The organism is Flavobacterium xanthum (assembly GCF_900142695.1).
In the GTDB taxonomy this organism is placed as follows: domain Bacteria; phylum Bacteroidota; class Bacteroidia; order Flavobacteriales; family Flavobacteriaceae; genus Flavobacterium; species Flavobacterium xanthum.
This window is the reverse complement of sequence record NZ_FRBU01000009.1, coordinates 1-57,671: the sequence shown is the minus strand read 5'-3', so window position 1 is coordinate 57,671 and position 57,671 is coordinate 1. Positions and strand designations below refer to the sequence as shown.

At 34.8% G+C, this 57,671-nt stretch carries 48 protein-coding genes and 1 pseudogene (1 of these 49 running past the window's edge); 36 read left to right on the top strand and 13 right to left on the bottom strand.

Features of this window, described 5'->3' with window-relative positions; genetic code table 11:
- From alaS to BUC11_RS05535, 4 genes are all read left to right on the top strand, one after another.
- On the top strand, positions 1-992 hold the final stretch of the coding sequence (gene alaS / locus BUC11_RS05550) for an alanine--tRNA ligase (protein WP_073352687.1). 1,642 nt of this gene lie to the left of the window's left edge; the window shows 992 of its 2,634 coding nt (coding positions 1,643-2,634); the start codon falls outside the window, past its left edge; its stop codon occupies positions 990-992.
- A 234-nt stretch (positions 993-1,226) separates the two neighbouring features.
- On the top strand, positions 1,227-2,006 hold the full coding sequence (locus BUC11_RS05545) for a hypothetical protein (protein ID WP_073352686.1): 780 nt from the start codon (positions 1,227-1,229) through the stop codon (positions 2,004-2,006).
- A gap of 148 nt (positions 2,007-2,154) precedes the next feature.
- A complete protein-coding gene (locus BUC11_RS05540) occupies positions 2,155-3,105 on the top strand; it encodes a GSCFA domain-containing protein (protein WP_073352685.1) in 951 nt (316 codons plus the stop codon).
- 2 nt (positions 3,106-3,107) lie between these two features.
- Positions 3,108-3,728 (top strand): DUF4230 domain-containing protein, encoded by a 621-nt coding sequence (locus BUC11_RS05535; RefSeq protein WP_073352684.1) that lies wholly within the window; start codon positions 3,108-3,110, stop codon positions 3,726-3,728.
- Positions 3,729-3,965: 237 nt separating this feature from the next.
- Here BUC11_RS05535 and BUC11_RS05530 read toward each other — a convergent pair whose 3' ends face one another.
- Positions 3,966-5,723 (bottom strand): aromatic amino acid hydroxylase, encoded by a 1,758-nt coding sequence (locus BUC11_RS05530; protein WP_073352683.1) that lies wholly within the window; start codon positions 5,721-5,723, stop codon positions 3,966-3,968.
- Between the two features lie 350 nt (positions 5,724-6,073).
- Here BUC11_RS05530 and BUC11_RS05525 point away from each other — a divergent pair, with 350 nt between their 5' ends.
- Together BUC11_RS05525 and BUC11_RS05520 are read left to right on the top strand one after the other, a co-directional pair.
- On the top strand, positions 6,074-6,322 hold the full coding sequence (locus tag BUC11_RS05525) for a hypothetical protein (protein WP_139259428.1): 249 nt from the start codon (positions 6,074-6,076) through the stop codon (positions 6,320-6,322).
- Positions 6,319-6,612, top strand: coding sequence for a type II toxin-antitoxin system RelE/ParE family toxin (locus BUC11_RS05520; RefSeq protein ID WP_073352681.1), 294 nt, complete (start codon positions 6,319-6,321; stop codon positions 6,610-6,612). Before BUC11_RS05525 ends, BUC11_RS05520 begins: the two co-directional genes overlap by 4 nt.
- A 35-nt stretch (positions 6,613-6,647) precedes the next feature.
- On the opposite strand, the gene BUC11_RS05515 is transcribed toward BUC11_RS05520, so the two are convergent.
- The 5 genes from BUC11_RS05515 to BUC11_RS16940 form a co-directional block, all read right to left on the bottom strand.
- A complete protein-coding gene (locus tag BUC11_RS05515; protein WP_073352680.1) occupies positions 6,648-7,781 on the bottom strand; it encodes an esterase-like activity of phytase family protein in 1,134 nt (377 codons plus the stop codon).
- Between the two features lie 62 nt (positions 7,782-7,843).
- Positions 7,844-8,245: a group III truncated hemoglobin gene (locus BUC11_RS05510; protein WP_073352679.1), complete on the bottom strand. Its 402-nt coding sequence runs from the start codon at positions 8,243-8,245 to the stop codon at positions 7,844-7,846.
- A gap of 58 nt (positions 8,246-8,303) precedes the next feature.
- The gene (locus BUC11_RS05505) at positions 8,304-8,840 is read right to left on the bottom strand and encodes a DUF4136 domain-containing protein (protein WP_073352678.1); all 537 of its coding nucleotides are present in this window, start codon (positions 8,838-8,840) and stop codon (positions 8,304-8,306) included.
- 49 nt (positions 8,841-8,889) lie between these two features.
- Positions 8,890-10,872 carry a urocanate hydratase gene (locus tag BUC11_RS05500; protein WP_073352677.1) on the bottom strand — a complete coding sequence of 661 codons (1,983 nt, stop codon included), beginning with the start codon at positions 10,870-10,872 and terminating at the stop codon, positions 8,890-8,892.
- Positions 10,873-11,046: 174 nt separating this feature from the next.
- The gene (locus tag BUC11_RS16940; RefSeq protein ID WP_175455457.1) at positions 11,047-11,223 is read right to left on the bottom strand and encodes a C1orf53 family protein; all 177 of its coding nucleotides are present in this window, start codon (positions 11,221-11,223) and stop codon (positions 11,047-11,049) included.
- A gap of 123 nt (positions 11,224-11,346) precedes the next feature.
- On the opposite strand from BUC11_RS16940, the gene BUC11_RS05495 reads away from it, so the two are divergent.
- The 5 genes from BUC11_RS05495 (at position 11,347) to hemL (ending at position 17,162) form a co-directional block, all read left to right on the top strand.
- Positions 11,347-11,688, top strand: a complete 342-nt coding sequence (locus BUC11_RS05495; RefSeq protein WP_073352676.1) for a hypothetical protein — start codon at positions 11,347-11,349, stop codon at positions 11,686-11,688.
- A 436-nt stretch (positions 11,689-12,124) separates the two neighbouring features.
- The gene (locus BUC11_RS05490; protein WP_084129529.1) at positions 12,125-13,957 is read left to right on the top strand and encodes a T9SS type A sorting domain-containing protein; all 1,833 of its coding nucleotides are present in this window, start codon (positions 12,125-12,127) and stop codon (positions 13,955-13,957) included.
- A gap of 87 nt (positions 13,958-14,044) precedes the next feature.
- A complete protein-coding gene (locus tag BUC11_RS05485) occupies positions 14,045-14,941 on the top strand; it encodes a 1-aminocyclopropane-1-carboxylate deaminase/D-cysteine desulfhydrase (RefSeq protein ID WP_139259427.1) in 897 nt (298 codons plus the stop codon).
- Positions 14,934-15,845 carry a glucosaminidase domain-containing protein gene (locus BUC11_RS05480; RefSeq protein ID WP_073352674.1) on the top strand — a complete coding sequence of 304 codons (912 nt, stop codon included), beginning with the start codon at positions 14,934-14,936 and terminating at the stop codon, positions 15,843-15,845. Before BUC11_RS05485 ends, BUC11_RS05480 begins: the two co-directional genes overlap by 8 nt.
- Before the next feature lie 30 nt (positions 15,846-15,875).
- Positions 15,876-17,162: a glutamate-1-semialdehyde 2,1-aminomutase gene (gene hemL, locus BUC11_RS05475; RefSeq protein WP_073352673.1), complete on the top strand. Its 1,287-nt coding sequence runs from the start codon at positions 15,876-15,878 to the stop codon at positions 17,160-17,162.
- 64 nt (positions 17,163-17,226) lie between these two features.
- Here hemL and BUC11_RS05470 read toward each other — a convergent pair whose 3' ends face one another.
- On the bottom strand, positions 17,227-17,691 hold the full coding sequence (locus BUC11_RS05470; RefSeq protein WP_073352672.1) for a hypothetical protein: 465 nt from the start codon (positions 17,689-17,691) through the stop codon (positions 17,227-17,229).
- Positions 17,692-17,924: 233 nt separating this feature from the next.
- On the opposite strand from BUC11_RS05470, the gene BUC11_RS05465 reads away from it, so the two are divergent.
- From BUC11_RS05465 to BUC11_RS05435, 7 genes and pseudogenes are all read left to right on the top strand, one after another.
- On the top strand, positions 17,925-19,739 hold the full coding sequence (locus BUC11_RS05465; RefSeq protein ID WP_073352671.1) for a hypothetical protein: 1,815 nt from the start codon (positions 17,925-17,927) through the stop codon (positions 19,737-19,739).
- A 95-nt stretch (positions 19,740-19,834) separates the two neighbouring features.
- Complete coding sequence (locus BUC11_RS05460; protein ID WP_073352670.1) at positions 19,835-20,209, top strand: hypothetical protein; 375 nt, start codon at positions 19,835-19,837, stop codon at positions 20,207-20,209.
- A gap of 136 nt (positions 20,210-20,345) precedes the next feature.
- On the top strand, positions 20,346-21,128 hold the full coding sequence (locus BUC11_RS05455; protein ID WP_073352669.1) for an MbnP family protein: 783 nt from the start codon (positions 20,346-20,348) through the stop codon (positions 21,126-21,128).
- Between the two features lie 58 nt (positions 21,129-21,186).
- On the top strand, positions 21,187-22,227 hold the full coding sequence (locus tag BUC11_RS05450; RefSeq protein WP_073352668.1) for a cytochrome-c peroxidase: 1,041 nt from the start codon (positions 21,187-21,189) through the stop codon (positions 22,225-22,227).
- 159 nt (positions 22,228-22,386) lie between these two features.
- Positions 22,387-23,346 (top strand): transporter, encoded by a 960-nt coding sequence (locus tag BUC11_RS05445; RefSeq protein ID WP_073352667.1) that lies wholly within the window; start codon positions 22,387-22,389, stop codon positions 23,344-23,346.
- Positions 23,347-23,428: 82 nt separating this feature from the next.
- Positions 23,429-24,358 carry a glycerophosphodiester phosphodiesterase family protein gene (locus BUC11_RS05440; protein ID WP_175547735.1) on the top strand — a complete coding sequence of 310 codons (930 nt, stop codon included), beginning with the start codon at positions 23,429-23,431 and terminating at the stop codon, positions 24,356-24,358.
- A gap of 192 nt (positions 24,359-24,550) precedes the next feature.
- Positions 24,551-26,074, top strand: a pseudogene (locus BUC11_RS05435) (DUF4394 domain-containing protein).
- 76 nt (positions 26,075-26,150) lie between these two features.
- On the opposite strand, the gene BUC11_RS05430 reads toward BUC11_RS05435, so the two are convergent.
- The 5 genes from BUC11_RS05430 to lysS all read right to left on the bottom strand — a co-directional run bounded on the left by BUC11_RS05430 (position 26,151) and on the right by lysS (position 33,392).
- Positions 26,151-26,666 (bottom strand): autotransporter outer membrane beta-barrel domain-containing protein, encoded by a 516-nt coding sequence (locus BUC11_RS05430; protein WP_139259426.1) that lies wholly within the window; start codon positions 26,664-26,666, stop codon positions 26,151-26,153.
- Positions 26,667-28,585: 1,919 nt separating this feature from the next.
- Positions 28,586-28,738, bottom strand: coding sequence for a hypothetical protein (locus BUC11_RS16935; RefSeq protein WP_175547734.1), 153 nt, complete (start codon positions 28,736-28,738; stop codon positions 28,586-28,588).
- A 130-nt stretch (positions 28,739-28,868) separates the two neighbouring features.
- A complete protein-coding gene (locus tag BUC11_RS16930; protein WP_175547734.1) occupies positions 28,869-29,021 on the bottom strand; it encodes a hypothetical protein in 153 nt (50 codons plus the stop codon).
- A 2,235-nt stretch (positions 29,022-31,256) separates the two neighbouring features.
- Positions 31,257-31,409 carry a hypothetical protein gene (locus BUC11_RS16925; protein WP_175547733.1) on the bottom strand — a complete coding sequence of 51 codons (153 nt, stop codon included), beginning with the start codon at positions 31,407-31,409 and terminating at the stop codon, positions 31,257-31,259.
- 273 nt (positions 31,410-31,682) lie between these two features.
- Complete coding sequence (gene lysS / locus BUC11_RS05425) at positions 31,683-33,392, bottom strand: lysine--tRNA ligase (RefSeq protein WP_073352664.1); 1,710 nt, start codon at positions 33,390-33,392, stop codon at positions 31,683-31,685.
- Between the two features lie 205 nt (positions 33,393-33,597).
- Between lysS and BUC11_RS05420 the strand changes: the two genes are divergently transcribed.
- From BUC11_RS05420 to lipB, 3 genes are all read left to right on the top strand, one after another.
- The gene (locus tag BUC11_RS05420) at positions 33,598-34,329 is read left to right on the top strand and encodes a hypothetical protein (RefSeq protein WP_073352663.1); all 732 of its coding nucleotides are present in this window, start codon (positions 33,598-33,600) and stop codon (positions 34,327-34,329) included.
- Between the two features lie 234 nt (positions 34,330-34,563).
- Positions 34,564-35,682, top strand: a complete 1,119-nt coding sequence (locus BUC11_RS05415; RefSeq protein WP_217651036.1) for a glutathione-independent formaldehyde dehydrogenase — start codon at positions 34,564-34,566, stop codon at positions 35,680-35,682.
- 213 nt (positions 35,683-35,895) lie between these two features.
- A complete protein-coding gene (gene lipB, locus BUC11_RS05410) occupies positions 35,896-36,594 on the top strand; it encodes a lipoyl(octanoyl) transferase LipB (RefSeq protein ID WP_073352729.1) in 699 nt (232 codons plus the stop codon).
- Positions 36,595-37,929: 1,335 nt separating this feature from the next.
- Here lipB and BUC11_RS05400 read toward each other — a convergent pair.
- Positions 37,930-38,586: a ribonuclease HII gene (locus BUC11_RS05400; RefSeq protein ID WP_073352660.1), complete on the bottom strand. Its 657-nt coding sequence runs from the start codon at positions 38,584-38,586 to the stop codon at positions 37,930-37,932.
- 407 nt (positions 38,587-38,993) lie between these two features.
- Here BUC11_RS05400 and BUC11_RS05395 point away from each other — a divergent pair, with 407 nt between their 5' ends.
- The 15 genes from BUC11_RS05395 (at position 38,994) to BUC11_RS05325 (ending at position 57,373) form a co-directional block, all read left to right on the top strand.
- Positions 38,994-42,128, top strand: coding sequence for a SusC/RagA family TonB-linked outer membrane protein (locus BUC11_RS05395; protein WP_073352659.1), 3,135 nt, complete (start codon positions 38,994-38,996; stop codon positions 42,126-42,128).
- A gap of 16 nt (positions 42,129-42,144) precedes the next feature.
- A complete protein-coding gene (locus BUC11_RS05390; protein ID WP_073352658.1) occupies positions 42,145-43,584 on the top strand; it encodes a RagB/SusD family nutrient uptake outer membrane protein in 1,440 nt (479 codons plus the stop codon).
- 643 nt (positions 43,585-44,227) lie between these two features.
- Positions 44,228-45,097 carry an ABC transporter permease gene (locus BUC11_RS05385; RefSeq protein ID WP_073352657.1) on the top strand — a complete coding sequence of 290 codons (870 nt, stop codon included), beginning with the start codon at positions 44,228-44,230 and terminating at the stop codon, positions 45,095-45,097.
- A 219-nt stretch (positions 45,098-45,316) separates the two neighbouring features.
- A complete protein-coding gene (locus BUC11_RS05380) occupies positions 45,317-46,570 on the top strand; it encodes an ABC transporter ATP-binding protein (protein WP_073352656.1) in 1,254 nt (417 codons plus the stop codon).
- A gap of 2 nt (positions 46,571-46,572) precedes the next feature.
- Complete coding sequence (locus BUC11_RS16610) at positions 46,573-47,166, top strand: acyltransferase (RefSeq protein ID WP_084129525.1); 594 nt, start codon at positions 46,573-46,575, stop codon at positions 47,164-47,166.
- Positions 47,167-47,254: 88 nt separating this feature from the next.
- Positions 47,255-48,409: a glycosyltransferase family 4 protein gene (locus BUC11_RS05370; protein WP_073352655.1), complete on the top strand. Its 1,155-nt coding sequence runs from the start codon at positions 47,255-47,257 to the stop codon at positions 48,407-48,409.
- A gap of 132 nt (positions 48,410-48,541) precedes the next feature.
- On the top strand, positions 48,542-49,435 hold the full coding sequence (locus tag BUC11_RS05365) for an NAD-dependent epimerase/dehydratase family protein (protein WP_073352654.1): 894 nt from the start codon (positions 48,542-48,544) through the stop codon (positions 49,433-49,435).
- Positions 49,414-50,559, top strand: coding sequence for a glycosyltransferase family 4 protein (locus tag BUC11_RS05360; RefSeq protein ID WP_073352653.1), 1,146 nt, complete (start codon positions 49,414-49,416; stop codon positions 50,557-50,559). Before BUC11_RS05365 ends, BUC11_RS05360 begins: the two co-directional genes overlap by 22 nt.
- Positions 50,560-50,573: 14 nt before the next feature.
- A complete protein-coding gene (locus tag BUC11_RS05355; protein WP_073352652.1) occupies positions 50,574-51,356 on the top strand; it encodes a glycosyltransferase family 2 protein in 783 nt (260 codons plus the stop codon).
- On the top strand, positions 51,357-52,196 hold the full coding sequence (locus tag BUC11_RS05350; protein WP_073352651.1) for a glycosyltransferase family 2 protein: 840 nt from the start codon (positions 51,357-51,359) through the stop codon (positions 52,194-52,196).
- Between the two features lie 2 nt (positions 52,197-52,198).
- Positions 52,199-53,101 carry a glycosyltransferase family A protein gene (locus BUC11_RS05345; protein ID WP_073352650.1) on the top strand — a complete coding sequence of 301 codons (903 nt, stop codon included), beginning with the start codon at positions 52,199-52,201 and terminating at the stop codon, positions 53,099-53,101.
- Between the two features lie 205 nt (positions 53,102-53,306).
- Positions 53,307-54,218: an alpha-1,2-fucosyltransferase gene (locus tag BUC11_RS05340; RefSeq protein WP_073352649.1), complete on the top strand. Its 912-nt coding sequence runs from the start codon at positions 53,307-53,309 to the stop codon at positions 54,216-54,218.
- The gene (locus BUC11_RS05335; RefSeq protein WP_073352648.1) at positions 54,215-55,363 is read left to right on the top strand and encodes a glycosyltransferase; all 1,149 of its coding nucleotides are present in this window, start codon (positions 54,215-54,217) and stop codon (positions 55,361-55,363) included. The genes BUC11_RS05340 and BUC11_RS05335 overlap by 4 nt, the downstream gene beginning before the upstream one ends.
- Before the next feature lie 60 nt (positions 55,364-55,423).
- The gene (locus BUC11_RS05330) at positions 55,424-56,362 is read left to right on the top strand and encodes a glycosyltransferase family 2 protein (protein ID WP_073352647.1); all 939 of its coding nucleotides are present in this window, start codon (positions 55,424-55,426) and stop codon (positions 56,360-56,362) included.
- Positions 56,363-57,373 carry a glycosyltransferase family A protein gene (locus BUC11_RS05325; protein ID WP_073352646.1) on the top strand — a complete coding sequence of 337 codons (1,011 nt, stop codon included), beginning with the start codon at positions 56,363-56,365 and terminating at the stop codon, positions 57,371-57,373.
- The last annotated feature ends 298 nt before the right edge of the window (positions 57,374-57,671 follow it).

Here is a 57,671-nt window from a genome sequence, read left to right as displayed (position 1 = left end):
ATGTTAACGCTGGTTTTGGTGCTAAAGTAAATACCGATTTGAGAAATTTGTCCTCAAGAAATCACTCGGCTACGCATTTGATGCACCAAGCCTTGAGAAGTATTTTGGGAACGCATGTAGAACAAAAAGGGTCTTTAGTAAATCCAAACTATTTGCGTTTTGACTTTTCGCATTTTGCTAAAATGACGGAAACCGAATTGCAACAAGTAGAAGATTTTGTAAACGCAAAAATTCAAGAGCAATTACCACTTATTGAAAGAAGAAATATTCCTTTTGCGCAAGCAGTTCAAGAAGGAGCGATGGCGTTGTTTGGAGAGAAATATGGAGATGAAGTTCGTGCGATTAAATTTGGCGAAAGCATGGAATTATGCGGAGGAATCCACGTGAAAAATACAGCTGAAATTTGGCATTTCAAAATCGTTTCTGAAGGCGCAGTTGCTGCAGGAATTCGTCGTATTGAAGCCATTACAAGTGATGCTGTAAAAGCATATTTTGCTTCGTACGAAAACACATTAAATGAAGTAAAATCAGCCTTAAAAAATCCTCAGGATATTTTGAAAGCCGTTCATTCGATGCAAGAAGAAAATGCCAAATTAGCGAAACAAATTGAAGCTTTAGTAAAAGATAAAGTCAAAAATTTGAAAGCGAGTTTAATTGCTGAAATTCAGGAAATAAATGGTATTCAATTTTTGGCAAAACAAGTCGATTTGAACGCGGAAGGAGCAAAAGATTTGGCGTATGAAATAGGGAATTTAGGGAATAATGTGTTTTTAGTTTTGGCTACAGCCGACGAAGAAAAACCAATGTTAACCTGTTATGTTTCTAAAGAATTAGTAGCGGAGAAAAATCTGAATGCCGGACAAGTAGTGCGTGAATTGGGTAAATTTATACAAGGTGGCGGTGGTGGACAACCATTTTTTGCGACAGCAGGTGGTAAGAATGTAGCTGGAATTCAACAAGCTTTGGAAAAAGCGATAGACTTTGTAAAGTAGAACCCTGTTTGTTTTTTTATAAAGGAAAACCTTTTAGAACATAAGTTCTAAAAGGTTTTTTTTGTTTAAAAGAACGGATTTTAGAATCTTTATTGGGTATTGGAATTCGATTCAGAAGTAGTAGTTCAACCGAAATATGTGGATTGTAACGATGAATTTTGAAGTAGAATTTTTATTTGGTTACGTTTGCGAACTTTTGTGCCAAAATTAAAGGGAAAAAGCGATTGATTTATTATGAAAAATAAAATACTGCTACATTTATTCTTGTCGTTTTTGGTGTTGACAATTTATTCGTGTTCAAATGATAATCACGACAGTATGAAATTGCTGAAGAAGGTCGTTGAGACTTCAGAAGGCGGTACTGCAGAAACAACCCTTTATACTTATAAAGGTAATCAAATAGTTAGCATGGACGGTGCCAATAAGCGTACCGATTTCACCTATACGGAGGATTTGATTACAAAAAGGGTAACACAAAACAAAACAAATCAGCTTCTGGAGACTATTAATTACAGTTACTTTGAAGGGAAATTAGTTGAAGTTATATCTTTGGGTAAGTATAGAATTAAATACGTTCACAATGCAGATAAAACGGTTTCTTACGAAAAATTTTCGATTGCTTCTGGGAATCAGCAAGTAAAAGAATTTCACGGAAAATTGTATTTTGAAAATGAAAATTTCATCAAAGACGAAAGAATTTTAGATAATACTGCATCAGGGACTTTGATAGAATATACTGTAAGTTTTGATTATGATGCAAAGTATAATCCGTTATATAATATTGTGGGTTACAAAAAACTGTTAGATTATAATGAAGAAATCTCTTCAAATAATAGTTTGATAAGTACTGTAATTACAAGTGTTTCTAAAGACGACCAAATAACATCATCGGCTAATTTTTATACTACTTCTTTTAAATACGATTTAGATAATTACCCAATAGAACAGGTTTCAGAAAATAGTGTTGCTACTAATGGAAATGGAGGATATTTAAAAACAGAATACTACTATTAATAAAAATATTTGTTTTTATAACAACCCTTTCAAAGTTTTAATCTCTGAAAGGGTTTTTTAATTTTAGATTTTTTATAGCCAATGAAAAAAGAGCGAAACACCATTTAATTCGCTAAAATTATTCAAATTTGTAGTAAATAAAATAGCCATGCAATTCAGAACCCAAATCCCCATTTCTAAAAGTAATCATCCTTTAGATTACAATTCAAAGATTGTCTCTTTAGGTTCTTGTTTTGCTGAAAATATGGGAGATAAATTCCAGTATTTTAAATTTCAAAATACCATCAATCCGTTCGGGATAATTTTCAATCCGGTTTCTATTGAGAAAATTATCCAAAAAGCCATAAATACAGTATTATTCACCGAAAAAGACATTTTTTTTCACAATGAACGCTGGCATTGCTTTGATGTGCATTCTGATTTGAGTAATCCAAATAAAGAAGATTTATTAGCATCTTTAAACGCACTAATCAAATCAACAAATCAACAAATATCCAAATCAACGCATATCATCATAACGTATGGAACCTCGTGGGTTTATCGAAATATAGAAAGTGATTCTATTGTGGCCAATTGCCATAAAGTGCCACAAAAGCAGTTCAAGAAAGAATTGCTTTCTGTTGAAGGAACAGAAAAAAGTGTTGCAAACACAATCAAATTAATTCATGCTGTAAATCCTAATTGCACTATTATTTTCACTGTTTCGCCGGTGCGTCACATCAAAGACGGTTTTGTCGAAAATCAATGGAGCAAATCCAATATAATTAGTGCACTTCATAAGACTTTTGACTGTCAACTTTCGACTATAAATTACTTTCCTTCTTACGAAATCATGATGGATGAACTTCGGGACTACCGTTTTTATGCCGAAGACATGCTGCATCCCAATCAAGTCGCAATCGATTATATTTGGAAACGTTTCATGGAAACTACTATTTCTGAAACTGCTTTTCCTACGATGGAAGAGGTAGAACGCATACAAAAAAGCCTTTCTCACAAACCTTTTGACCCGAATTCAGAAAGTCATTTGAAATTTGAGTCTAAAGTCAGAGAAAAAATCACTAAATTGGAAAGTCAATATTCATTTATGAAATTTTAATTATGCTTAGAAGAATACTTATTGGAATAGCAGTTGTTGGTGGAATATTTTTATTGTTTAAATACTGTGATTTTAAGAAAAATGACGACCAAGATATCACGTACAATACTAATCTCATTCAGCAACAAATCCTAAACGTAGGGAAATTGGTCGTAACCGAAGGACATTTTTCGGAAGTTATCACCTATAAAAACCAACAAAAATACTTAATGGATATGCTTTCTTTCGAGAAAAAAGCGTTGGTTGTTGTGAATGCTGACGTTACGGTGGCTTATGATTTGCATCTCATGAAATACGATATTGATTCGATCAATAAAACAATCACGATTGTGAGTATTCCAAAAGAGGAAATTAAAATTAGTCCTGATATTCAGTTTTATGATGTGGAGCAGAGTAAATTAAATCCGTTCACGGGAGAAGATTACAATAAAATAAACAAATCTGTAAAGGCGAATTTGGCTAAGAAAATTGAGAAATCATCTTTGAAAACCAATGCGCAAAATAGATTAATTAGTGAGTTATCCAAACTTTTAATTACGACCAGTCAATTGGGTTGGACCTTAAAATACGATGGAAAAGTGATTGAAACCGAGAAGGATTTTGGGAAGCAAATCAAAATGTAATTTAAAAAACTTAGGCACAGATGCACCGATTTTAAATAATTTTAAAAATCTGTGAATCTGCGGTTGATTTTTATTGGTTAAACAAATAATAGAAAACATGCATTTTAGTGTATTTCGCTTTAGCTTCTACAAATATTTTTTACCACAATTTCCGCAAATTTTCACAAATTAATATGTGAAAATTTGTGGAATTTGTGGTGAAATTTTGACCCTGCAGACTTTCATTCCGAGGTTTAGTTAAGCTTTCTCTTTGTCAAAAATCAAGTCCAAACCTCCAGCAATCAAATGCGCTACTTCAGGTCTTTTGTTTTTTAATTGATCCAGATAAACCATTATTTCTTGCAACAATTGTGGCTCGGTTCTAACGTTTAAAAGTTCTACGATTTCAACTGCTAGCAACCAATCGTTTGGGTGATTGTTTTGTAGTTTTTCAAATAGTGGTGCCAAAGAAGTTTCCGTATCCTTGGTTTCTCTTATGTTTCGAACCGTTTGGTATAAAATTTCTAGATCATCGCGTTCAGCCGAATGTTTGGCTTTTATAGTGGTGCTGGACGGAAGGTGCGAAATCAAGTCAAAACTATTCACGTCAGCAGGACCTGAAAAAGCCGAAATTACTTTCTTGCCCACGGCCATATCGTAAATGCCCCATTCCGGCTGAAATAAAACAGTTTCGCCATGCGTAACCGTACAGTTTTTAAAGCGAATCAGCGTAATTTCTCCTTGTAAATTTCTGGAACCGGTAACAATTTCACCATCAACAATGATTCCGCCTTCAAATTCCAGTTTAACGGTTTTAGATTCTAAAATGTCGTAGGCATTCAAGTCTTTTGGACTCATGTCTTCAATGGCTAAGTTGATGCCTTCTAGCTTTCCTATTGGACTTCCAAAGCCTTCTGGGTGTGTCAAAGTGCCGTGTCCTACTAACTCTTTCTCTCTGTAAGCCAAAGCTGTTTTACCAGTAGTTTGTATGTAAATAGGTTTGCCATCCTGCTCAATAACGGAACTGAAAACACCTGAAATTTGTAAACCAGTACTCAATTCAATAGTTCCTAAAGCATTCGAGTCAATAAGTTTATTAATTCCCGATAAACCGCCAGTGCGAAGTGCCATTTTATTGGCAAATTCTTCTAAAACCAAATTCAAATACGCAAATGTTGGCGTAACATACAATTGTGGTTGCAGTTTTGTAATGTCAAAATTTTGCGTAGCAGCCGAAATATCATAAGGAATCTTCTTTACTTCCGGTGTCATGCAATGCGCACTTTCACCAATAGAAGACAGTAAACCAGCGCCGTAAATTTTTGGATTCTCCACTGTTCCGATCAAACCGTATTCCACAGTCCACCAGTGTAGGTTTCGTATTTGGGCCATTTCGGATAATTCGCCCATGTTGTTCTGTAAATCTTCCACCGCTTTTTCAGCAGTATCAATCGTAGCTTGTGGCGTATCTTCGGCTTCCTTCACAATCGAAAGCAGTCGGATTGCTTCGTACATTTCGTAGTCTTTGTGCGAAGAAATCGCTTTGCAACCTATCTCTCCAAAACGACGTAAGTATTCCGCATATTCTGGATTCGCAATAATGGGCGCATGACCGGCACCCTCGTGAATAATATCCGGTGCAGGCGTGTATTCTATATGTTCAAGTTGGCGAATGTCTGATGCAATTACAAGAACATTATAGGCTTGGAATTCCATAAAAGCATTAGGTGGAATAAATCCATCCACGGCAACTGCAGCCCAACCTATTTCGGTTAAAATTCGATTCATACCGTACATACTCGGGATTTTGTCAATCTCGATTCCTGTTTTTTTTAAACCTTCCAAGTAGGAACTATGCGCCACTTTTGATAAATACGCTACATTTTTGCGCATCACATAACGCCAAACCGCTTGGTTTATAGGCGTGTAATCGCTATAGTCCTGAGGTTTAATAAATTGTCGTAAGTGCTTTGGCAATCGGTCTAATAACGGATTGCTTTCTAAAGTTGAGTTCATATCGAAAACGTTGTAGTTCTACTGCAAAAGTACGAATTTCAGGAGCGATTTCCCGCTTTTCATTGCAAGTTTTTGCAAACCCGTTTGTTTTTCTAAAGTTCCAGCAGGAGCTTCCTTTGGTCGCTCTGCGGCAACAAGAAAAACCAAAACGGCTTTTGCAAAAAGCTTTTCATTTCACTCGGGGCTAGGGCATTTGGGGGATTTATGAAACAGTATCGTTTAAATTTTATATGGTTTTTTTAACTATTTAGTTTTGTTATCCCTTATGATATTTAGTTCTAATGAAAAAGGAATCTCTGTACAACTGTGCGTTAAAAAATGGTATCTTTACTCTATTAAATGAAAATGTTATGAATATCGAGTCATATAAGAATCAGATTATCAAAAAACTAATAGCAGTTCAAGATGAAAAGCTATTAGAGCAAATAGAGTCTATTTTAAACGGGAATTATGTTGTTGCAAATACTTTTGAAGGTAAATTTTTGACTAAAACCCAGTACATAGAGCACATAGAATTTATTAGTCAATCTGTTGCAGATGGAGCAGAAACCTATACTTCAGAACAAGTTAGAAGCCATGTTTTATCTCAAAAGAAATGATTGTAATTTGGTCTCAGGAAGCTAGCAAATCGCTTTCTGAAATTTATAATTATATTTTTGAGGATAGTCCACAAAACGCAGACAAAGTTTTGAATAAGATAATTGATTTGGTAGAGTCGTTACAAGATGAACGCTATGAATATTCAATTGATCCTATTATTAATAAAGAAAAATTTCGACATATAAGTATTTGGTCTTACAAAATTATATATGAGCGGACGAATGAGAAAGTCCTGATTCTAGACATTTTTAATGGAAAGCAAAACCCGGATAAATTGAAAAAGTTTTAATAATCCACAACAACTGTTAAGTATTGTTTTAAAATCTACTCCACCACCTCAAACACCAATACCTGCGTTTTTTGTTTTTCCGAAAAATTATTATCAGATACAAAAATCAAGGAGGAATTACCATTGGCTAATTTTGGTCCAAAAGTAAGTCCTTCGATATTATCAATAAAAATTCCCAAATCATCCATGTTTAGGATCAGTTTTTTAGATGCCAAATCTAATTTTTGGTTTTGTAACGAGTTGTAGTTTTTTACATCAGTAGCTTTTTTCAAGTCACATAAAAATACTTTTACCGTGCAGGCTTGTGTTCCCGTTGAGTAGGAACGCTCCACTACTAATAACTGATTTTTACCATAATGCTGAATCGCTGAAACGCCATTGACCGCAAAAGTTCCTTTTGGATTGGGCTCAAGAGCAATGGGTTCTAATTTATAGCCGAATTGAGCGGTATTCTTTTTAGTTTTCGCATCAAATTTATAGATTCGGATGTATCCGCCGTTGCTGGTATTGGCTTGGTTGCCATCTTCAAAAAGTGGTTCTTCAATGTTGGTGTAAATGTTTTTATATTTTTTGTCAAAAGTGATGCCTTCTAAAGTGCCGTTATTTCTCGGTCCTTTTTCTTGTTGCTGCATTTTTAAATTTTCTGGTAATGTGACATTGCTTAGAAAATTACCTTTTAAATCCGTGAAATTTAAGGAAGGATCTTGCAACACTTGTTTGTCTCCATTAATCACTCGTGCGCCTTCGCTACTCCAAACTAAAGTGTTTGTTTTTGGGTTGTATCGAATATCTTCAGGATCTGATGAAGTGGTTGGTGTGGTATTCCAATTACCATAAACTTCTCCACTTTCGTTTTTTAAATAGCTAACACTTTGGAAAACCATGCTTTGTATTTTGTTTTCGACTAACGGAATTTTTGCAGTATAAAAACGAGCCTCGTTAAACATCGATCTGTCATCACAAATCAGGTAATACAAATCGTTTTTTGCATCATAATCTATGCCGGACAATCCGCCTACTTTTGTATTCTGAAACGTTTCCTCAAATGGAATTTCAATGGTGCTGATTAGTTTTAAATTGGGAGCTGGTGTGTTTTCAACGGTTTGTTTTAAATTGGAACAAGAAAACAGAAAAGTTGGTAAAACGACAAGAAATAATAATTTACGCATAAAAGAATGTATTGGTGTTTGCGAAAAAGACAGGTTTTAGATTAAAAAAACTACTTTTAAAACTATGAATTGTTCGTTTGGTTTTTTTCAAGATTGCGGAAATAGTCAATTTTGTAGTTGAACATTTCTGCCATGTTTTTAGCGCGGTATTTCGCTTCATCGGCTAATGGCCCTGTAAATAAAGTATCCGTAGTTTGTGTGAAAATTTCCATCCATCGGTCAAAATGTTCTTTGGCAACTGGCAATTGTTTGTGCGGCGGAAAGGGACTTCCGGAATAGGAATGTACTTCTAGCAAGATAGTTTGCCAAAAGCGGTACATTTTTTCGAGATGTTCCGGCCAGCGATCGCCTATTTTTTTGTTGAATATAGGTCCAATGAATTCGTCTTTTTGAACTTTAGAATAAAAAGTATCTACTAGTAATTTGATATCTTCAAGTGTAGTAATGTCGGTTTGTGGTGTCATGATTGGGAATAAAAAAGCCTACGCAAAGGTAGGCTTTAAGTTTGATTTTAGTCGAAATCTATTTTGCTTTTGGTGGAAACTGCTCCAAAATTTTAGCGACAAATTCATTGATTCTATTTTCTTTATCTTTTCTATTTTCTGTCAGATATCCAATGCCTTCGCCCTGCCATACCAATTCTTTTTTCTTACCGTCAATTAAATCTATAAATAATGTTCCTTCCGTTGAGGACGAAGCCATAGTGTTTTGTCCTCCCCACATGAAAGGATTCCATCCCCAACCCCAACCGTATCCCCAACCCATGTTGAATTGATTGACATCTATTTTCTCTCTTTCTTTAGTGAGAATGTTGATTAGTAAATCAGGATTTTCACTTTTGGTCATTCCTTTTTTGCTTAATTCCCGATCAATGGCATTGAGTATTCTTTTCTTATCTAATTCTGAAATTTCAACTTTATCAATTCCTTTTTTGTGAAAAGCGTAGGTTTTATATTGGCTAAAATCTACTTTATTGTCAAAATCAGAATAGACTCTTACGGAACTGCAAGAGGCAACTACGAGGAGTATTACGACGGGAAGGAGTTTAATTGCTTTCATGACTTAATTATTTGATTACTATGAGTTTCCTAAAGATACGTTCAAAATTTTAAAAATCCAACAAATTGTCGGCTACTATATTAGGGATGGTTACTTTCAATAAAGGTTGCGTCTCCATCGCTCTTTTTATAGCAAATACTGCTCCTTCATTTCTCGCCCAACTTCTTCTAGAAATCCCATTGTTGACATCCCAGAAAAGCATTGATGCTAAACGTTTTGAAGCTTCTTTAGATCCATCAAGAACCATACCAAAACCACCGTTAATTACCTCGCCCCAGCCCACGCCACCACCATTGTGAATGGATACCCAAGTGGCGCCTCGAAAGCTGTCTCCAATGACATTTTGTATCGCCATATCAGCCGTAAAACGGGAGCCGTCATAAATATTAGAGGTTTCTCGGTAAGGGGAATCAGTGCCAGAAACATCGTGGTGATCCCGACCTAAAACGACTGTTCCTACTTCGCCTTTGGCTATAGCCTGATTAAAAGCTTCGGCAATTTTTACGCGACCTTCAGCATCAGCATAAAGGATGCGAGCTTGGGAACCTACAACCAATTTGTTTTCCTGAGCGCCTTTTATCCAGTGAATGTTATCCTGCATTTGTTGCTGAATTTCGTCAGGAGCAGTTTTTGCCATTTCCTCCAGAACTTGGCAAGCAATTAAATCTGTTTTGGCTAAATCTTCGGGCTTTCCCGAAGCACAAACCCAACGGAATGGGCCAAACCCATAATCAAAACACATTGGGCCCATTATATCCTGCACATAACTCGGATACCTGAAATCGATATGATTTTCTGCCATTACATCAGCACCAGCACGGGAAGCTTCCAGTAAGAACGCATTTCCATAATCAAAGAAATAGGTTCCTTTGGCAGTGTGTTTATTGATAGCTGTGGTATGGCGGCGTAATGTTTCCTGTACTTTTGTTTTAAATAAATCAGGTTTTTGAGCCATCATTTCATTGGCCTCTTCAAAGGAAATATCAGCAGGGTAATACCCGCCCGCCCACGGATTATGTAGCGAAGTCTGGTCAGATCCTAAATCGATGTGGATATTTTCTTGGTCAAATTTTTCCCAAACATCAACCACGTTTCCTAGATAACCGATAGAAACAATTTCATTATTGGTTTGCGCCAAAGCTACTCGTTGCACTAATTCATCTGCGTTCTCAATGACTTCATTGATCCATCCTTGACTGTGGCGAATGTGTGTGATTTTTGGGTTTACTTCGGCACAAACGGTGATGCAACCTGCAATATTTCCAGCCTTTGGTTGTGCGCCACTCATTCCGCCCAAACCTGATGTTACGAATAAACCGCCTTTTGGGCTGCGTTTTATTTTCCGAAAACCATTTAAAACCGTAATGGTAGTTCCGTGTACAATTCCTTGCGGACCAATATACATGTAACTGCCTGCGGTCATTTGTCCGTATTGTGAAACGCCTAAAGCATTCATTTTTTCCCAATCGTCTGGTTTAGAATAATTAGGAATTACCATTCCATTGGTCACGACAACTCTGGGTGCTTCTTTGTGGGAAGGAAACAAACCCATAGGATGTCCGGAATACATGGTCAATGTTTGTTCCTCGGTCATTTCTGATAAGTATTGCATCGTCAATAAATACTGTGCCCAATTTTGAAAAACAGCTCCGTTACCTCCATATGTAATCAATTCATGCGGATGTTGTGCCACAGCATAATCCAAATTATTTTGAATCATCAGCATAATGGCTTTGGCCTGTTCACATTTTCCTGGATATTCATTAATTGGACGCGCGCGCATTTCATAATCGGGGCGCAAACGGTACATATAAATACGACCGTAGGTTTCCAGTTCTTCTGAGAATTCTATGATTAATTCAGTGTGATGTTGCGGTTCAAAATAACGTAAGGCATTGCGTAATGCTAGTTTTTTTTCTGCTGTCGAAAGGATTTCTTTGCGCTTTGGGGCGTGGTTGATGTCTATTTCGTATGGTTTTGGTTTGGGTAAAACCGATGGAATTCCTTGTTGTATTTGTTCTTGAAAAGTCATGTTTAGCTGTTGATTCGTTATTTTTTTATGTTGATTTGTTAAAGAAGCTTTTACTTCTTAAAAATGTAACAACTAAGGATAACGAATATCCGACCTGTGGTAGGATTTGTGAATTTTGATTCGATATTTCTGGGAACAAATATCCATTTTTGTTGATTTGTTTAGTAAGGATGCTTACTTTTTATTGGTTCCTGTTTTTTTATCAAAACCATACGGACAATGTCTACAACCGCTTTTACAGCAATAACCCCTTTTTAAATGGTGCTTTTCAGTAAAACATTTGTATCCTTCCGGAGTGTAATAGAAATCTTCCCCTTCTGTCATTTTATTTTCCTTACTTTGTTCAATCATAATTGGGATTGTTCTGTGGTGTGCGTAGTACCTACTTTTTCAATTAACCGCATCTCTCAAACGATTGCGTTTTTGATTAAAGGATACGCCTTTATCAATACAAATTTATAAATTTTATAGCGAATGTTTCTAATTGTTGCTAAATATTTAATTCCGAAAGGATATCGCGGTGTCACTCTATTTCCGTTTGTATTGTTAAAATATCGGGAAGATTTAAAAGATATTATTCTGATTAATCACGAAAAAATCCATCTTCGTCAGCAAGTAGAACTTTTAATCGTGCCGTTCTTTATTTGGTACCTATTAGAATATATTTTTCGTTTGTTCCAATATAAAAGCGCCAATCTCGCCTACAGAAACATTAGTTTTGAAAGAGAAGCTTATGCTAACGAAAAGAATAATAAATATCTGGCTAGAAGATCTTTCTTCCGGTTTATAGAGTATGTAGTGCTGCATAAAAAATAACTGTAGTACTATTTTTATACTTTTGGCACCTCTTTTCTAAAGTGCACTCTATTTAAAGTTCCCCCTATTTAAATTCTCATTTTTAGTGGTTTTTGATCATTTTTTTTCGAGTCTGTATTTGGACAATTTCCGATTTTTATTCAAATTAATTTTATAAGAAAATAATTATTTAAAATATAAAAAGATGTATTTAAACGATTATTTATACTTTTTATCGGTATTAATGACGTTTGCTATTGTCTTTTTATTGTAATTTTAGATAAAAATACGAGGTTTTGTATTTGTAATATCAAAAGCAAAACGGTTACTTGGATTAGCAGATCTGTTTTTTAGGTCTAACGGATTCATTTTTAGACTTTAAAGCAGTCTTGTTCTTATAAGGAATATCGTATTTAAAACAAAAAAATTAGCATTAACGCAATTAATTTACACGATTATGGAAAGAGAACTACTTAAAAAAATAATGGTATTAGCAACAGTACTTTTAATTCAAAACTCCATTGAAGCCCAAATGTATGTTAGCGCTAATAGTTCCGTTTTTGCCAGCAACGAGGTGGTTTATATTGGGCAAGATTTAGCGTTAAATGCCGCTACTAGTTCTTTTTATTTGAGGGAAAACGCACAGCTTTTACAAGGTTCAACAAGTGTTGGAGCAAATAAAGGAGTCGGTAGTTTGTCTGTTTTTCAAAAAGGATCAACAAATAATTTTCAATATAACTATTGGTGTTCGCCTGTAGGAGGGAGTATTGCAACTGCCGGAAATTCGCCATTTGGAGTGACGCAACTAAAGGACATTGACGGTTTGATCACTTTCAAAGAGCCTTCTATGTTGCCTATGAACAACTATGATGGGACTGCAAGTCCGTTAGCCATAGCTCCTTTTTGGATCAATAAATTAACAGCTTCATCGGAATATTCTAATTGGATTCAGGTGGGATCTAGTTCTAGTCTAAATGCTGGAGAAGGATTCACAATGAAAGGAACGTCAGGGACTAATGTATTTACAGTTAATGGAGTTCAAAATAATCCGGGAAGCCAACAGCGTTATGATTTTAGAGGGAAGCCAAACGATGGTACCATTTCGATACCAGTGGCAACCGCGCAATTTACTTTGACTGGTAATCCGTATCCTTCTGCAATTGATTTATCTGCTTTTCTATCTGCTGAAACAAATTGTACTGGTATTGCTTATTTTTGGGAGCAAGATCCTACTGTGAATTCGCACTTTATTGCAGACTATAAAGGGGGTTATGGGACGTTCGCTCCGGGAGATTTAGGAACTACTGGAATTTATGTCCCAGCGACATTTTATTCTTATGATGGTTCTGGAAATGAAGGAACGGCTGGTGTAAATGGGGCTAATTATGAAAGACGTTTTTCGCCAATAGGGCAAGGGTTTTTAATTGATGGTGCTGCAAATGGAGTGGTACAGATGAAAAATGTTTACAGAGCGTTTGTTAGAGAAACGCCACCTGTTGAGTCTCCAAGTAAAATGATGAGTACTGTAAAAACAAAAAGTGCTACGGGTTTTATGACTGCAATACAAGCAGTGTCCGGATTTGATTATGCGACGGTAAGTATGGCTCCAACACCACAAATAAGATTCAATACTTTGATGAATAATCAAGGTGTGCGTCAATTGGCTTTGGCATTAATTCCTGAAGCAACTGATGGAGTCGACCGTGCCATGGATGCGATGTCCTCTGGAGATAATATCCAGTCAGATGTTTACTTTGTCATTGAAGGCTCAGAGTTTATTATTAATGCTGTAAATTTTGATATGGATAAAAAAATTGCAATTGGTTTTAGAAATGACAAACCAGCCAATTACAAAATTACAGTAAAAGAAATGGTCAACTTTAGTGGCGCAAATGCGGTTTATTTGCACGACAAAGTGAAAAATACCTACTTTGATATTGTAAATGATTTTCATGAATTAGATTTGCCAGCGGGCGAAAATAACTCACAGTTTGAAATATCATTTAAAAACAACGGTACTTTGGGTATTGATGATGCAGCAAAAGAAAATTTTGTAATTTTTCAAAATAATCCAACTAAAAATGTAATGATTGGTAACCCTTTACTTATGGATCTTGATACTTTTGGTCTTTATGACGTAGCGGGTAAATTGATTTTTGTCAAAAAAGATTTAGGAGTGAATGCCTCGTATCAATTTTCTACTTCTGGATTAGCAGATGGAATTTACATTGCTAAGTTGGCTTCCAAAGATAAAAGAGTGGTTGGCAAAAAAGTGATCATTAAAAACTAAAACGGATTAAAATAATTCAAAAATGCAATCTGAACTGGTTGCATTTTTTTATATTTAAACTTTACCTTTGTACCAAAAGCAATTCCTTTGAATCAAAAGTTGATAACATCATTTTCGAACTCTATTTCAGTACAAATCAAAAGAGAAGATTTGATTCATCCCTTTGTTTCTGGAAATAAGTTTAGAAAGCTCAAATACAATTTACTTCAAGCCAAGGCAGAGAATCAACAAACCTTGCTTACTTTTGGAGGTGCTTTTTCCAATCATATTGCTGCAGTAGCTTTTGCAGGTAAAGAACGAGGATTCAAAACTATTGGAATCATTAGGGGAGATGAATTAGCGCAGAAAGTCAATGAAAATCCCACTTTGTTATTTGCCCAAAATTGTGGTATGCAACTGGAATTTATTTCTCGGGAAGAATACCGATTGAAAAGTGAAGTGTCTTTTATCGAAAATTTGAAACAAAAATTCGGCAATTTTTATCTAATTCCAGAAGGCGGAACAAATGCGCTAGCGATCAAAGGCTGCGAGGAAATAATTACGCACGAAGATACTGATTTTGATTATATTTGTTGTTCCATAGGGACTGGCGGAACCATTTCAGGATTAATTAATAGTGCTTTGCCTCATCAAAAAGTTTTAGGTTTTCCTGCATTAAAAGGGGATTTTTTAAAAGAGGAAATTCGTAATTTTGCTCAAAATGAGAATTGGGAGCTAATATCGGACTATCATTTTGGTGGATATGGAAAAATAAATGCAGAACTAGTGCTATTTATAAATCACTTTAATGCTGAAAACCATATTCCTTTGGATCCTATTTATACTGGAAAGATGGTTTTTGGCGTTATAGATTTGATACAAAAAAATTATTTCCCTGCAGAATCAAAAATTTTAATGATCCACACTGGAGGAATTCAGGGAATTCAAGGAATGAATATTAAATTAAAAAACAAACAGTTACCAACAATAGATACCTATGTTTAAAAAAATCCTACTCCTTTTTACCCTACTTACTTTAATAGGCTGTACCGCCACCAAGCCAGTTATTGTAACCACAAAAAAAGCACCTTTAAAATCAAAAAAGGAGGTCGTCAGGACGGTCAGAAAGACAAACACAATTACCCCAAATAGAACAAAAAGCAGCGCGTCAATTCCAATCAAGGCGGAATCTAAAAGGAATGATACGGAAACAATTGTTTCTACTTCAAGAACCGTAGTCACAAACGATGTTGTTCGCGTTTATATTTCTCAATATAAAGATGTGGCAATGGGAAATATGCGAAATTACGGAATCCCAGCAAGTATTATATTGGCACAAGGAATTTTAGAATCGGGTGCAGGAAGAGGCGATCTAGCGATGAATGCCAATAATCATTTTGGTATAAAGTGTCATGTAGGTTGGACCGGAGATAGTGTCAAACATGATGATGATGCAGCACAAGAGTGTTTTAGAAAATATGATAATCCATCGGAATCGTTTAAGGATCATGCTGTGTTTTTAACCGGAAGAAGCAGGTATGCAAAACTTTTTGGATTTTCAAAAGGCGATTATAAATCATGGGCCAGAGGACTTCGAACCGCGGGATACGCAACAGACCCCAAATATCCAGATAAATTAATCTCTTATATTGAGCGGTACAATTTATATCAATATGACAATCAGGTTTTGGATGTTAATTATGTTTCCAATGAAAAACAGCTGGTAGAGGAACTCACCATCGAAGCCAGAAACCCTGTCAATACTAGTTTGGCTTCCTACATAGTTCAAAAAGGAGATACGCTCTATTCGCTTTCTAAAAAATTTGAAGTACGCGTAGAAGATTTAAAACAAAAAAACAATCTCTCTGACAATACACTTTCTATTGGGCAGAAGCTGGTCGTAAAATAATTTAAAATAATGATAACTTATAATTCATAAATGGTATACAAAAGAAGTAGTCAGCTTTTTGCTGAAGCAGAAAAAGTAATTCCAGGAGGTGTCAACTCGCCAGTACGAGCTTTTAAAGCGGTGGGTGGAACTCCAATTTTTGTCAAAAGTGCCAAAGGAGCCTATTTGTACGATGAAGACGGAAACCGTTTGATAGACTATATCAATTCTTGGGGACCTATGATTTTAGGACATGCTTACGAACCAGTGGTTCAAGCCGTAATTGAAAAAGCGAAATTAGGAACTTCGTTTGGAATGCCAACAGAATTGGAAACACAAATTGCAGCTTTAGCCGTTTCGATGGTTCCAAATATCGATAAAATTAGATTTGTAAATTCCGGTACCGAAGCCTGTATGAGCGCAGTTAGGCTTGCTCGTGGATTTGCCAAAAAAGATAAAATAATCAAGTTTGCCGGCTGTTATCACGGTCATTCGGATTCTTTTTTAATCCAAGCGGGAAGTGGAGCAATCACTTTCGGTTCGCCAAACAGTCCGGGAGTTACTGCGGGAACGGCCAAAGATACTTTGCTGGCAACATACAACGATTTAGAAAATGTAGCGGCTTTAATTGAAGCGAATAAAAATGAAATTGCAGCGATAATCGTTGAACCAGTTGCAGGGAATATGGGTTGCATTCCGCCAAACAAAGGCTTTTTGGCAGGCTTACGCCAAATGTGTACTGACAATGATATTCTATTAATCTTTGATGAGGTTATGACCGGATTCAGGTTAGCTGCAGGTGGAGTTCAAGAATTACTAAATGTAAATGCTGATATCGTTTGTTTCGGAAAAGTAATTGGAGGAGGTTTGCCAGTAGGCGCTTTTGCCGCTCGTGCCGAAATCATGAATTATCTGGCTCCGCTAGGTCCTGTTTATCAGGCAGGAACATTGTCAGGAAATCCTTTGGCTATGGCCGCAGGATTAGCGATGTTACAAGCATTGGATAGTGATCGGGCTATTTTTAAACGATTAGCAGAGAAAACAGCCTATTTGGCTGCAGGAATTGATAAAGTGCTGAAAGCAAATAATGTTACGTTTACGATCAATACCATTGGCTCCATGATTTCAGTTCATTTTGATGCAACGCCAGTGATAGATTTTCAAACTGCTGCAAAGGGCGATAATGAAACGTTTAAGAAATTCTTTCACGGTTTATTGCAGGAGGGAATCTACATTGCGCCTTCGGCATACGAAACGTGGTTTATTACCGATGCATTAACGTATGAGGATTTAGATTTCACTATTCAGGCAATAGACAAAATTTCTAAAACATTTTAAACCTAAAAAAGCCCCAATTCGGGGCTTTTTTATGAACTAAGATGAAATAGTTTAAGTAAATGGATTATTTTTTATCACCCATTTTTGCTGCTTTTCTGCCGTTATGATGCGCCATTCTTTGATTCATTCGGTTGTGCTTTTTCCCTTTCATGTCATCCCATTTTTTATATTGGTCTGCTGAAAGAATTTTTTTCATTCTCTCTTTCATCACAATCTGTTCGTCTAACATTTGGCTTTTTTTAGCAAACAGCTCTTCCGAAGTAAGTTGTTTTTTAGTTGCCGCTTTCGTGCCTTTTCTTTCAGCCATTCGGGCTTCTCTTTTATTAGTTTGTTCAGCAATGACTTTACTCATTTCTTTTTGTTGAGAAGCATTCAATTCTAATTCCAAAGTCATCTTTTTCAAGTGCAATTGGTTTCTTTGCTCTGGAGTCATTTGCTCCATTTTGGCTCTTTCTGGTCTTGCTTTTCTTTCTTGTGCAAAGCTTGTCATTCCGACAACTACTAATGCAACGATAAATAATTTTTTCATTTGTATTGTTTTAAGTTTTATAGTTATAGGATAGGAATGTACCTAAAAAGTTTAATCGTTAACAAAAGTTTATCTTTTTGGTTTTAGGATTGAATGTGAATTTTAAGTTGTTTTTTTTCTGTAAAATGTACTTAAATAAGTCCGGATTCTAGTTTTGAAAGCATGATATTTATCAGTTTTTATACGGTTTAGTTTCCCGAATTTTGGGGTTTATTTATTAAATCATTTTTAACATGACAGAAAATAATCCCCTTCATACGTTCCATATTCCCGTGATGGGACTTGCCTATACTATTGATAGTCCGATACGTGTAGCTAAATATGGAATATCGTCCGTTATTTCAATTATGGATGATGAGCTTATCGAAAAAATGAATGCTTTTTACAGCAAGAAATTCGATTTACCCTATCAGGAAATTACACAAAAAATTCACGATTACCGCGCAGAACGCATTACTTCGTATCTGAATTTGGTAGACAAAATCGTGAAGGAAAAATTCGAAAATTTCAAAACGGAATTATCGGAAAGCAAATCAGCTTTGGAAAATTACATTGCCATGTTGCCCAACAAATCAGCCATTAAAGCAGGCTTGCAAAATTTGATGGAAGACGGTTTTGCTTTCAAAGATAATATCAAAAATTATCTGGAGAAAAATCTTTATCCGGGCGATATTGATGTTAATATTATGACCAAATTGGATAAGGATAATTTCATCAAAGAGGAACAATTACCCATTACTTTTAATGATGCACATGCTGCGCTGCGTGGGTTTGTAAACAGTACATTAGCATCTTCGGTTGTTTTATCGGCAGGGATGAATCCAAGATTATACAGCTATTTCGAAAGTTTTTCAGCTTTCTTTCCGGATGCGAATAATGCACTGAAGAAGAAAATCACGCTGAAAGTAAGCGACTTTCGCTCGGCGATGATTCAAGGGAACTTTTTAGCTAAAAAAGGACTTTGGGTTTCTGAATACCGAATCGAATCCGGACTGAATTGTGGCGGACACGCTTTTGCCACCGAAGGCTATTTATTAGGACCAATTCTGGAAGAATTTAAACAGAAAAAAGAACAACTGATTCAATCTGCGCATGAGTTAATGGTGAAAGCATTGGCACAAAAAGAAATACATGTTCCAGAACAACCTTTGGATTTAAAAATCACGGTTCAAGGCGGCGTAGGAACTGCTGAAGAGCATGATTTTCTATTGGAAAATTATAATGTGGATTCTGTGGGTTGGGGTTCGCCGTTTTTATTGGTTCCTGAAGCCACTTCGGTAGATAAACACACCAGAGATTTATTGGCTGTAGCCAAAGAAGATGATCTGTATTTAAGTCATATTTCGCCGTTGGGAATTCCTTTTAACACGTTGCGAGGAACTACTAATGAAACGCTAAAACAAAAACGAATTAATGACAATAAAGCGGGAAGTTCCTGCCCCAAACGCTTTTTGGCGTTAAGCAAAGAATACGATGCCACGGGAATTTGTACGTCATCTAAGAAATACCAAGACTTGAAACTGGAAGAATTGCTGCTTCAAAAAGATGTTTTAACTGCTGAAGTTTTCGAAAAAAAGAAAAACAGTATTACGGAGAAAGCCTGTCTTTGTGTGGGGTTAGCTAATGCTTCGTATTTGGAGAATGACATTAAAATAAAAGGTCAGGCGCAAGGCGTCATTATTTGTCCAGGACCCAATATGGCTTATTTTGATCAAGAAGTTTCACTGTCTAAAATGGTGCAGCATATTTATGGAAACGCATCAGTATTGACGGTTACCAATCGACCAAATCTATTTGTGAAAGAGTTAAAAATGTATTTGGATTATCTGAAAAATGAAATATCAGCAGTTACGGAAGAAATCACTTTGGGACAAATTAAAAAATGGAATTCGTTTAAAAATAATTTGCTACAAGGAATCGAATATTATGAAGATTTATTTTCAATAACTCCTTTTTTCGAAAGTACTAAAAAAGAGATTCTTAGTCAATTTAATTCCTATAAATTAGAATTATTTGAGATTGAAATCCCCGAATTGAAATTGGCGTAAAGCCTCCAGAAAGTTGTTTTTAAATAGAATGATTTTTACAGGATTATTCTATTTAAAAACATTTTTTATACTCCATGATGTTGTAAATTTGCACCGTGAAAAAAATCATATTCATAATTGTATTAATCCTACTTGTAAAGCCAGTCCTTCCGGTTTTAGAGTATGTTATCAATTATGAATACATTTCAAAAGTGCTTTGTATCAATAAGGACAAACCTAAAATGCAATGTAACGGAAAGTGTCATTTGATGAAAGAATTGGCTAAAGCTTCTGATGCTGAAAAGCCTCTTTCTACAGATAAAAAAGGAACGACTTCAATCCTTGACGTACTCATTTTTGAGGAAATAAAATCTTTTGATATTATACCGCTTTGTTTTGGAACCAAAGAAAAAACAAACTCCTACTATTCTAATTTATATTTTCACTTGAATAGTGCTTCTGTGTTTCACCCGCCCGCTTTCATTTCTTAAATTTTTAGGCACGTAGTGTGCTTTTATTAATTCGTTTTTTTTAAACGGATGAGATTTTGTTTGCTTTTTTTGGAAATAAATCATCCAAAAACGGCATGCAAATCAATACCTAATATTTAAAATAAAATCTTAAGAAATGAAATTTCAATTAAAAAATATACTAGCTGTAATGGCTATCGCAGTTACCTTATTTTCTTGCTCTAATGACAATGATAATGAAGCGATTACCGGAAACGGAAATCTAAAATTAGAATTCGATAACGTATACAAATCGGCTAATTTTGCTTTTAATACGAACTACACTAATCCGAATGCTGAGGTGGTTGCAGTTTCTAAAGCCATGTACATTGTGAGTAATATTGTATTGACAAAAGAAGACGGAACTACATTTACGTATCCAAAAAGTCAAAGTTATTTTATTGTAGATGAAGCTACGCCTGCAACATTAGTATTGAATCTTACTAATATTCCTGCCGGAAATTATACTAAAGTTACCTACGGAATTGGAGTTGATAAAACCCAATGGGAAGCTGGAGCAACGGGTCAAGGGGACTTTTTGGCAACAGCACAAACTGCTGGAATGATGTGGTCTTGGAGCGCCGGTTATAAGTTTGTGGCTTTCGAAGGTTCTTTTACAGCACCCACAGTGTCAGTAGCCAAAGAATTTAAAGTACACACTGGACAAACTGGAACCGATTATAACTATGCCGAAGTTACTTTGGGTTTTCCTGAAAAAGCATTGGTACGAACTACAATTACGCCTCAAGTTCACATTATGGCTGATTTGTCCCAAGTAATTGACGGAACCAATAAAATCAATTTTTCAGAATCAGCAACCGTCATGGGCGGTGCTAAATTAGCATTAGTAACCGCTAATATTTCTTCGATGTTTACAATAGACCACGTACATAACGACTAAATTTAAATCTAATAGCGGTTTGATATTAAAGTCTGATCGCTTTTAAAAAAAATATAAAATGAAAGCAAAATATATCATATTGCTCATTTTGCCGTTGTTTTGGAATTGTTCTACTGATGACAACGAGGCTTATCAAAATATCCCTTTGGATTTTCAGGTTCCGGCAAATTTCCCACCTTTGGCTTATAATTTAGCGAATAATCCACCAACAGAAAAAGGATTTGAACTCGGAAAAAAACTTTTCTACGACGGGCGATTGGCTTCGGATGGCATTGTTTCCTGCGGTTTTTGTCATATTCAGGAAGATGCATTTACGCATCACGGCCACACTTTGAGTCATGGTGTTGATGACGCCATAGGAACCCGAAACACGCCGCCAATCCAAAATTTGGCCTATCAAACCACATTTATGTATGATGGTGCAACGACACATTTAGACCTGCAACCCATAATTCCGTTCACCAGTCCTATCGAAATGAATGGTGATTTTGCGAAAGCGGTTGCTATGATGAAAGGAGATGCTGAGTACCAAAAGCTATTCAAAATTGCTTTTACGGATGGACAAATCAATTCCGAAAACATGCTCAAAGCCTTGGGACAATTTATGGTAATGGTTACGTCCTCAAATTCTCGTTTTGACAAGTACCGCCGCAGCGAATCGGGTGGAACACTCACGCAAGTGGAGCAGGATGGTTATGCCATTTTCAATCAAAAATGTTCCAGTTGTCACGCCACAGATTTATTTACGGACAATTCTTTTAGGAATAATGGTTTGCCTGTAGATCCCGCATACAATGATATTGGTCGTTTTCGCGTGACGGAGTTGCCTCAGGATAAGTATAAATTCAAAGTGCCAAGCCTTAGAAACATAGAGAAAACGGCTCCTTACATGCACGATGGCCGCTTATTTACGCTGGAAGCTGTTATGGAACATTACAATTCTGGTGTAGTCAATTCAGCTACTTTAGACCCCATTTTGAACAAAAACGGATCACTCGGAATTCCATTAACAACAACCGAAAAAACAAAAATTATTGCTTTCCTAAAAACATTGACGGACGCGCAATACCTAACAGACAAACGTTTTTCTGAATATTAATTTAAGAAGCTATTTCCTGCTGTACACTGCAAGTCCTCACTACAAAAGCTGTTTTTCTATGTCCTGAAAAGAGCTTCCGCTGGTCGCTTTTTCAGGACAAGAAAAACAAGCTTTTTCGCTCCGGGCTTTCCGTTTCCATCAGGGCTAAAAACAACAAACATGAAAAAATACGCATTACTTTTAGTACTTCTATTTCAATTGGCAAACGCCACCGAAAAAGATAGTTTAAATACCATAAATCCATTTACAAAATACCATTCATTCCTAGAAGAAGAGGATTTTTGTGATGCCTGTGGCTGCTCAGCCAGCGGCGGAAGCATGGGATTCGCCTCGATGTTGAATTCTAATTTCGTCGGGATTCGGTATTTCAATCAACAATACAAATCCATGGATGGTTTGTACAGCAATTCACCTTGGTACAAAGAAAATTTCAATACCGTTCAGGTTTGGGGCCGAATCCCAGTAAGCGAAAAAGTGCAGGTTTCGGCATTACTACCGTATCATTTTCATGAAAGAGAAACCGCGACAGGCGATAAAAGCATTAGTGGGATTGGCGATATCACGGTTTTGGCAATGTATCGGTTGTATCAAACGCATAAAGACAGCACTTTTTTGGTTCATACGTTGCAATTGGGAGGCGGAATAAAAGCGCCAACCGGAAAATTCAATGAAGCGAATTCTGGAAGTATCAATCCAAGTTTTCAAGTCGGAACAGGAAGTTGGGATTATCTTTTGGCTACCGAATATATCGTAAAAAGAAAGCAATTTGGCTTAAACTCGATGCTGAATTATGTTATAAAAACAGAAAACCAAAAGAGTTATCGTTTTGGAAATCAGTTAAATTATGCAGGGACTTTTTTCTATTTGTATGAGAAAAATAGTTTTTCTATTGTTCCACAACTGGGTTTTGCTGGTGAAGTTTATGAAAGTAATTGCCAATACAATCAAAAATTACGGAATACAAGTGGCGATATTCTTTTCGGGAAAGTTGGTTTTGAGGTTGGTAAAGACAGACTTTCTTTTGGAGCGAATGCCATGTTACCCATCAATCAAAATCTTACCGGCGGCAATGTAGAAGCAAATTACAGATGGAGTGTAAACCTTAATTATAGTTTGTAATTGTCGAGTCTCTTTTATGTTGGAGTTGTCATTTGATGCCACTTCAATTCCTTACTTTTACAGTCCAATTAAAAAAAAGAATATGTTTCAAAATAAGAATTTTTGTTTTTCGTTTTGCTTCTTAATAATTAGCACTCTCGGTTTTGCACAGGTAAATGAATATGTTTTGCAATTTAAAACACCATTACAATTGCATCGTTTTTTAAAATATTCGAACAAAAGTATCCCTTTGATCAGTGCGCATAGAGGTGGTCCAACAACAGGATTTCCAGAAAATAGTACCGCTACATTTGCAAATGCTATTCGATACAATCCTACAATTGTAGAAACGGATATTGCGCTGAGTAAAGATTCTGTTTTGGTTATGATGCACGATAATAAGCTTGATAGAACAACTACGGGTACGGGTAAGATTGAAAAATACACCTATAAAGAATTACAGCAATTCTTTTTAAAGGATAATGAAGGCAACCAAACCCCTTATAAAATAGAAACTTTAGATCAGGTTCTGCAATGGGGGAAAGGCAAAGTAATTTATAACCTTGATGTAAAAAAAGGAGTTCCTATGAAAATGATTGTCGATGCAGTACGCAGGAACAAAGCCGAAGCGTATTCTGTTATTATAACCTACAATGCAACTCAAGCCGCCGAAGTAGCTCAACTGGCTCCGGATTTAATGATTTCGGTTTCGGCGAGAGGAAAAGAAGATGTAGAGCGTATGGAAAATCTGGGTGTCAAAGTGGATAAAATGATCGCTTTTGTGGGTACAGCAGAGCCAAAGGCCGAAGTGTATCAGTATTTAAACGGCCGAGGTATAGCTTGTATTTTGGGTACTATGGGCAATATCGATAAAAGTGCTGCCGCAAATGGGGATGCTTTGTATTATAAATTAATTGAAAATGGCGCAACTATTCTTTCGTCTGATCGACCTGTTCAAGCAGGAAAACAAGCAACGAAATTCACTAACGACAAAAAGCTGAAATCAAGGCATATTAAAATTATAAAGCGATAATAATAAAAAAGCATTATTTTAAATTCTCTATTATTTTCTAAAATTGGTTGGCAACCCTTTCTAGTGAACCAATTGAAGTAGTTTTTTATTTCGGCAAACGTTTCAATTTAGTTGTTTTTTAAAGTTTTTTAAAATTTTAAAACCATAGTGAACTACACTTCGTACATGAAGGGATAACTAAATAAATAAACGATGAAAAACAAACAACAAAAAATAGGTTTTGCTTCCATTATTGGTCTAGCCCTTTTATCTAGTATTGCAATTTCTTGTAATGATGAGGATAGCAATGAAATGATGATGCCAGTATCGGCACCAGATGTAAATTTTACGGCATTAGCCAGTAATAATACAATTCTGACCTTTAATGCACGAAATTTAGGAACTCCAACTTCGACTACACCAATTGTTGGTTTACCTACATCAGAAAACATCGTAAGTATTGATTACAGACCTGCAACCGGACAGTTATATGCTGTAGGTTCGTCTAGTCGTCTTTATTTTATTAATGAGAAAAGTGGAGTTGCAACTGCATTGGGTGCTGGATCTTTTTCTCCTGTTGTTGCTGGAGTTAATGCTTCATTGGATTTTAATCCAACCGTAGATAGAATTCGTTTGGTAACAGAATCAGGCCAAAATTTAAGATTGCACCCAGAATTAGGAACTGTTGTAGCAACGGATGGTGTTATTAATGGCGGTACAAATCCTAAAATTGGTGCAGTAGCGTATACGAATAGTATGGCTGGTGCAACAACTACAATGTTGTATGATATCGATTTCGAACAAGATAAGTTATATATTCAATCGCCACCTAATGATGGTGGACTTCAGCTTGTAGGTGATTTAGGAGTTGACTTTCAAGGTGCAGGGGATATGGATATTTCAGCAGATAATTCTACTGCCTTGGCTGTAACTAATAATACAAATGGATCTACATTATATACCATTGATTTAGCAACGGGGAAAGCCGTTGATGTTGGAAAATTCACTGCTCCAGTAATTAGTATTGCGTTCAAGACGAATCCAGTTGCTTATGCTACAACTTCGGGCAATATGTTGGTTCGTTTTAATCCTACAAACGGAAGTAATACTTCTGTTTCATTAACTGGGTTGGCTACAAATGAAAGTATTGTAGGGCTAGATTTTAGACCAGCAAATGGAGCATTATATGCGATCTCTAATCAAAGCAGATTATTTTCTGTGAATACAGCTAGTGGTGCATTAACAGCAGTTGGGTCTCCATTGTTAACGGTCTTGTCAGGTACTTCTTTTGGTTTTGATTTCAATCCAACAGTAGATAGAATCAGGTTAGTAAGTAATACAGGTCAAAACTTGCGTTTACACCCAGATTTAGGAACAGTAGTATTTGTAGATGGTAATTTAAATCCTGGAACCCCATTTGTTACGGGTGCCGCATATACCAATAATGTGGCTGGTGCAGGTACAACCACTTTATTTGTGATGGATTCATAAACGGATATGTTATACCGTCAAGATCCACCAAATAACGGAACATTAGTTGCTATTGGAAATTTAGGAGTTAATATTGATGAAGATAGCGGATTTGATATCGGTGGAAATAGTGCTACTGCTTTCGCCTTATTAAAGGTAAATAATAGTACTTCAGTTTTTAGTATCAACTTGACAACTGGTGCAGCAACCAAAGTTGCTGAACTAAATATTCAAGCTACAGCGATGGCGGTTGGTTTAGGATTTTAAAACTAAAATATTCTTGAAATAAAAAGTTGGCTCTAATCAAAGAGCCAACTTTTTTTGTTTTTACACACTGACTATTTTAAAAATGCAAAGCAAAACCAAGATTAAACTGTAAACTATTGTCATAATATTGTTTGTGAGTTGCCATATTATAACGAATTCCGGGTTCGATACTTACATTTTTACCTAAAAATACCGCATAACCAACTTGCGCACCTATGTAGGTAGGATTAGCATCTGCGTCACCAAAACCGACTCCATTATAAGAAAGCTCAATAGGAATCATCGTTTTTAAATAGTATTTGGCTCCAATTTTATAAGCAATCGGTTCGCCGACCCCATCTATTTCTCCATAGCCTAATCCTAATTTAAGTGCCAGATTATCTTTGATAAAATAACCTCCTTCAGCTCCAATGTTGTAGGAAGTGATTCCGTCCGAAGAACTAAAATACATGGCGGTAGTCCCTACGTTTCTTCCAAAGCCAGTATTGGCTTCAATAAGCCATTTGCCTTTTGATACTTGACCTTCTTTGGCTTGACCATTGGCGAAGCCAAAAGCAAATAAGGCTAGAATCGATACAGTAATTTTTTTCATGTTGAATTGTTTTTTGTTCATCAAAAGTAACAGTTAAATCCAATTACCTAAGAATTTTATGACTTATTTAACAGAAGTAAAGTAGTACAAAAGAAGACGATTTTCTGTAGCTGAAAAGGAAATTTTTAGTCAGATCGAGTATTTTTCTCTCGAAGGTTCGGGAATAAAAATGTATCGAGAAGCGCTTTGCATTATAGAGTTCTCGAACATATGTTTGTCATCATCATCACCAAACACGTCTCTCTCGTTTATCCCGAACTTGTTTCGGGAAGTGTTTTTGGCTTGTAATGGATTTTCCAAACTAACCTAAAACTGTCAAGCCAAAAATGTATCGAGAAGCGCTTAATGTTATAAAGTTCTCGATACAATTTTTAAAGCAGTTCATTTAGTTTAAAAAGCGAGCTCGACTTTAGCTTTAAAAACCACTCGAACAGACGTCCGTAAAAGGTGTTTTAGTTTAACAAATCGAGCTTAGTATTGATAGCTATTCTTGTCTAATACATCTCCTCCGTTTATCCCGAACTTGTTTCGGGAAGTGTTTTTGGCTTGGAATGGATTTTCCAAACTAACCTAAAACTGTCAAGCCAAAAATGTATCGAGAAGTTCTTTTCGTTATAGAGTTCTCCTCAGTGCTAACTATTCCTGTCCTTGACGTCTCTTCGAGTGTTTTTGGCTTGTAATGGATTTTCCAAACTAACCTAAAACTGTCAAGCCAAAAATGTATCGAGAAGTGCTTTTTGTAATCAGTTCTCGATACAATTTTTAAAGCAGTTCATTTAGTTTAAAAAATAAGCTCGATTTTAACTTTAAAAACCACTCGAACAGACGTGCGTAACTGGCGTTTTAGTTTAACAAATCGAGCTTAGTATTGATTACTATTCTTGTCCAACACGTCTCTTCCGTTTATCCCGAACTTGTTTGGGGAAGTGTTTTTGGCTTGTAATGGATTTTCCAAACTAACCTAAAACTGTCAAGCCAAAAATGTATCGAGAAGCGCTTAACGTTATAAAGTTCTCGATACAATTTTTAAAGCAGTTCATTTAGTTTAAAAAGCGAGCTCGACTTTAGCTTTAAAAACCACTCGAACAGACGTGCGTAACAGGCGTTTTAGTTTAACAAATAGTATTTAGTATAGTATGCTTTTCCTTTCCTCTACGTCTCTTCCGTTTATCCCGAACTTGTTTCGGGAAGTGTTTTTGGCTTGTAATGGATTTTTCATTTTATCCTCAAACTCGTCAATCCAAAAAGGTATCGAGAAGTTCTTTTCGTTATGAAGTTCTGCTCAGTGTTAACTATTCCTGTCCTTGACGTCTCTTCCGTTTATCCCGAACTTGTTTCGGGAAGTGTTTTTGGCTTGTAATGGATTTTCTAAACTAACCTAAAACTGTCAAGCCAAAAATGTATCGAGAAGTTCTTTTCGTTATAGAGTTCTCGATACAATTTTTAAAGCAGTTCAGTTAGTTTAAAAAGCAAGCTCGACTTTAGCTTTAAAAACCACTCGAACAGACGCGCGTAACAGGCGTTTTAGTTTAACAAATAGTATTTAGTATTGTATACTTTTCCTTTCCTCTACGTCTCTTCCGTTTATCCCGAACTTGTTTCGGGAAGTGTTTTTGGCTTGTAATGGATTTTCCATACTAACCTAAAACTGTCAAGCCAAAAAGGTATCGAGAAGTTCTTTTCGTTATAGAGTTCTGCTCAGTGCTAACTATTCCTGTCCTTGACGTCTCTTCCGTTTATCCCGAACTTGTTTCGGGAAGTGTTTTTGGATTGTAATGGATTTTTTATACTAACCTAAAACTGTCAAGCCAAAAATGTATCGAGAAGTTTTTTTCGTTATAGAGTTCTCGAAGATATTTTCGTCATCATCACCAAACACGTCTCTTCGAGTGTTTTTGGCTTGGAATGGATGTTCCATACTAACCTAAAACTGTCAAGCCAAAAATGTATCGAGAAGCGCTTTTCATTATAGAGTTCTCGAAGATACTTTCGTCATCATCAACAAACACGTCTCTTCCGTTTATCCCGAACTTGTTTCGGGAAGTGTTTTTGGCTTGTAATGGGTTTTTCATACTAGCCTAAAACCCGCAAAGCCAAAAAATTATCGAGAAGCGTTTAACGTGATAAAGTTCTCCTCATTAGATACTATTCCTGTCCTTAACGTCTCTTCGAGTGTTTTTGGCTTGGAATGGATGTTCCATACTAACCTAAAACTGTCAAGCCAAAAATGTATCGAGAAGCGCTTTTCATTATAGAGTTCTCGAAGATACTTTCGTCATCATCAACAAACACGTCTCTTCCGTTTATCCCGAACTTGTTTCGGGAAGTGTTTTTGGCTTGTAATGGGTTTTTCATACTAGCCTAAAACCCGCAAAGCCAAAAAATTATCGAGAAGCTTTTAACTTGATAAAGTTCTCCTCATTAGATACTATTCCTGTCCTTAACGTCTCTTCGAGTGTTTTTGGATTGTTTAGAATTTCGCGGACTAACCTCAAACCCGTCAAGTCAAAAATGTATCGAGAAGCGCTTTTCGTAATCAGTTCTCGATACAATTTTTAAAGCAGTTCATTTAGTTTAAAAAGTAAGCTCGACTTTAGCTTTAAAAACCACTCGAACAGACGTGCGTAAAAGGTGTTTTAGTTTAACAAATCGAGCTTAGTATTGATAGCTATTCTTGTCTAATACATCTCCTCCGTTTATCCCGAACTTGTTTCGGGAAGTGTTTTTGGCTTGTTTAGAATTTCGCGGACTAACCTCAAACCCGTCAAGTCAAAAATGTATCGAGAAGCGCTTTTCGTAATCAGTTCTCGATACAATTTTTAAAGCAGTTCATTTAGTTTAAAAAGTAAGCTCGACTTTAGCTTTAAAAACCACTCGAACAGACGTGCGTAAAAGGTGTTTTAGTTTAACAAATCGAGCTTAGTATTGATAGCTATTCTTGTCTAATACATCTCCTCCGTTTATCCCGAACTTGTTTCGGGAAGTGTTTTTGGCTTGGAATGGATGTTCCATACTAACCTAAAACTCGTCAAGCCAAAAATGTATCGAGAAGCGCTTTTCGTAATCAGTTCTCGATACAATTTTTAAAGCAGTTCATTTAGTTTAAAAAGCGAGCTCGACTTTAGCTTTAAAAACCACTCGAACAGACGCGCGTAACAGGCGTTTTAGTTTAACAAATCGAGCTTAGTATTGATTACTATTCTTGTCCAACACGTCTCTTCCGTTTACCCCGAACTTGTTTCGGGAAGTGTTTTTGGATTGTAATGGATTTTTTATACTAACCTAAAACTGTCAAGCCAAAAATGTATCGAGAAGTTTTTTTCGTTATAGAGTTCTCGAAGATATTTTCGTCATCATCACCAAACACGTCTCTTCGAGTGTTTTTGGCTTGTTTAGAATTTCGCGGACTAACCTCAGACCTGTCAAGCCAAAAATGTATCGAGAAGCGCTTAACGTTATAAAGTTCTCGATACAATTTTTAAAGCAGTTCATTTAGTTTAAAAAGCGAGCTCGACTTTAGCTTTAAAAACCACTCGAACAGACGTGCGTAAAAAGTGTTTTAGTTTAACAAATCGAGCTTAGTATTGATTACTATTCTTGTCCAACACGTCTCTTCCGTTTATCCCGAACTTGTTTCGGGAAGTGTTTTTGGATTGTAATGGATTTTTTATACTAACCTAAAACTGTCAAGCCAAAAATGTATCGAGAAGTTTTTTTCGTTATAGAGTTCTCGAAGATATTTTCGTCATCATCACCAAACACGTCTCTTCGAGTGTTTTTGGCTTGTTTAGAATTTCGCGGACTAACCTCAGACCTGTCAAGCCAAAAATGTATCGAGAAGTTCTTTTCGTTATAGAGTTCTCGATACAATTTTTAAAGCAGTTCATTTAGTTTAAAAAGTAAGCTCGATTTTAACTTTAAAAACCACTCGAACAGACGTGCGTAAAAGGTGTTTTAGTTTAACAAATCGAGCTTAGTATTGATAGCTATTCTTGTCTAATACATCTCCTCCGTTTATCCCGAACTTGTTTCGGGAAGTGTTTTTGGCTTGTAATGGGTTTTTCATACTAACCTAAAACTGTCAAGCCAAAAAGGTATCGAGAAGTTTTTTTCGTTATAGAGTTCTCGAAGATATTTTCGTCATCATCACCAAACACGTCTCTTCGAGTGTTTTTGGCTTGTTTAGAATTTCGCGGACTAACCTCAGACCTGTCAAGCCAAAAATGTATCGAGAAGTTCTATTCGTTATAGAGTTCTCGATACAATTTTTAAAGCAGTTCATTTAGTTTAAAATGCAAGCTCGATTTTAACTTTAAAAACCACTCGAACAGACGCGCGTAACAGGCGTTTTAGTTTAACAAATCGAGCTTAGTATTGATTGCTATTCTTGTCTAATACATCTCCTCCGTTTATCCCGAACTTGTTTCGGGAAGTGTTTTTGGATTGTAATGGATTTTTTATACTAACCTAAAACTGTCAAGCCAAAAAGGTATCGAGAAGTTCTTTTCGTTTTAGAGTTCTCCTCAGTGCTAACTATTCCTGTCCTTGACGTCTCTTCGAGTGTTTTTGGCTTGTAATGGATTTTCTAAACTAACCTAAAACTGTCAAGCCAAAAATGTATCGAGAAGTTCTTTTCGTTGTAGAGTTCTCGAAGATACTTTCGTCATCATCACCAAACACGTCTCTACCGTTTATCCCGAACTTGTTTCGGGAAGTGTTTTTGGCTTGTAATGGATTTTCCATTTTATCCGCAAAATCGTCAAGCCAAAAATGTATCGAGAAGCGCTTTTCGTAATCAGTTCTCGATACAATTTTTAAAGCAGTTCATTTAGTTTAAAAAGCGAGCTCGACTTTAGCTTTAAAAACCACTCGAACAGACGCGCGTAAATAACTAGTTAGAAGGAGTAGATAATTAGATTTTCCATCTTCTTTTTTCAAGTACATAAATAATTATTTGAATTAAAAAAAAAGGAACTCCATTACGAAGTTCCTTTTAATATTCTATTATAAAATAAATTACTCTTTCAATCTACACGCTTTAGTATCACCATTTACGACAACTTCTGTCAATCCCAGAGAAGATAAGTTTTTCATGGCTTTATCCCATTTTTTACCGCTTAAGCCAGAGGTCATTTTTAGTGCGCCAAACTCCATTTGGTTGTCATTGGTTTTCAATAGCGCAACAATCAATTTCTCATCGTCTTCCAACTCGATTTGAACTTGTTTTTTCTCTTGTCGCATTTGTGGAAATAACAACACTTCTTGAATCGAAGCATTATTGGTCAAGTACATAATCAAACGATCCATTCCAATTCCCATTCCAGAGGTTGGAGGCATTCCGTATTCAAGCGCTCTCAAGAAATCTTCATCTATAATTCCGGTAGCCTCATCATCTCCTTTCTCAGCCAAACGCATTTGGTCTTCAAAACGAGCTCTTTGGTCAATTGGATCATTCAATTCTGAATACGCATTGGCCACTTCTTTACCACAAACCATCAATTCAAAACGCTCCGTCAATTCTGGATTGTCGCGGTGTTGCTTACACAAGGGTGACATCTCTTTTGGATAATCCGTGATATAAGTAGGTTGAATATAGTTTCCTTCACATTTGGCACCAAAAATCTCATCAATCAATTTTCCTTTACCCATTGTAGCATCCACGTCAATTCCCATGCCTCTTGCAGCATCAAAAAGTTCCGTTTCACTTTTTCCAGAGATATCAAAACCAGTAAAATGTTTGATTGAATCCGTCATCGTAACCCTAGCATAAGGCGCTTTAAAGCTGATTTTGTGTTCTCCAAAAGTAACGTCACTCGTTCCGTTGACCGCAATGGCGCAATATTCTAAAAGGTCTTCGGCAAATTTCATCATCCAGTTGTAGTCTTTATAGGCTACATATATTTCCATGGCGGTGAATTCCGGGTTGTGCGTACGATCCATTCCCTCATTACGGAAATTTTTCGAAAACTCATAAACCCCTTCAAAACCACCAACAATCAATCTTTTTAAATACAATTCATTGGCAATACGCATGTATAATGGCATGTCAAGGGAATTGTGGTGCGTAATAAAAGGACGCGCTGCAGCACCACCAGGAATCGGTTGTAACACTGGTGTTTCCACTTCGAGATAGCCTCTATCATTAAAGAACGTACGCATTGCATTAAACAATTTGGTTCTCTTGATAAACGTTTCTTTCACATGGTCGTTCACCGTTAAATCCACATAACGACGGCGGTATCTTTGTTCTGGATCTGCAAAAGCATCGTGCGTTTTTCCGTCCGCATCCGTTTTTACCACCGGAAGCGGTTTCAAGGCTTTCGCCAAAACCGTCAATCCATAAACATGAACGGAGATTTCGCCTACTTGAGTTTTAAAAACAGTCCCGCAAACCCCAATAAAATCGCCAATATCCAATAGCTTTTTGAAAACTACATTGTACATCGTTTTCTCTTCATCCGTCGAAATATCATCTCGCGATACATAAATTTGAATCCGTCCTTCGGCATCTTTCAATTCCGCAAAGGAAGCTTTCCCCATGATGCGTTTTCCCATCAAACGACCGGCCAAAACCACTTCTTTACCGTCGTACTTCTCGAAATCAGCAAGGATTTCGCTAGAATAGGCGGTGGTAATAAATTCGGCTGCAGGATAAGGTTCAATGCCTAAATCGCGTAATTGGGTAAGTGCTTCTCTACGTAATATTTCTTGTTCGGATAATGCCATTTTGTGCTGATTTTAAGAGCGCAAAGATACTGTATAAGTACCAAAGTAGCAAAGTGCTAAAGGTTTTTTGGAGCTATTTCCAGCTTTCCGTTGCAATCTTTTTATTTTTAAAGGAAAAATAAAAAGGATTTTCACTTTAATCTGGGCTAGGAATTGTAGTTATTAAGTTACATTTGTTAAAAATAACGATTCAAAATCATAAAAATTGAAAAATAAAATTTACATCGTACTGCTTTTAGTATTTTTTATAACAAGCTGCCAAGTCACAGAAACCATTCATTTAAATGAAGATGGAACCGGAAAAATTGAAATAAATAAGTTGCGAGACGAGCAAAGTTACATGCAATTAATGGGTGAAAACTACTCCAAAGAAGAAGTATTCAAGGATACCACTTATATTTTCAAGGATTTAATAGCACAGCATGCAGCAACATTTTCCAGACTACCTGCCTTTGAAAAAGCTATTTTCGAAAAATTTAATTCGGTGGAAGTACACAGCAAGAAAAGCTCTTTCGAGAAAGAATTTTGCACGACAATCCGTCAAAAGTTTACTAAAATAGAGGAAGTTGCCGACTTGTACAAAACCGAAGAGTATGCGGACGACATAGGAAATAATTACGCCTTGGTTGCCGAGGAGCATTACTACAGTGTGAATTTTACTTTTGATGGGAAAATTTTCAAACGAATAATCAAAATCACGGATGCTGTCGAACTAAAAAAACAACAAGATAAAATTTCAGAATTGAAAATTCAAGTAGCCAGTCTTAAAATTAGCCAAACTTATGTTTTAAAATATCATTTTCCTCGAAAAATAAAATCGGTTTCAAATCAAAATGCAAAAATAAGTGAAGATAAAAAAGCATTGGAATTGCAATTTCTTATAACCGATTGTTTGGTAAATCCTGAGAGTACCAATCTAGAGGTTTTCTTAGAATAACTAACAGAACTGAGTGTTGTTTTACAGAGCTGAATTGAGCTGCCAAAAATTAACAATGTTTTTAAATGTCTGAAAATTAAATATATGTAAAATTATCGCTAACTTTAAATTCTCTAAAATTCATTTAAAATTGCATCCCTTATTCCAAGTTTAAACGGAGGTGATTTTAAGAAATAAGTAAACAATTTAAATAAAGATAGTATGAAAGCACTTGTTTATTTCGGTCCTCGAGACGTGAGGGTGGTACAAATGCCGGATGCCAAAATTGAGCAACCGACGGATGTATTGGTTAAAGTAACCACAACTAATATTTGTGGATCAGATCTTCACATGTACGAAGGGAGAACAGATATGGAATCTGGAAGAATTTTGGGTCACGAAAACATGGGTAAGGTGGTTGAAGTTGGCAAAGCTGTAACTCAGATAAAAGTAGGAGATATGGTTTGTCTTCCGTTTAACATTGGATGCGGTCATTGTCAAAATTGTGAACGCGGCTTAACTGGTTTTTGTCTCACAATGAATCCGGGAACTGCCGGTGCTGCTTATGGTTTTGCGGGAATGGGACCTTACAGCGGGGGTCAGGCTGAGTACCTGCGTGTACCTCATGGCGACTTTAATTGCCTAAAATTACCCGAAGACGCCATCGAGAAGGAAAACGATTATGTGATGTTATCGGATATTTTCCCTACTGGATATCATGCCACGGAATTGGCTGGTGTAAAGCCAGGAGACTCTGTGGTTATTTATGGCGCAGGTCCGGTTGGACTTATGGCAGCACATTCAGCGAGTATTAAAGGAGCTAGTAAGATTATGGTTGTTGACAATCATCCTGATCGATTGAAGCTTGCTGAAAAACTAGGGGCGATTCCTATTGATTTTTCAAAAGGGTCAGCAGTAGAGCAGGTTTTGGAACTTACCAAAGGAATAGGCGCCGATAAAGGTTGCGAATGTGTGGGCTACCAATGTTGTGATAAACATGGTACTGAACATTCTAATATAACGATGAATGAACTCGTACAAGCAGTAAAAGCTACAGGTTCAATAGGGGTAGTGGGGGTTTTTGTTCCCAAGGACCCGAAATCAAAAGAAGATTTACAAAAAGAAGGGCACATGGATTTTGATTTTGGCCAATTCTGGATGAAAGGACAGCGAATAGCAACTGGACAGGCAAATGTAAAATCCTATGATCGTCAGCTTTGCACATTAATTTCTGCTGGTAAAGCTACACCATCATTAATTATTTCACATGAACTTTCACTGGACGAGGCTCCTAATGCTTACAAACATTTTGATGCTCGTGATGAAGGATGGACAAAAGTAATACTGAAACCAGAGATGGTTAAAAGTAAATAAAAAACGTATAATTATAGGAGGTATTCAACACAAGGGGAAACGAAAGGTGCGGTACCCTGCTTTGTGAACCGAATTCAGTAATTAAATGGGGTGATGTAATGCTATGTAAATAGATTATATCATCCCTTTTTTGCGTAGTCTAATTTCCAATATTCTACATTCATGTTTCAAACTTCGTATCTTTGCCACGCTGAAACTTTGCAATTCATAAAAATGAACAAAATAATCCAACTTCAAGATTTAGGAAATAAAGATTACAAAGCGACTTGGGAATACCAGGAAGAACTGTTTAAGGGAATCGTCGATTTAAAAATTCGAAATCGCAGAGAAGAACTCGACTTAGCAACGCCCAATTATTTTTTGTTCGTCGAGCATCCACATGTCTACACCTTAGGAAAAAGCGGTGATTTATCTAATTTACTGTTGTCTGAAAAACAACTGGAGGCCAAAGGAGCGACATTCTACAAAATCAATCGTGGCGGTGATATTACGTATCACGGACCCGGGCAAATTGTAGGGTATCCTATTTTAGACTTGGAAAATTTTTTTACGGATATCCATAAATACCTGCGTTTTCTGGAGGAAGCCATTATTCTGACGTTGGCTGAATACGGAATACAATCGGGGAGGAGTGTTGGTGAAACAGGAGTTTGGCTGGGCGCTGGAACACCTTTTGCCAGAAAAATTTGTGCGCTCGGTGTTCGTGCTTCCCGTTGGGTGACCATGCATGGATTCGCCTTAAACGTAAATGCCGATTTGGGGTATTTTGATAATATTATTCCGTGTGGCATTCGTGGAAAAGCAGTTACTTCATTAAACGTAGAACTTGGTGTTGAAAAAGTTAACGAAGAAGAAGTCAAAGCAAAAATACTGACGCATTTCACGAAGTTATTTGTTTGTGAGTTTCAATAACAAAAAGCACTTGCCACAGTAAATCCAAATCGCATTGCTGACAATTTTTATTAAAATAGCACTATTCGTAACCCGAACCAAAACTGTATGTTCCCACTGATGCACAGATTCAAATCGATTAAAGAAAAAGTGAAGTCGAGTGATGCGATAACTCCGTGAAAATCCTTTAAATCTGCAATCAAAAAACCAGTTTCCGTTTCCACATCTAATCCCACCTCTGCAATCAAAAATCGTTAATCTACAATCAAAAATCAATTCTCGTTTCCACATCTAAACCTACCTCTGCAATCAAAAATCGTTTATCTACAATCAAAAATCAATTCTCATTTCCACATCTAAACCCAAATCTGCAATCAAAAATCGTTAATCTACAATCAATTTCCACCACTACTTGTCCGTGTTATTGATCTCAATTAACCGTTGGGTGCAATTATTCAAAACGTCACTGTAGTTTATACCGAACTTTTTTCGGCAAGTTTTTTTGTGCAGTAAAACGAAACAAAACTTCTCGATACGCTCCGCTACTCGAAGTGACGTTTATCCAGAACGGTTTGTAATGAAATTTTTTTCTGCCCTGAGTTTCCCCATCTCTGCAATCAAAAATCGTTAATCTACAATCAAAAATCAATTCTCGTTTCCACATCAAAACCCACATCTGCAATCAAAAATCGGTAATCTACAATCAAAAATCAATTCTCATTTCCACATCAAAACCCACCTCTGCAATCAAAAATCGTTTATCAAAAATCAATTTCCACCACTACTTGCCCGTGTTATTGATCTCAATTAACCGTTGGGTGCAATTATTCAAAACGTCACTGTAGTTTATACCGAACTTTTTTCGGCAAGTTTTTTTGTGTAGTAAAACGAAACAAAACTTCTCGATACGCTCCGCTACTCGAAGTGACGTTTATCCAGAACGGTTTGTAATGAAATTTTTTTCTGTCCTGAGTTTCCCCATCTCTGCAATCAAAAATCGTTAATAAAAAATCTGTAATCAATTATCGTTCCCACATTTAAACCCACATCTGCAATCAAAGATCGTTGATCTACAATCAAAAATCAATTCTCGTTTCCACATCTAAACCTACCTCTGCAATCAAAAATCGTTTATCACAAATCAATTCTCGTTTCCACATCTAAGCCCAAATCTGCAATCAAAAATCGTTAATCAAAAATCAAAAATCAATTCTCGTTTCCACATCTAAACCCACCTCTGCAATCAAAAATTGTTAATCTACAATCAAAAATCAATTTCCACCACATAGAACAGTAGTTCACTAAGCCAAATCAACAGTCTTCGGGTCCGAAATGCGTTGATTGCCCTTTTGCAAGTTATGGGATCAATCGAAACGTCAATCGGTGGTATTTTGTAACGCCGTATTTTCGAATGGCTTCTCGATGTTCTTTGGTGGGATAGCCTTTATTTTGTTTCCAATTGTACATGGGGAATTCATCATGAATTCGATTCATATAGTCATCGCGGTACGTTTTTGCTAAAACGGAAGCTGCGGCGATACTCATAAATTTCGAGTCTCCCTTAACAATGCAGCTAAAGGGAATGTCGTTAAACGTATTGCAATCATTTTCAGAAAATCGTTTGACCGTATTTTTGACCAGGACTTCGCCTGTGAAAAGCAACGGAGTTTGGGCTATCGAACTGTTTCCATCCACAATAATATAATTAGGTTGCGGATGCAGCTTCAAAATGGAGTGTTGCATCGCTTTTATAGACGCATTCAAGATATTGATTTGGTCTATTTCTAGTGGTTCAAGGTGCGTTACCGCATACGAAATACTTTCCTGCTCAATAATGGGACGCAATCTTTCTCTAACTTTTTCGGATAGTTTTTTACTGTCATTTAACAGGTCATTGACAAAATTAGCAGGCAAAATAACTGCTGCTGCGGTAACAGGTCCAGCGAGACAACCCCGACCGGCTTCATCGGTTCCGGTTTCTAAATGTGGTACAGAAAAATAGGGACGTAGCATAGTTGTATTTTGATACAAAGAAAGTACTTTAACTTGGTGGGTGCAATTATTCAAAACGTCTGTTCGAGTTTTTTTCGTGAAGTAAAACGGAACAAAACTTCTCGATACGCTCCGCTACTCGAAGTGACGTGTGTCAAAAACTAATTACATCCAACAGGTTACTTTATAATGGATAAGTCAAAAGCCGGCATCACAATTCAAGTTGGTGTGATAAAAAATCAAAATTAATTTTTGTACTAAAATCAATGTTTTATAGCTTTCATTGAGTATTAATATCCTTTTTAACAATTACGATAGTATCATATCATAATAATTATGGTATTCATAAAAAAAATTTATGCATCTAAGTGCTATTTTTTAACATTTTATTATCATTTTTGCAGGATAACTAATTTAACTAATTTAATATGAGATTAAAATTAAAATGGGTTTTTTCGCTAGTATTAGCGTTATCTATGCAGTTTTCTTTTGCACAAGAGCGAACTGTTTCGGGAGTTGTTTCAGATGCCTCTGGGCCAATTCCAGGAGCCAATGTCGTTGTTAAAGGGAGTAGAAACGGAGTTCAGACTGATTTTGATGGGAAGTTTTCCATCAAAGCGAAAGTGGGTGATGTATTAGTGGCTTCTTTTGTGGGCATGCAAGACGTTGCCGTTAAAGTTGGGATTTCTAATACGGTTAACATTAAGTTACAAGATGGTAGCGTATTAGAAGAAGTAGTTGTCGTTGGATACGGTACTCAAAAAAGAAGAGATGTCAATGGTGCTATCGCTAAAATTGCAGGTGATAGAATCAAAGATATTCCAGTTCAAAGTTTTGACCAAGCACTTTCTGGAGCGGCATCAGGAGTTAATGTATCGCAGCCTAATGGTGTATTGGGAAATCAAGCAGTAATTAGAATTAGAGGGGTTAACTCGATTACTTTAAGTTCGTATCCATTAATTGTAATTGATGGTGTTCCTTCTTGGAATGGAGATAACTTAAATCAAAATCAAGCGGCTAATAATCCTTTAGCCAACATTAATCAAGCAGATATTGAAAGTATTGAGGTATTGAAAGATGCCTCTTCGGCGGCAATTTACGGTTCTCGTGCTGCTGCTGGTGTAATTTTAATAACGACTAAGAAAGGGAAAGCGGGTAAGTTTACGGTAAATTTTGATTCCTCAGTAAGTTTTACAAAACCATTTAACTTAATTGATGTGTTAGATGCGCAGCAATTTACCGATATTAAGAATGAAGGATTAAGAAACGCAGGTATTCCAGCCAATGGAACTACGAGAGGTTTTTACACGATGAATGATGCTAACGGTAAACTAGTAGATACAAATTGGTATGATCTAATTTATAGAACAGGTGTTGCGACGAACCACAGTGTTAGTATTTCTGGTGGAAATGAGAATACAAAATATTTTCTTTCTGCAGGACAATTAGAGCAAGAAGGGATGTTTGTAAATAATGACTTTAGAAGACAAACCGGTCGTTTTACTTTAGATCAAAAAGTAACGAGCTGGTTGACTTTAGGGGGAACATTTAATTATACCAATTCAAGAAATAATGGAATCAGTACAGGTTCCGTTGCTGGGTCTACTTTCGATTCCTCTGGTGCAGCAAGGTTGGCTTTCGCTCAGGCGCCAAATGTGGGTCCATTTAATAACGATGGTACTTACAATTTAGCACCTACTCAAATCGGTCAAGGAAATAACTTGACGCCTCTTCAGTGGCCAAACGTTAAGTACATCTTAGATAACAATAAAATTTCGAATCAAAATGATCATTTTATTTCTAATTTTTACGTGGGACTTAAGTTAGCCAAAGGACTTAACTTTAAATCGTTATACGGAATCGATAACCTGCTAGTGGAGAATAAAGATTTCCTCGGGCCTTTGAATGGTAATGGACAACAATTTATTGGTGTAGCCACTAATACGATGAACAGGTATTCTAGAAAATCAATTCAGAATATATTAGATTACAATGTTAGTTTATCTGAAAATCACAATCTAAGTGCTTTAGTTGGGTCTGAGAGACAATATTCTAAAATAGACGCATGGGGAGCATCAAGAAGAGGGGTTTCGGATCCATTTTTTAATGAGTATCAGGGTGGATTTAACACTATTGTGGTTTCCGGAAACTTACTCACAGAAAATTATTTGGAGTCCTATTTTGGTCGTGTCAATTATGATTTTAATAAAAAATATTTTGTTTCTGTAAATGCGAGACGCGATGGATATTCTGCATTTGCTCCAGATAATAAATGGGGTAATTTCTGGGGAGGATCTCTTGGTTGGAATTTAACAGAAGAAACCTTCTTTAAAAATATCGTAAGTTCTGATATTGTAAATCAATTGAAATTAAGAGCAAGTTATGGAGTTGTAGGTAACAACCAAGGATTAAATGATTTTGCTTCAAGTAGTTTTTATGATGCAGGTGTAAATGGATCCAATACTACTTTATTTTATAATCGTGCTGGAAATGATAAATTGAAATGGGAAACCAGTAATAAAACAGATTTAGGATTAAATTTCGGTTTATTTAATGATGTTATTACGGGAGAATTGGGGTATTATAAAAATGATATTGATGGATTGATTTTGAATGTACCACAAGCAGCTTCTGCTGGAATTCCTGGGAATTCAATTTTGGCAAATGTGGGTAGCATGAGAAATACCGGTTACGAAGCGACCTTGAGTGCTAAAATATTAGATAAAGGGAGTTTTAAATGGAACGCAAGTTTTAATATAACCAGTCAAAAAAATCTTGTAACCGCATTAGATGCTAATAATTCGGATATTATTGTAGCAACGCAATTAGAGAATACGAATATAATTAGAGTAGGACAATCGATTGGTAACTTTTATATTGTTCAAACAGGGGGTGTAAATCCAGCTAATGGAAGAAGAATTTTCTTTCATGGAGATGGAACAGCAGTGCAATACGATCATTCAGCTCCAGTTGCAACTCGATGGACTAAAGTTAGTGATGGTAGTGTAACGCGCGCAGCGAATCAAGCTTTAGATGCTAAAGTTATGGGGCCTGCCTTACCAACCTTCTTTGGTGGTTTTAATAACACATTCGCCTATAAAGGATTTGATTTGAATGTTTCAGTCTATTTTTCAGGAGGCAATTATGTATACAACGGAACACAAGCTGGACTTCGCGATCAAAGAGTTTGGAACAATAGTGTAGACGTTCTAAACCGCTGGCAAAATCCTGGTGACGTGACGGACATACCAAAAATAGTTTTTGGAGATAATGTATCTAATGGTTCATCGATGCCAATTTCTGCCAATTTAGAAAAAGGGGATTTCATGAAAGTAAGAAACATTGCATTGGGGTATAACCTGCCTAAAAGTTTATTAGACAAGATGAAATTGGCCAATTTTAGATTTTATTTAAGTGCTCAAAACGCATTCACTTTTACTAATTATTCAGGGTTTGATCCCGAAATATCTAGTAATGGAAATGCAAATGGTTCGCCAAGTGTAGACAGGAACTCTGCGCCCATGGCTAGAACATTTTCATTTGGTTTTAATTTAGGTTTATAATTTTAAAAATACACGTATGAAAAATTTATATTTAACACTGATTGCAGCAATTCTAATTGTTTCCTGTAGCGATACGGAGGCATTAAATCCAGTCAATCAAACTAGAATTAGCGATGCGAATGCATTTGCTACACCGCAAAGAATCGAACAACTAGTCTTGGGAATTTATGGCGGCGTAAAGGTTGGAAATTTCTATGGAGGTCGGTTTTTTAATTACCAAGACGTTCGTGGGCCAGAATTTATAAATGAACGCAACAACGGTGTTACTAATTTATTTACCTGGAGTTTTGGGGTTCAATCCGCTACAAATGAAGTTCAGAATTTATGGGGAGCTGCTTACACAGCAATTAATAGATCAAATATTGTTATTAGTGGTTTAGAAACAGCTACTGTATCAGCAGCTTTAAAAACGAGATATCTTGCTGAGGCTCGTTTCTTAAGAGCTTTGTCTTATTATTCACTAGTAACTTTATATGCAAAACCGTATACGCAAGACAATGGTGCTTCACCTGGTCTTCCATTGCGGTTATTACCGGAAACAAGCAGCGGGAATAGCAATTTAGTTCGGTCTTCGGTTGCGGATATTTACAATCAAGTGATTGACGACTTAAATTTTGCTGAGCTTAATTTGCCATTAACTAATGGTTTAGCAATAAACAATACATCAAGAGCGCATAGAAACACGGCAATTGCGCTTAAAACAAGAGTTTATCTCAGCATGGGTAAATATCCAGAGGTCGTTACAGAAGGGAATAAAATTGTTTCTGCCACAGCACCTTTTACCGCAACAAGTGGAGTTCCTAACGCCTTAGCGTCTTCTATTGGAACTGTTTTTGCGAGAGCCACTACAGCTGAAAATGTATTTTCATTTGCATACAGCTCCAATGATACGCCGGGTACTCAAAACAGTTTAGTGTTTTATTATAATTCTACTTCAAACGGTGGTAGTGAATATTCATTAGCGCCTACCGGTATAGTTTCAAATACAGGTTGGAAAACTACAGACGCAAGAAGGAGTTTTAATGTGGTGACTGGAGGTAAAACTTGGGTTCATAAATGGACTAGTCCACAAGCGGATCCCGATTTTGTTCCCGTTATTCGCTACTCAGAAGTACTTTTAAATCTGTCCGAGGCATTAGTTAGAAGTTCAAATTCTTTGGATGCACGTGCCATCCAATTGTTAAATGCAGTTCGAGGAAGATCAGATGCTACGACAGTTTTTACCAGTGCGTCTTTTACAAATGTTCAAGCATTATTGGACCAAATTGCAATTGAAAGAAGAATTGAGTTATTAGGCGAAGGGTTTAGTTCTCCTGATATTATGAGGTTAAAACAAAACTTCCCTGCTAAAGGACTTGCGCCATTGGTGATTACCACCGATACGCAGTATTTATGGCCAATACCATTAAATGAACTCTTGTATAATAAATTAGCGGTTCAAAATCCTGGACACTAAATAATATTTGGAACACTATCTAAAACCTTCTGTGATGCGTCACAGAAGGTTTTTTTTTGTAGTTATGTACATAAGCGCATTGCCGCTTCCTTTTAATTTGCTCTAAGCGTATTTTTTTAATGAGAGTTAGGGACGCTTTGCCAGTGCAGCAACACTTTTGACTCCCTGTAGAAGAGACGTCCTACTGTAGCACTTTAGGAATAAGTGTCGTACCACACCATAACTTGCAGTGTTCCTAGCCAATCCCACAAGTAGAATTGGATTTCAATCCAATTCTAAGAATACAACAAAACTCTGATTGCTAAAGGATGTTCTAGACTTCATAGTAGTACCAAAGAATACAGTTTCAGTTAGTACGCTTTTATAAAGGTTTCTTACCGCTTTAGTCCTAATCAGCTGAAAGATGGTACTCTCACCGCTTTTTTTTCGATGCAAAGCAAGTTAGCCCGATACAATCGTAATTTTTTCTAAGACTTAAAAGGCATTCCAAAAAAGAAATACGCTAACCCTTCGTTTTTAGTGGGATACTTAGTCCAAATGATATATATTTGCCTCGTAACGACTGCCTTTAACCAACAAAACGGAATTCGTCTCGACTGAGTTGAGCAGCAGGCAAGCAAAAGTAGGACATTAGCATCAATCAATGAACCATTCAGAACATACAAATACCACTTGGCTGTTTGAAATAACACCCAAAAATAAATTTTTCACCCTCAATCTCAAGGAAGTCTGGCAATATAGAGATTTGCTGCTTCTTTTTGTAAAAAGAGATGTGGTGACAATGTACAAACAAACGGTTTTAGGACCGCTGTGGTACCTGATCCAACCTTTATTTACTTCAATTACTTTTACTATTATTTTTAATAATTTAGCGGGTATTAGTACAGGAACCGTTCCTCCCTTTTTGTTCAACTTAGCTGGAATTACGGTATGGAATTATTTCACGGCTTGCCTAACAGGAACTTCGAATACGTTTGGTGCGAATGCCGGAATTTTTGGAAAGGTGTATTTTCCAAGAATTATTGTGCCTATTTCGATAGTGATCTCCAATTTGATTAAATTTGGAATCCAATTCTTAATTTTTATCGTTTTTTACTTGTATTACTATGCGCAAGGTGCTACAGTGAGCCTTAACCCTTTGGCTGTGTTTTTTCCTTTCCTCATCGTTTTAATGGGGGTTCTAGGATTGGGATTGGGAATGTTTATTTCGTCATTGGTTACTAAATACAGAGATTTTAGCTATTTAATATCGTTTGGTGTGCAGCTACTGATGTATGTCTCGGCAGTGATGTACCCTTTGGCTTTAATCAAAGAGAAAATCCCAAATTATGCCTGGTTGGTGCAATACAATCCATTGGCCTATATTATAGAAACAACCCGTTATATGTTATTGAATGTAGGCTCCATTTCTATTTTAGGATTGGCTTACACAGTAGGAGTGACAATCGCTTTACTTTTGGTAGGGGTATTGATTTTTAACAAGACGGAGAAAAGTTTTATAGATACAGTGTAGCGTATTAGCAGCAGTCAATAGAAGGCTATATTCTTTAAAACTCACACGTAGGACTTCGTGTGTAGAAAAATAAAATCACATCTGATTTCAATAATTGTTGGGACTCAGATTGCGTAGCTGTATAAGAAATTTTGTTTTTGTAGTTTGCAAGAGAAAATTTTTACGATAGTAGAAGATTTTCGTAGTATGGATTCGTTAAAGTAGAACATCGAATAAAAAATGAAAGACATAATTCTTAAAGCCGAAAATATCTCTAAGCAATATCGCTTAGGTCAAGTGGGCACCGGTACTCTTAGTCATGACTTGAACCGCTGGTGGCATCAGGTGCGGGGCAAAGAAAACCCGTATTTGAAAATTGGCGATACCAATGACCGAAGTACTAAAGGCGAAAGTGATTATGTGTGGGCGTTACAGGACATTAATTTTGAAGTTGAGCGTGGCGAAGTTTTGGGCATCATTGGGAAGAACGGAGCGGGTAAATCTACCTTACTCAAGATATTGTCAAAGGTGACGGCACCTACAACAGGCAGCATAAAATCTCGTGGTCGTATTGCTTCTTTGCTAGAAGTGGGAACAGGATTTAATGGCGAAATGACGGGTAGAGAAAACATCTATCTTAATGGAGCTATATTAGGAATGACTAAAAAAGAAATTGCCTCTAAGCTAGACGAAATTATTGATTTCTCCGGTTGTGAACGTTATATTGACACCCCTGTAAAACGATACAGTTCCGGTATGACCGTTCGTTTGGCTTTTGCTGTGGCGGCTTTTCTCGAACCTGAAATTTTAGTTGTTGATGAGGTTTTGGCCGTGGGTGATGCCGAGTTCCAGAAAAAAGCGATTGGCAAGATGCATGATATTTCAAGAGGGGAGGGTCGAACTATTTTATTTGTGAGTCATCAATTGGGAACTATAGCAAATTTGTGTACTAAAGGAATGTTGTTAGACAAAGGAGGAATAGTTAATTATGGCAATCTTTCTAGTGTGTTGGAAAATTATACGACTTTGACTAATAGAAAAGAGCTTTCATATTTATCTGTAGATAATACAAAAGATATTTTTATTAATAATTGTTCTTTAAGTAAAAATATTAGTATCTCGACAAATGAATTTTTGTCTAGTGACACAATAAATATAAATATAGAAATTTGCAAGAATAGACTAATTAATAATGCTTCTTTTTCTTTTACAATTCAATCAAATACGGGAGATTATTTAACCACATTTGTTAAAACTATTGATGAGTTGTTAGAAGAGAAAAATATAAATAATTTTCAAGTGTCTTTTGATTGTGATATTTTAGCAGCAAATAATTATTTTTTAAGATTGGCAATTTTTGATGTAAGTACATTCCAAGTTTACGATTTACAAGAAATGATCTGTCCTTTCAAAATTAATGATGAAGGTACTGATATGGCAAGGTTTGAAAATGTGAATTATGGGTATTACAACTTAAAATATAAAATTACTTGATAATGAAAAATTTAATAATAAAAATATTAAAACTTATATATCATTACGTCTTTGTCGATGAAATAACGAAAGAGAAAACAATAGATGGATTAACTATTGGAGATAATACTGATAATAATGCAATAATTACCGTAAAATATCCTGAAAAATCTAAAATAGAAATAGGAAATGATTGTCTAATTTATGGTAATATTTCAACTGAAACTGAAACAGCAAATATTATTATTGGAAACAATGTCTACATCGGGCGTTCAACAATTTTTGCTACTATTGAAATAATTATTGAAGATGATGTATTGATTTCATCAGACTGTTTGATACAGGATACTGATAATCATAATTTTAGTAGAGCTATTAGAAAAAAAGATACAAGTGATGCAAAGACAAAAAAAAATCAACAATGGGATTTAGTAAATAAGAAACCAATAAAAATTTGCGCAGGTTCGTGGATAGGAGCAAAAACGATAATATTAAAAGGAGTAACTATTGGAGAGGGAGCGATAGTTGGCGCTGGAAGCGTTGTTACTAAAAACGTGGCACCTTACACTATTGTGGCTGGTAACCCTGCTAAATTTATAAAAAATGCTTTACCATAATACATAAGCTTAAAATAGATAGGACTTAAAAAGACTGATATATTACAAATACATTGTCACTAAATAAAATAAGTTTTATAATTTAAAAATGAAAATACAATCTAAACCAGAACTACTCGTATTTAGTATCTATTTAATGGGCGGAGGAGCAAGTTTTCATAGAAATATGATTAACAATCGTCCTGATGATTTTTTTGATATAACATGTATTTATCTTAATCCATTGCATTGGAATGCGAAGAGGAGTGATGATGTTATTTTGGATGAAAATAATATTATTTTTGATTTTTTAGAGGAACCCATAAATGATGTTTCATCTCGACTTGAAAAATTAATATCAGAAAGAGAAGGTGTTGTTATTACTAATTTTGATACAGAATTAGCTACACTAGACAATTATGGAAGGCAAAAAAAGACAATTTTTTTTATTTGTCAAGATGATGCTTATATCTATTTGGCTAAAAAGTACGATCACATAATAGATGTTATCATTACTCATAACATAGCAGTATATGAAGATATTTGTAAATTATTGCCCAACAGAAAGAAAGATATACATTTTATTCCTCATGGAGTAACTGTTCAGAGCTTTGACAGGAATCATAATTTACACAATAAATTGCGATTAGTTTTTTTGGCTCGACATGTAAAACTTAAAGGGATTTATGATTTACCCAAAATCGATGATGAACTTAGAAAGCGTAATATAGATGTCGAATGGTTTATTTGTGGAGATGGTGAGGAAAAACAAAATTTTATAAATGAAGTTCAATCAAAAGATAATTTTAATTTCTTAGTTCCACAAACTACGGAAGATCTTATAGAAGCTTTAAAAACTTCTGATGTTTATGTTCTACCATCTTCGCTTGATGGATTGCCTGTTTCATTACTTGAATCAATGAGTGTGGGATGTGTTCCTGTTGTTTATAATTTTAGTGAAGGGATAAAAAAAGTAATAACTTCAGATATTGGTTTTGTAGTAGGGAAAGGAGATGTAATCGCTATGGCAGATAAAATTGAGTTTTTGTCGAAAAATAGAAATGAATTAAAAAAAAGAAGTATTTCTTGCTCGGCAAAAATTAGTCAAGAATTTGATATAAAAAAGCAGTCTGCTCTCTATTTTCGTTTGTATAAAAATTATAAAAAACTAAAAAAAAGGAGATTTGCTAATTTGAAGCGTATAGTAAAAAAATATTTTGATTATAAGTTTGTGAAGATAGTGTATCATTTTGTCAAAGAATAAATATTATGACAAGTAATACTGATTTGCATATTTTAAGGGTTATATGGTTTTAAGTTTACTATTAAATGTTTTATTTTTCGGTTATTTAAAAATCTGACAAATAATTTTTAATCTAATTAAATATTTTTCAAAATGAAAATGCTTATCATTGGTTCCAAAGGTTTTATAGGCAGTCATTGTGTCGATTATTTTAAATCTCAAGGGCATCAAATATGGGAAGTGGATGTAAATGAATCGCAAGAGGATAATTGTTATGTCATAGATCGCCATAATTCTGATTTTTCTTTACCGTTTCAAGAGCATCAATTTGATGTTTGCATTAATGCATCTGGATCGGCTCATGTTGGATTTTCATTTGAAAATCCTTCTAAAGATTTTGAGCTAAATGTGATTAATGTGCAAAAAATTTTAGTTGCAATTCGGGATTATAATATCAATTGCAAGTTCATTAATTTTTCGAGTGCTGCAGTTTACGGTAATCCACAAACATTGCCTATTTCAGAAGATAGTGTTTGTAAACCCTTATCTCCCTATGGTTTTCATAAGTTACAAAGTGAATTATTGCTTACAGAGTATCACAAGTTTTTTGGTTTAAACACCTGTAGTTTGCGAGTTTTTTCGGCTTATGGACCACGCTTAAAAAAACAATTGTTCTGGGACTTGTCTCAAAAATCACTGAAAAGTAATGTGATTTCACTTTTTGGGACAGGAAATGAGACCCGGGATTTTATTTATATTAATGACCTGGTCCAAATTATTGATTTGGTCATTCAGCATTCTACTTTTCAAGGTTCCATTTATAATGTTGCCAGCAATGTAGAAACGACAATTATTGAGGCTGCAAAAGTTTTTATTAATGCTTTTTCACCTGATAAGGAAGTGGTTTTTAATGGAGAAGTGAAAGTAGGTGACCCAAATAACTGGTTAGCCGATATGGAAATCCTTAAAAAATATGGTTTTGAACCTCAGTTTAATTTACATTTGGGACTTAAAAAATATGCTGAATGGCTAAAGGAAAACGAGTAGGGATTATTTATAACTACAATGAAAACTGGATAGGCGGAGCTTATTACATTCAGAATTTGATTCGTTCAATGAATTTTCTTCCTGAAAACGAACAAAATCAATTGTATATTCTTACTGGTAATAAAGGCTTTTTTCAAGAACTAAAAAAGAGTACAGGTTATTCTCATTTAAAGTTTTTAGAGTATCCATCACATTATAATATACTTGAAAGGATAATAAATAAAGTTTCTTTAAAAATTGTAAAAAAGAAAATTGTTGAAAGAAAGATTCAACTACACTGTGTTTTTCCTCTTTATCATATCGCGGAAAATTTAAAGCACATCAAAAATTTAGTCTTTTGGATACCCGATTTACAGGAAAAATTCTTTCCGGAATTTTTTTCTTCGGAAGAAGTGAAACAACGTTCTGAATGTTGTGAAAAAATGGTCGTTTTAAATCATACTATTGTTTTTAGTAGTCAAGCAGCTTTAAATGATTTTAATATCTTTTACCCCAATTCAAAAAACGTTAAAAAAGTATTGCAATTTGCAGTTGTACATCCTATATTGAAGCGGAATAACATAAATGAGGTTATGGTGAAATATGGTATTCAAGGAGATTATTTTTTTTCTCCCAATCAATTCTGGCAACATAAAAATCAAATAGCCATAATTGAATCAGTAAAAATTTTAAAGGATAAAGGAATTTTCGTTAAAATTGTTTTTACCGGTAAAGAGCACGATTATAGAAGCCCTAATTACACCAATAACTTAAAGCAAAAAGTGGTTGATTATCAATTAGAAAAAGAAATTATTTTTCTCGGGTTTATAGATCGAATAGACCAGCTGGTATTGATGAAAAATGCACAAGCAGTAATTCAACCCTCCTTGTTTGAAGGTTGGAGTACTGTTGTAGAAGATGCAAAAGCATTGAATCAAACGTTAATTGTATCTAATATAGCAGTTCATCAGGAACAATTAGAAGAAAAAGCATACTATTTTTCACCACATAATTATAATGAATTAGCAAATAAAATAGTGGAAGTAATTGAGAATCCCGTGAACAAATTAAGATATGATTTGGATTACTCTGAAAACATTAAAATGTTTGCGTTAAATTTAAAACAACTCTTATATACTAATTAAGGATTCTCTAGATAATGAGCACAAAAATTTCCATTATAACCATCAACTATAACAACCTCGAGGGCTTAAAAAGAACTATTGAGAGTGTAGCGCAACAAACTTGGGCAGCGTTTGAATATATTGTTATTGATGGTGGTTCTACGGATGGGAGTAAGGCTTATATTGAGGCTCAAAGTGAGAATGTAGATTATTGGGTAAGTGAGCCAGATAAGGGTATTTATAATGCAATGAATAAAGGTATTCTTAAAGCTTCAGGAAATTATTTGCTATTTTTGAATAGCGGAGATCATTTTTACAGCGATACTGTACTCGAAGAATACCATAACCGTGTAGCAAATTATGATTTAATTTATTTCAACCTTAAAGTCATTGGTGATAACAATACTTTTCTAAAAAAATATCCTGACCAATTATCATTTTCCTATTTTACAAATGATACTTTACCTCATCCCGCTACTTTTATTAAAGCCTCTTTATTTACTAAGATAGGAATGTATGATGAAAGTTTTAAAATTGTTTCTGATTGGAAATTTTTTATGGAAAGCATATGTAAATTTAATTGTTCCTATATAAGAGTTGATGAAACTTTAGCTACTTTTTATTTGGATGGCTTAAGTTCAGTTCCTCAAAATAAAGTTTTAATTCTTGAGGAAAGTCGGAAGATTTTAAAATCTAACTTCCAAGCTTTTATTTGTGATAATGAGAAATTATTTGAATTGAAAACGATAGTCGAAAATCTTAGAAAATCTAGAAAAATAAAAATATTAGTGAAACTTGGAATATTAAATAAGTTTTAAATGAATACTATAGTCTCCATAATTGTTCCATGTTACAATCAAGCCCAGTATCTGGATGAAACATTACAATCGGTATTAAACCAAACCTATCAAAAATGGGAATGCATTATTGTAAACGATGGAAGTCCAGATAATACAGAAAATATAGTTGAAAAATGGCTAAAAAGAGATGCGAGATTCCAATATTTTTTTAAAGAAAATGGAGGAGTTAGCAGCGCTAGAAATTTGGGGATAAGTCATGCGGTTGGAGAGTTTATTTTGCCTTTAGATGCAGATGATAAGATTGGGAGTGATTATATCAGTTTAGGAATAGAGGTGTTTAAGTATGATACAGCATTAAAAGTGGTATACTGTAGAGCCGAATATTTTGGTGAAAAAAGTGGACCTTGGAACTTACAGCCTTATTCACTTAAAGAATTAGCAAGGTTAAATATGATTTTTTGCTCAGCATTATTTAGGAAAAAAGATTGGGAACTGGTGGGAGGTTATGATATAAATATGATTTATGGTATTGAAGATTGGGAATTTTGGATTTCAATTTTAAAAGATGGAGGAAAGGTTTTCTGTTTAGATACGGTACAATTTTATTACAGAACAAAACAGGTATCGAGACAAAGACAATTAAATGGTGAAACGGTTAAAATCATGAATGAGTATATGAGTATTAAACATGTCGATTTCTTTGTAAAACAGTTGGGATCTTTTATGGAACTTAATGAAGTAATAGATACTAATAATAAGTGTTCTGAAAATTTAAAAAGCGAGAAATTTGTAATTGATGCTTTTTGTTCTACCTTTTTTGGTTTTTCGGTATTTGGATTGTATAAAATAAATAAATAATAATGCTAGCTATAGTTATACCATATTATAAACTCTCTTTTTTTGAAGAAACGTTGCAGTCGTTAGCCAATCAAACGGATAAGAGATTTAAAGTCTATATTGGTGATGATGCAAGTTTAAAAAATCCTTCCAATTTAATTGAAAAATATCGAGGGCAGTTTGATTTTGTATACCATCGTTTTGAGAGTAATCTTGGAGGAATATCTTTAGTAAAGCAATGGGAGCGTTGTATTGCTATGATAGGTGAAGAGGAGTGGATAATGATATTGGGAGATGACGATTATTTAGACTCTACTGTTGTTAATTCTTGGCATAAGCATTATGATGCGTTTTATAACAAATCTAATGTAGTTAGATTTGCTTCAAAAGCTGTAGATATGAGATTGAATGGGTTTATTAGTGATTCTTTTACTCATCCTTTGTGGGAAAATGCAACTGATTCCTATTATAGAAGGTTTAAAGGACAAACTAGGAGTAGTTTATCTGAATATGTATTTTCTAAAGAATCTTTTTTAAAATATGGGTTTCGTGATTTTCCGTTGGCTTGGCACAGTGATGATGCCGCCTGGTTAGATTTTTCAAATGACAAACTAATTTATACAATATGTGAAAGTAATATATTTGTACGACATTCCGACGAATGTATTTCGGGAAGTAAAGAAAATCAAGATTTAAAAAGCATTGCAAGCGAAAATTTTTGTACACAATGTATTTATACTAAATTGCCGCTATTTGTTAGGGAACAACGGAAAGATTTGTTGATGTATTATGAAACCTCGATTAAAAATAATAGAAAATTAAAGTTTAATGAGTGGTATAAATTAATGTATTTTTACACTTTAAATTTTCAATTTATACAATTACTTAAATGTTTTCGAAGATTTATTAAGAGTTTTTATATTTAATATATTTGTCTATGGTCACAATTATTATTTCTTATTAATAAACTTACCTTCTTTGAAGAAATTTTGCAGTCATTGGCAAATAAAACCGATAGACGTTTAAATAAATATATAGGTATTCATACAATTCCAGAAAATCCAACGGTTTTATCAGAATGAAACAAGAAAATATTTTAATAAATAGAATGTTTTTAATAATATGTAGTATATGATTACATTCGCAAGTCTTAATAAGAAGGGGAATTTAGGGAATCAGTTATTCTATATAGCTTCAACTATAGGAATAGCGAAGTGTAATGGACATAAATACGAATTTCCAGAATGGCAATATGCCGACTATTTTGCAGAAAAACTTCCAGTTATAAATTCTAATGTATATTTCAAGAAAATTATAGAGGTTAGTAATAACTACTATGATTGGAAAATTGGAGAGGAAAATTATGATATTACCGGGGCTCTACAATCTGAAAAATATTTTAGCATTAAGGACACTAAAAAACAATTTGAGTTTAATCTTCAGTTTTCACTTCCTTTAAATAATAAATATCAATTTTTGTTTAATAAGAAAAATATAGTAGTTAGTGTTAGAAGAGGAGATTTTGTGTACCATCCTAATTATTTTCAATTATCTTATAAATATTATTTTCTTGCCATAACAAAAAATTTCACTGATTGGCAAGAAAGAAATTTAATTTTCTTGAGTGATGATATAAACTACTGTAAGTACCATTTTGGTTTTATGAAAAACACTTTTTTTTTAGAGAACTTAACACCGATGGAGCAGTTGGCTATAACTGCAAAAGGTCAAGATTTTGTTATTAGTAATTCTACTTTTTCTTGGTGGGTAGCTTGGTTAGCCGAGAAAGAGGATAGTAAAATTATAAGACCATTGAAAAATTTTAGAGGGTCATATGCAGAATTAAATGATGACAGTGATTTTTTCCCTTCTCGTTGGATTGAATTTGATCATAACAAAAAGAATATAAGTAAAACTTATTCTGGTTTAATAATAAAAGGCGTTTGCTATCAAATATTTATTATTGTTCAATTTGTAGCAAAGAAAGGATTTTTATTGCCTAAAAGGATATTTAGTAAAATTGCAAATCTTTTATTTAAATGAAAATTCTTTTTGTTTCGATGCATTCGATCCATGCTATTAGGTGGATTGAGAATCTACAAGATACTACTCACGAATTATATTGGTTTGATGTCACTGGTAATGGTAAATTAAATACGCTTAATAAAGTACATCAATTAACTAATTGGAAAAACAGAAAAATTCCAAATCTAAAAGGGGAGTATTTTTTGAGAAAAAATTATTCGTCTTTATATAATTTATTAAATCCTTTTTTAGAAGTCACAGCAAATGAATATTTGGAAAAAATAATTCTAGAAATTCAACCTGATCTTATCCATAGTTTTGAAATGCATACCTGTAGTTATCCAATTTTAAAAACAATGATTAAATTCAAACATATTAAGTGGTTGTATTCTTGTTGGGGTAATGATTTGTATTTTAATAGACAAATTCCAAAGGATCTAAAAACAATCAAAAGGATGCTGGCAAGAATTGATTTTTTGCATACCGATTGTCAAAGGGATTTTGAGATCGCGAAATCGTTGGGGTTTATGGGGGATTTTTACGGTGTTATCCCTACAGGAGGAGGTTATGATTTAACTTATTATAAAGATTATGCCCTATCTTTTGAAGAAAGAAGAATCATTTTGATAAAGGGATATGAACATTTATTTGGTAGAGGATTGAACGTTATAAAAGCTTTACAACTTGCGAATAATCTTCTTCTAAATTATGAAGTAGTTGTTTTTGGAGCCCACCAAGAAGTTATTGATTTTATTGATCTTAATAAACTCCCATATAAGACTTTTGGAAGACATGATTTGTCTCAAATGGAATTGATAAAATTGATGGGTAAATCTATTTTATATATTGGAAATAGTATATCGGATGGAATGCCGAACACGCTATTAGAAGCGATAATTATGCAAGCATTTCCAATACAATCTAATCCAGGAAATGCCACTGCGGAAATTATTGAGAACAAAAAAAATGGATTGGTTATTAATGATTCTAATGATGTAAATGAAATTAAAGATAAAATTGTTTTTGCTTTAACTAATTTAAAATTATTGAAGCGGGCGATGATTCTAAACAATGAAATAGCTGAACAAAGACTGAACTATAATCATAATCAAATAAGAATCGAAGAAATTTATTCAAGAATAGATAATATTTTAAATTATTAGGAGATTAAATTTTAATAATAAAAACTCTAAACGGTATGTATATATTAGCAACTTAAATTTATGAACCCATTAATTTCCATAATCATTCCATCATACAATCGTGAAAAGCTAATAAGCGAAACTCTGGATAGTGTTTTAGAACAAACGTATAGTAACTGGGAGTGTATTATTATTGATGATAGATCAACTGATGGTACAAATGTCATTCTCAAAGAATATTCAAATAGAGATAATAGATTTATCACAATTGCAAAACCTTTAGAATTTAAGCAAGGGGCCAGTGTTTCAAAAAATTTGGGACTTCAAATAGCAAGAGGCGAATACATTCAGTTTTTAGACTCAGATGATATTTTAGCAAAGAATAAATTAGCAAAGCAAATTGATTCCTTAAAAAATGAGAATGAAAAAGTAATTTCTGTTTGTATAACTAGTACTTTTAAGCAGATAAATGATGATATTATTTTAGATTATGATAGAAAGGATTATCGAAATTTTAATAATTCTGAATCGTATTTTGACATAATTGGTGAAATGGGCGGATATTATGCACCGGAAAGCTTCTTAATAAGTAGAGCCTTAGTTAATTTTTCGGGGTATTGGAATGAAAATTTAACTTTGAATGATGATGGGGAATTTTTTTTTAGGATAATTTATAACTCAAGTAAGATTATTTTTAATAAAGATACTTTTGTTCGTCACAGAGAAAAGACCAGCAATAATTTAAGTATGCTTAATTCATTTCAAAAAGCAACTAGCCTCTTGAATAGTTGGAAAATTATTGAAATATTATACAAAACAAAATATAATAAATTAAATTCTAAATATTTAGATAAAAAAAAATGGGCCGTTTATAATGAGTTGAAAAGGACCTATCCAATATTAATTAAACAAAATAATTTTTTTTTTTATAATCAAAAAAAGAAAGATAATCTTTTATACAAGTTCAATAAATTAAAGAGAAGAGTAAAAGCAAGATTAAAAATTATTTTTAAATACTAAATGCGAGTAGGTTTCAACCCACATAAAGATCAACCACAAGAGGATCCTGAATATACACATCAGATTATTATACCAATCTATATTCCAAATGAAGAAGACTATTTTAAGGATAGTTTTACCATTTTTAAAATCTGTTTGTCTTCTTTATTTGCAACTATTCATAACAAAACATTTATCACAATTGTAAATAACGGGAGTGGTATTTTTGTTAAAGATTATTTAAATGAATTATTAGCGCAAAATAGAATACATGAAGTAATTCATACCCAGAATATTGGGAAGCTTAATGCAATTGTAAAAGGTTTAGGCGGAAATAATATTGAGTTGGTTACTATTACTGATGCTGATGTAATGTTTCTTCCCAATTGGCAAAAAGAAACAGTGAAAGTATTTGCACAAATACCAAAAGTTGGAGTAGTTGGTATCGTTCCGCAATTTAAAACGTATGAAGTAAATTGTGGGACTGTTATTTTTGATAATTTTTTTAATAAAAGTTTAAAATTTTTACCAGTAAAAAATAAAGAAGCATTAATTCGTTTTTATGATAGTATAGGTTGGGATAGAAGTTACAATCAGGACTATTTAAAATACAATTTAGGATTGGAAATAAATTCTGATTTAAAAGTTTTGGTAGGTTCGGGACATTTTGTAGCTACCTATAAAAAAGATATGTTTCAGGAAATTACAACATATATAGGCTATAAATTAGGAGGAAATAGTGAAGGGTATTTAGATCGAGCACCACTTAAAAAGGGATATTGGCGAGTAACAACTTGTGATAATTATGCTTATCATATGGGCAATACCTTTGAAGATTGGATGGGAGTAGAGCCGCAATATGAAAACGCTAAACAATATCCAATTTCTAATTTTAATAAAAATAAAACACTAAGTGGTTTTAGCTATTTTGTAAAAAACAGAGTTTTTATAAAATTCATTTCTATAAAGTTGTTGGTTAAGTTATTTATACAATGGAAAAAGTTGCCACGAGAAATGATTGAAAAATATTAAAAATTATTTTTTTAATCCTATTGTCACTAATACAAATTTAATTATCCAAAAATTACTACTAATTAATAAAAATCTATGAATATTAAAAGAAATATAAATGATAAAATCAAACGTGTTTTAAACAAAATGCCTTATGTTAAAACTATATATAAACAGAGTACAAACTGTATTTATCCAAATGGACATTACAATTCCCCAGTATTTATGCTGCTCCCCAAAAAACGTACAACTTTTTGTGTGAATTTAAGATAGGATTAAAAACCTTAAATTAGCAGAATTATGTCAAGAACAAGAAGAG

Excerpts from the sequence above, each read along its gene's own strand:
- BUC11_RS05470 (WP_073352672.1), bottom strand. The coding sequence starts at position 17,691 with ATGAAAAAATTATTTATCGTTGCATTAGTAGTTGTCGGAATGACAAGC.
- BUC11_RS05505 (WP_073352678.1), bottom strand. The coding sequence starts at position 8,840 with ATGAAAGCAATTAAACTCCTTCCCGTCGTAATACTCCTCGTAGTTGCC.
- lipB (WP_073352729.1), top strand. The coding sequence starts at position 35,896 with ATGAACAAAATAATCCAACTTCAAGATTTAGGAAATAAAGATTACAAA.
- BUC11_RS05445 (WP_073352667.1), top strand. The coding sequence starts at position 22,387 with ATGAAAAAATACGCATTACTTTTAGTACTTCTATTTCAATTGGCAAAC.
- BUC11_RS05510 (WP_073352679.1), bottom strand. The coding sequence starts at position 8,245 with ATGACACCACAAACCGACATTACTACACTTGAAGATATCAAATTACTA.
- BUC11_RS05325 (WP_073352646.1), top strand. The coding sequence starts at position 56,363 with ATGCGAGTAGGTTTCAACCCACATAAAGATCAACCACAAGAGGATCCT.
- BUC11_RS05440 (WP_175547735.1), top strand. The coding sequence starts at position 23,429 with ATGTTTCAAAATAAGAATTTTTGTTTTTCGTTTTGCTTCTTAATAATT.
- BUC11_RS05540 (WP_073352685.1), top strand. The coding sequence starts at position 2,155 with ATGCAATTCAGAACCCAAATCCCCATTTCTAAAAGTAATCATCCTTTA.
- BUC11_RS05530 (WP_073352683.1), bottom strand. The coding sequence starts at position 5,723 with ATGAACTCAACTTTAGAAAGCAATCCGTTATTAGACCGATTGCCAAAG.
- BUC11_RS05365 (WP_073352654.1), top strand. The coding sequence starts at position 48,542 with ATGAAAATGCTTATCATTGGTTCCAAAGGTTTTATAGGCAGTCATTGT.
- BUC11_RS05465 (WP_073352671.1), top strand. The coding sequence starts at position 17,925 with ATGACAGAAAATAATCCCCTTCATACGTTCCATATTCCCGTGATGGGA.
- BUC11_RS05490 (WP_084129529.1), top strand. The coding sequence starts at position 12,125 with ATGGAAAGAGAACTACTTAAAAAAATAATGGTATTAGCAACAGTACTT.
- BUC11_RS05385 (WP_073352657.1), top strand. The coding sequence starts at position 44,228 with ATGAACCATTCAGAACATACAAATACCACTTGGCTGTTTGAAATAACA.
- BUC11_RS16940 (WP_175455457.1), bottom strand. The coding sequence starts at position 11,223 with ATGATTGAACAAAGTAAGGAAAATAAAATGACAGAAGGGGAAGATTTC.
- BUC11_RS05545 (WP_073352686.1), top strand. The coding sequence starts at position 1,227 with ATGAAAAATAAAATACTGCTACATTTATTCTTGTCGTTTTTGGTGTTG.
- BUC11_RS16935 (WP_175547734.1), bottom strand. The coding sequence starts at position 28,738 with ATGAAAAACCCATTACAAGCCAAAAACACTTCCCGAAACAAGTTCGGG.
- BUC11_RS16930 (WP_175547734.1), bottom strand. The coding sequence starts at position 29,021 with ATGAAAAACCCATTACAAGCCAAAAACACTTCCCGAAACAAGTTCGGG.
- BUC11_RS05355 (WP_073352652.1), top strand. The coding sequence starts at position 50,574 with ATGAGCACAAAAATTTCCATTATAACCATCAACTATAACAACCTCGAG.
- BUC11_RS05345 (WP_073352650.1), top strand. The coding sequence starts at position 52,199 with ATGCTAGCTATAGTTATACCATATTATAAACTCTCTTTTTTTGAAGAA.
- BUC11_RS05450 (WP_073352668.1), top strand. The coding sequence starts at position 21,187 with ATGAAAGCAAAATATATCATATTGCTCATTTTGCCGTTGTTTTGGAAT.
- hemL (WP_073352673.1), top strand. The coding sequence starts at position 15,876 with ATGGTATACAAAAGAAGTAGTCAGCTTTTTGCTGAAGCAGAAAAAGTA.
- BUC11_RS05535 (WP_073352684.1), top strand. The coding sequence starts at position 3,108 with ATGCTTAGAAGAATACTTATTGGAATAGCAGTTGTTGGTGGAATATTT.
- BUC11_RS05500 (WP_073352677.1), bottom strand. The coding sequence starts at position 10,872 with ATGACTTTTCAAGAACAAATACAACAAGGAATTCCATCGGTTTTACCC.
- BUC11_RS05350 (WP_073352651.1), top strand. The coding sequence starts at position 51,357 with ATGAATACTATAGTCTCCATAATTGTTCCATGTTACAATCAAGCCCAG.
- BUC11_RS05480 (WP_073352674.1), top strand. The coding sequence starts at position 14,934 with ATGTTTAAAAAAATCCTACTCCTTTTTACCCTACTTACTTTAATAGGC.
- BUC11_RS05430 (WP_139259426.1), bottom strand. The coding sequence starts at position 26,666 with ATGAAAAAAATTACTGTATCGATTCTAGCCTTATTTGCTTTTGGCTTC.
- BUC11_RS16610 (WP_084129525.1), top strand. The coding sequence starts at position 46,573 with ATGAAAAATTTAATAATAAAAATATTAAAACTTATATATCATTACGTC.
- lysS (WP_073352664.1), bottom strand. The coding sequence starts at position 33,392 with ATGGCATTATCCGAACAAGAAATATTACGTAGAGAAGCACTTACCCAA.
- BUC11_RS05515 (WP_073352680.1), bottom strand. The coding sequence starts at position 7,781 with ATGCGTAAATTATTATTTCTTGTCGTTTTACCAACTTTTCTGTTTTCT.
- BUC11_RS05330 (WP_073352647.1), top strand. The coding sequence starts at position 55,424 with ATGAACCCATTAATTTCCATAATCATTCCATCATACAATCGTGAAAAG.
- BUC11_RS05380 (WP_073352656.1), top strand. The coding sequence starts at position 45,317 with ATGAAAGACATAATTCTTAAAGCCGAAAATATCTCTAAGCAATATCGC.
- BUC11_RS05360 (WP_073352653.1), top strand. The coding sequence starts at position 49,414 with ATGGCTAAAGGAAAACGAGTAGGGATTATTTATAACTACAATGAAAAC.
- BUC11_RS05335 (WP_073352648.1), top strand. The coding sequence starts at position 54,215 with ATGAAAATTCTTTTTGTTTCGATGCATTCGATCCATGCTATTAGGTGG.
- BUC11_RS05390 (WP_073352658.1), top strand. The coding sequence starts at position 42,145 with ATGAAAAATTTATATTTAACACTGATTGCAGCAATTCTAATTGTTTCC.
- BUC11_RS05340 (WP_073352649.1), top strand. The coding sequence starts at position 53,307 with ATGATTACATTCGCAAGTCTTAATAAGAAGGGGAATTTAGGGAATCAG.
- BUC11_RS05525 (WP_139259428.1), top strand. The coding sequence starts at position 6,074 with ATGAATATCGAGTCATATAAGAATCAGATTATCAAAAAACTAATAGCA.
- BUC11_RS05370 (WP_073352655.1), top strand. The coding sequence starts at position 47,255 with ATGAAAATACAATCTAAACCAGAACTACTCGTATTTAGTATCTATTTA.
- BUC11_RS05395 (WP_073352659.1), top strand. The coding sequence starts at position 38,994 with ATGAGATTAAAATTAAAATGGGTTTTTTCGCTAGTATTAGCGTTATCT.
- BUC11_RS05400 (WP_073352660.1), bottom strand. The coding sequence starts at position 38,586 with ATGCTACGTCCCTATTTTTCTGTACCACATTTAGAAACCGGAACCGAT.
- BUC11_RS05455 (WP_073352669.1), top strand. The coding sequence starts at position 20,346 with ATGAAATTTCAATTAAAAAATATACTAGCTGTAATGGCTATCGCAGTT.
- BUC11_RS05520 (WP_073352681.1), top strand. The coding sequence starts at position 6,319 with ATGATTGTAATTTGGTCTCAGGAAGCTAGCAAATCGCTTTCTGAAATT.
- BUC11_RS05495 (WP_073352676.1), top strand. The coding sequence starts at position 11,347 with ATGTTTCTAATTGTTGCTAAATATTTAATTCCGAAAGGATATCGCGGT.
- BUC11_RS16925 (WP_175547733.1), bottom strand. The coding sequence starts at position 31,409 with ATGGAAAATCCATTACAAGCCAAAAACACTTCCCGAAACAAGTTCGGG.